The organism is Pseudaestuariivita sp. (assembly GCF_052825805.1).
Genome location: NZ_JBRBVB010000002.1, coordinates 619,426 through 672,409, shown reverse-complemented (window position 1 = coordinate 672,409; position 52,984 = coordinate 619,426). Strand labels below are relative to the sequence as shown.

The following is a 52,984-nucleotide window of genomic DNA, read 5'->3' as shown; positions in this document are numbered from 1 at the left end:
GTGTCGACCCCGTAAAAGCAAGGCCAGGCGGTGGGCGGCGAGGCGATGCGGAAATGCACCTCGGAAGCGCCGGCATCGAGGATCATCTCCTTGATCTTGCGCGAGGTGGTGCCGCGCACGACGCTGTCATCGACGAGGATCACCCGCTTGCCCGCGATCAAGGCGCGGTTCACGTTCAGCTTGAGCCGCACGCCCATGTTGCGGATCTGTTCGGTGGGCTCGATGAAAGTGCGGCCCATATATTGGTTGCGGATGATGCCCATCGCGTAGGGAATGCCGGATTCTAAGCTGTAGCCGATGGCCGCGGGCGTGCCGGAATCAGGGACGGGGCAGACGAGATCGGCGTCGACCGGGCTTTCCTTGGCCAGCTCGCGCCCGATCGCCTCGCGGGTCTCGTAGACGGAGCGACCGCCGAGGATGCTGTCGGGGCGCGAGAAATAGACGTGCTCGAAGATGCAGAACCGCGGGCGTGCCGGGCGGAAGGGGTGGCGCGATTCGAGGCCATGGGGGGTGATCACGACCATCTCGCCGGGCTCGACTTCGCGCAGGAACTCGGCGCCGACGATGTCGAGGGCGCAGGTCTCCGATGCGAGCACGTAGCCGTCGCCCACCTTGCCGAGTACCAGCGGGCGCACGCCGAGGGGGTCGCGCACGCCGATCAGTTTGGTCCGGGTCATGGCCACGACGGAAAAGGCGCCCTCGACGCGGCGGAGGGCGTCCTCCATCCGGTCGGGGATCGAGCGCTGGAGCGAGCGGGCCATGAGGTGGATGATGCACTCGCTGTCGGAGGACGACTGGAAGATCGAGCCGCGCTCGATCAGCTCGCGGCGGAGCGCGTCGGCGTTTGTGATGTTGCCGTTGTGCGCTATGGCCGCGCCGCCCATGGAGAATTCGCCAAAGAAGGGCTGCACGTCGCGGATGGCCGTCGCGCCCTTGGAGCCGGCGGTCGAATAGCGCACGTGGCCGATGCCGATGGGGCCGGGCAGGGTCGCCATGATCGCCGGATCGGTGAAGGTGTCGCGGACGTAGCCAAAGCGGCGCGCGGAATTGAAGCCGTGCTCGGCGTCGTGCACGACGATGCCGCCTGCTTCCTGTCCGCGGTGCTGCAGCGCGTGCAGGCCAAGCGCGACGAAGGAGGCGGCGTTGGCCACGCCTGTGACGCCAAAGACGCCGCATTCCTCGTGGAGCGTGTCACCCTCGTCGAGAGCGGAGGCGTCGAACGGGTGCGAGGGCGGCCAGATGGGATCCACGGGGCAGGTCTCCGCGAGCAGGGATGAGCGCCTTTCGTTTACGCAAACCCCGGGGCACTGTCACGCGGGCATTTTGGCGTTTCGTATGAGCGGGCGCGGGTCAGGTTCTGTCTGGATGTGGCAAGCGCATTGGCGGCGGTTCGCTGACGCACGGGGCGGCGGTCGGCGGTCTCGCGCGGGCGTTAACCATTGAGACCGGATTTTGATGAAGCGGACGGGCGGCTGTGTATATCTTTGTGAGGCGGGTTGAAGAAGCGATTCGCGCTGACCGCAGAGACAATCGTTAAGGTTAATACCGGTTGTTTCCGTTTCAAAAACAATAACGATTGCAAGGCGTTACGGCTTCAAGTCCGATTTATGGTCAAAAAGCCACAAGACCCCCGGTTTTGGCGGGATTTCGGAGGTTGTGCCGGATTTTTCCACAATTGGAGGAAAACCGGAGTCGCCTCGGGCGGCGTTGAGCGCGTAGCTTGTCGGCACTGTAGTTCTACTAGGAGAAGTTCTATGAAAAAGCTGACGATCGCTGCTGTCGTTGCTTCCGCTGCATTCGCGGCTCCCGCCATGGCGTGGGAAGGCAAAGTCATCGCATGTTTCGATAAAGTTTGGGTCCCGGCGAAATACGCCACCACCCATGTGCCGCACAAGCCGGCCAAAACCGTCTGGGAACACCGCAACGGCCAGATGGTCGAAGTGTACTACCCGGCCGTGATGAAAGAGATGAAGTCGCTCGTGAAAGAGGGCTACTACATCAAGCGCAAGGCACCCTGCAAATAAGGGCACCGCGCTGACATCGGGAAGGGGCGTCCGGGAGACCGGCGCCCTTTTTCTTTGGCGAGCTATCTCGGCGGGTCGTAGAGGTCTGGCGGGGTCTTGGGCGCTTGGGCGCCACAATTCGGTCCAACTTCGGTCCATTTGAAGGGTTAACGCTTCACCTAAATAGAGGGTGGAGCAGATGATGACCCCGAACTTTGCACTGAGATCAGGTGCGCTGAGATTGACCGCGATCAGCGCGGCGCTGGCCGTGACGGCAAGCTTTGCCTGGGCGGATGACAGCCGCGTGGACGGCAAGGGCGAGCGCTACAAGCTTGTGAGTTGTCACAAGAATGTCGAGGTGCCGGCGCAGTACAAGGTGTCCAAGAAGCTGATCAAGAAGCCGCACCGCAAATATGTTCAGCGCGGCCATGTGATCGAGCTGCGTGAGTACCCGGCCGTCTACAAGGAGATCCGTACCAAGGTGCGCGACGCCTACATCGTGCTGAAGGAAGTGCCCTGCGCCAATAAGTGAGCGCGATGGGTGCCAGTACCCATCCTACGCCGCTCCGCGCGCTGCCCGTTTGCGCTCGTGCGGGTCGAGATACCGTTTGCGCAACCGCACCGCGTTGGGCGTGACCTCCACCAGCTCGTCATCGTCGATATAGGCGATGGCCTCTTCGAGCGACATCTTGACCGGGGTGGTCAGGCGCACCGCCTCGTCGTTGCCTGAGGCGCGCACGTTGGTGAGCTTCTTGCCCTTGAGCGGGTTCACCTCGAGATCGTTGTCGCGGGAGTGCTCGCCGATGATCATGCCGGTGTAGACCGGTTCCTGCGCGCCGATGAACATCTTGCCGCGGTCCTCGAGGTTCCAGAGGGCGTAGGCGACGGAGGTGCCGTTCTCCATCGAGATCAGAACGCCGGCGCGGCGGCCGGGAATGGGGCCGCGGTGGGGGACCCAGCCGTGGAAGACGCGGTTCAAGACGCCGGTGCCGCGGGTGTCGGTGAGGAACTCGCCGTGATAGCCGATGAGGCCGCGCGACGGGACCTGCGCGATGATCCGCGTCTTGCCGCCCTGTTGGCGCATCTCGGTCATCTCTCCTTTGCGCGCGCCGGTGAGTTTTTCGATGACGGCGCCGGAATGTTCGTCGTCGACGTCGATGGTGACTTCCTCGACCGGCTCGAGCGTCTGGCCGTCCTCTTCGCGCATCAGCACGCGGGGGCGGGAAATCGACAGCTCGAAGCCCTCTCGGCGCATGTTTTCGATGAGCACACCCATCTGCAGCTCGCCACGTCCGGCCACGTCGAAGGCTTCGCCGCCGGGGGTGTCGGAGACTTTGATGGCGACGTTGGATTCGGCCTCCTTGAGGAGGCGCTCGCGGATGACGCGGGACTGGACCTTTTTGCCGTCGCGCCCGGCAAGCGGGCTGTCGTTGATCCCAAAGGTGACGGAAATCGTTGGCGGATCAATAGGTTGCGCGTCGAGAGGGGTGTCGACGGCAAGCGCGCAGATGGTATCGGCCACGGTGGCCTTGGACATGCCGGCGAGGCTGACGATGTCGCCGGCTGTCGCCTCGTCGATGTCCTGCTGGGCGAGGCCGCGGAACGCCTGGATCTTGGTCACGCGGAACTGCTCGATCTTTTGTCCGACGCGGGAGAGGGCCTGTACGGTCGCGCCGACCTTGATCTTGCCGGTCTCGACGCGGCCGGTCAGGAGGCGCCCGACGAAGGGGTCCGATCCCAGCGTTGTCGCAAGCATGCGGAAGTCCTCGTCAGCCCGAGCGGTCTGCCTCGGGCGGGGCACGTGGTTCACGATCAGGTTGAAGAGCGCATCGAGGTCCTTGCGGGGGCCGTCGAGTTCGGCATCCGCCCAGCCGGAGCGCCCGGAGGCGTACATGTGCGGGAAGTCGAGCTGGTCGTCGTCCGCCTCGAGGGAGGCGAAGAGGTCGAAGACTTCATCGAGCGCGCGGTCGGGTTCGGCGTCGGGTTTGTCGACCTTGTTGAGGACGACGATGGGGCGCAGACCAAGCGCCAGCGCTTTGGAGGTCACGAACTTGGTCTGCGGCATGGGCCCTTCGGCGGCGTCCACGAGCAGCACGACGCCGTCGACCATCGACAGGATACGCTCCACCTCGCCGCCGAAATCGGCGTGGCCGGGCGTGTCGACGATGTTGATGCGCGTGCCTTTCCATTCCACGGACGTGGGCTTGGCAAAGATGGTGATGCCGCGTTCGCGCTCGAGGTCGTTGCTGTCCATCGCGCGCTCGGCCACGGCTTGGTTCTCGCGGAAGGCGCCGGACTGTTTGAGCAGTTCGTCCACGAGCGTCGTCTTGCCGTGGTCCACGTGGGCGATGATGGCGATGTTGCGCAGGTCCATGTGCCGCTCCTTGCTGGGCTTGCGCGCGCCTTACGCTGCGGGTGCGAGAAAGGCCAGCGGAAAGGCTTGGGGCTGACTTGGGGAACGAGGGGCCAGCCCCTCGTGCTCCCCGGGATATTTCCGGCCAGAAGAAATTGGAGCGCGCGCCTAGTGCGGCGTCGTTTTGGAGAAGAGGTTGATGACGAGTATGCCGCCGAGGATCATGGCGATGCCGATGAGGGCGGGCAGATCGAGTTTCTGGCCGTAGACGAGGTAGGCGAAGGTGGCGATCAGGACGATGCCGAGGCCGGACCAGATGGCGTAGGCAATGCCAACGGGGATGGATTTGAACGACAGGCCAAGCAGGTAGATGGCGGCGAGAAAGCATACGAGCGTGATCACGGTGGGGAGAGGTTTGGTGAATTGCGCGCTGGCCTTGAGGGCGGTGGTGCCGATGGTCTCGAACACGATAGCGGTCACGAGGTAGATGTAGGCGAGTGGCATGGATCGCTCCAAGAGTTTGTGGCGCGCCACTAGGGTGTTGCGGCGCGCTCTTGATGTATCACGTGAAGTCGCTTTCAGGCGAGATGGATTGTGAATTTGTCCCGGATGGCCGTGTCGATGTCCGCCGGCAGGCGGGCGGCGGCAGGTGCCGAGAGGATCTGCTCCTTGCGCGCGGTGGCGCCGGCGACGAGGTCGGGTTTGCCCTTTTCCACCCATTCCTTGGGCGAGGTGCGGTCGCCGAGTGCGGGGTAGATGTAGTCGGTTTGCATGAGGCCGAGGGTCTGTTCGGAGCCGAGGTAGTGGCCGGGGCCGCCGAGGCAGACGGATTTCATCACATCGAGGCTGATGTTGTCTTCGGTCACTTCGATCCCGCGCACACAGCGGAGGGCCTGGCCGATAAGATCGTCGCCTAAGATCAGGGATTCGTGGCAAAATCCGAGGAGGGAGGCGTGCATGCCAGCCGCCTCATACACCATGTTGAGCCCCGAGAGGCCGGCCATGACGTTGGAGCAGGCTTGCTCCCACCCGGCCTGCATGTCGGGGAGCTTTGCGTCGGCGATGCCGGCCGCAGCGCCGCCGGGCAGGTCGTAGAACTTGTGCATCTGGGCGCAGCCTGCCGTCAGCAGCGCCTGTTCGCCAGACCCGCCCGACATCGCGCCGGTGCGCAGGTCCGACACGAAGGGCCAGGTGCCAAAAATTGCGGGGTGCCCGGGGCTTATGGCGTGAACGTAAACCAATCCCGCGAGGCATTCGGCGCAGGCCTGCACGATGGCGCCGGCGATCGATGCAGGGGCGGTGGCGCCCGCCTGTCCGGCGCTGAGCAGCAGGACAGGCATGCCGCCGCGGATGCAGGCCTCCATCACTTCGCAGCTTTCGGTCGCGAATTTCATCGGCGGCACGACAAAGCAGTTGGAGTTGCTCACGAAGGGCCGCGCGCGCCAGGCGTCTTCGCCGCCGGCCATGAGGTGCAGCATGTCGAGCGCGTCGGGGACGAACGACGGCTCGGTAAAGGATGTGCCGATGTGTTTGGTCGTGCCGGAGACGCAGGCGTAGATGGTGTTGAGATCCATCTCGCGGTTGTCGAGGATGTCGCGGGCCACCATCGGGCGCTGCAAAAAGTGAATGTTGTCGAGGGTGTCGACGATCCGCGCGGCGTCGTGCAGGTCCTGCAGCGTGCTGTCGCGGTAGCTGCGTGTGGCGACGTCGACCATGTGCACGGCGGCGCCGGCGGTGCCGTAGTGGACGCGGTGTCCGCCGAGGGTCAGATCGTGGCGCGCCTCGCGTCCGCAGAGGGTGATCTCGCGGTTGGCGGCGGCCAGCACGTCCTCGACCAGCGCGCGGGGGAAGCGGATGCGGCCGTCGTCGCCGAGCTTGGCGCCGATGCGCTCCATCGCTGCGATGCCGGAGGCGGGCGCCTCTGAAAGGCCGATCTCTTCGAGTGCGTCGAGGGCGGCCTGGTGGATGCGCTCCATCGCGGCTTGTGAGAGCGGCTGGTAGGTGCCGCCCGAAAGGCCGGGGCGCACGGGGCGCAGGTGGTCGGGCAGGGCAGCAGCGCGCGCGGCACGGCGGGCAGAGCGGCCTCCGGCGCGGCGGGTCATCGTGTCAGTCATGGGTGTCTCTAAGTGTCTGGAAGCGTTGCGGGATGCGCGGGTGAGGGCGTCGCGTCAGGGGCGCCCACGTGCCGCGCGTCCGCGATCTGCGCCGATGGTGCGCACGATCAGGGCCAGCTTCCAAACGTCTCCGGTCATGTCTGCAGCGTTCCCGCAGCATTGCAAAGTGTCGCACTCGTTTGCGACATGGGGGTCTGATTGCGACGCTTGGCTTTTGCCGGGGCGGGGCGTAAGCCGGCGCCATGTCTGAGCCCTCTCCAAAACCCTTTGCGTTTCACCTTGATCACACGGACGGCGCTGCACGCACCGGACGGATCGAGACGCCGCGCGGGGTGATCCGCACGCCGGCGTTCATGCCGGTCGGGACCGCCGCGACGGTCAAGGCGATGATGCCGGAGAGCGTGGCCGCGACGGGCGCAGACATCCTGCTGGGCAACACCTACCACCTGATGCTGCGCCCGACGGCGGAGCGGATCGCGGCGCTTGGCGGGCTGCACAGGTTCATGAACTGGAAAGGGCCGATCCTGACCGACAGTGGCGGGTTCCAGGTGATGAGCCTGGCTGGGCTGCGGAAACTGGACGAGCAGGGCGTGACCTTCAAGAGCCACATCGACGGGTCCAAGCACCACCTGAGCCCGGAGCGGTCGATGGAGATCCAGCGGCTGCTGGGCTCGGACATCGTGATGTGTTTCGACGAGTGCCCGGCGCTGCCGGCGGACCGGGACCGAATCGCAGAGAGCATGCAGCTGTCGATGCGGTGGGCGAAGCGGTCGAAGGAGGCGTTTGGCGAACGGCCGGGCCATGCGCTTTTTGGTATTCAGCAAGGGGGGTTAGAGGAGGACCTGCGTGCGGAGAGTGCCGAGGCGCTGCAGGAGATCGGCTTCGATGGCTATGCGGTTGGCGGGCTTGCCGTGGGCGAGGGGCAGGAGGCGATGTTCGGCTGCCTCGACCATGTGCCCGGCCAGCTGCCGGTGGACAAGCCGCGCTACCTGATGGGGGTTGGTAAGCCCGACGACATCGTGGGCGCGGTCAAACGCGGGATCGACATGATGGATTGCGTACTGCCCTCCCGCTCAGGCCGGACGGGGCAGGCGTGGACGCGGCGCGGGCAGGTGAACATCAAGAACGCGCGCCACGCGGATGACCCGCGCCCGCTCGATGCGGACTGCACGTGTCCGGCGTGTGCGAACTATTCCCGCGCATACCTGCACCACGTCTTTCGCTCGAACGAGATGATCTCAGGGATGTTGCTGACCTGGCACAACCTGCATTACTTTCAGGAGCTGATGCAGGGAATGCGTGACGCAATTTCGTCGAACACTTTCAACGCGTTCGAGCGCGAGTTTCATGCGATGCGTGAAGAGGGCGACATCCCGCCGCTTTGACCTCAGACGATCAGTACCAAAGCCCAGCCGCAAAGCGCGATCTGCACCAGTTGCAGCATGACAGACGCGCCGTGCAACCGCTTGAAACTGGCCTCGTTCCCGCTGTCGGTGGCCGCGTTAATCCTTGGCATGAGCCATTCGCGCGCCAGCACGGTTGTGGCGCAGATCACGATCAACAGCAGACCCGCCGGGCGCGACACCACAAACGCCGCAAGCGCGCAGACAAAGGCCAGCGCGGCAACCACAAGGTAGTAGTAGGGAAACGTCCCGCGCAGCAGCGGACGCGTCTTTTCCAGGCCCAGCAGCTTGAACAGTACCGGCGCATAGCCAAAGCTGAAAAAGATCATCCCGCCAAAAAGCGTCGCCGTCAAAAGATGCGCAAGTGTCTGCATGCCGGGCAACATAGGCGCGGCACGTACGCGTCAAGCGCGAACCCGTTGAATTGTCGGCAAGCGGGCCTTGTGATGGCCTGCAAAGACGGGCACCTTGCACGCACGAGCAGCCGTGGTTGACGCAGCATAACCGCGACACGACATGTTAACCCTGACTGGAGACGGGCGCACGTTGCCGCCTCGCGGGACCGTCCGTCTTGCTGAGAAAGGAAAAAGAATGAGAGAGCCTCTCAACGCCTCCTATCCCGTCCTGCCCCTGCGCGACATCGTGGTGTTTCCGCACATGATCGTCCCGCTCTTTGTCGGGCGCGACAAATCCGTGCGCGCGCTCGAGGACGTGATGGCGGATGACAAGCAAATCCTGCTGAGCTCGCAGCGTGACCCGGCCGAAGATGATCCGAACCCGGATGGCATCTACCCGGCAGGTGTGCTCGCCAACGTGTTGCAATTGCTGAAACTTCCCGACGGCACGGTCAAAGTGCTCGTCGAGGGCCAGGCCCGCGTGCGCATCACCGAGTTTCTCGACAACGACGACTTTTTCGAAGCGCGCGCTGAGTACCTCGAGGAAGAGCCCGGCGATGCCGCGACCACCGAAGCGCTGATCCGGTCCGTCGCCGAAGAGTTCGAGCGCTACGCCAAGGTCAAGAAAAACGTGCCCGAAGAGGCGCTCGGCGCCGTGGCCGAAGCCGACGAGCCGGCCAAGCTGGCCGACCTTGTGGCGGGTCATCTCGGGATCGAGGTCGACCAGAAACAGGACCTTTTGGAAACGCTCAGCGTCAGCGAGCGGCTCGAAAAGGTCTATGGCCTGATGCAGGGCGAAATGTCCGTGCTGCAGGTCGAGAAAAAGATCAAGACGCGCGTCAAATCCCAGATGGAGCGCACCCAGCGCGAGTACTACCTGAATGAGCAGATGAAGGCCATTCAGAAGGAGTTGGGCGACGGCGAGGACGGCCAGAACGAAGTGGCTGAACTCGAAGCAAAAATTGCCGACACCAAGCTCTCGAAAGAGGCGCTGGAGAAGGCCGAGGGCGAGCTGAAAAAGCTGCGCAACATGTCCCCGATGTCAGCAGAGGCGACGGTGGTGCGCAATTATCTCGACTGGATGCTCTCGATCCCGTGGGGCACCCGCAGCCGCGTGAAAAAGGACCTCGGCCGGGCGCAGAAAATCCTCGATGACGATCACTACAGCCTTGAAAAGGTGAAGGAACGCATCGTCGAGTACCTCGCGGTCCAGCAGCGCTCGAAAAAGCTCAAAGGGCCGATCATGTGCCTCGTGGGCCCGCCGGGCGTGGGCAAGACCTCGCTTGGGAAATCCGTGGCCAAGGCGACCGGACGCGAGTTCATCCGTATCTCGCTCGGCGGCGTGCGGGATGAGTCCGAGATCCGCGGTCACCGTCGCACGTACATCGGCTCCATGCCGGGCAAGATCATTCAGGCGCTGAAAAAGGCCAAAACCACGAACCCGCTCATCCTGCTCGACGAGATCGACAAGATGGGGCAGGACTTCCGTGGTGACCCGGCCTCGGCCATGCTTGAAGTGCTTGATCCGGAACAGAATTCCACCTTCGTGGATCACTACCTCGAGGTCGAATATGATCTGAGCGATGTAATGTTCCTGACCACGTCCAACAGCTACAACATGCCGGGTCCGCTCCTCGACCGGATGGAGATCATCCCGCTCTCGGGCTACACCGAGGACGAGAAATCCGAGATCGCCAAACGGCACTTGCTCTCGAAACAGGTCAAGAACCACGGCCTCAAGAAAGGCGAGTTCGAGGTCACCGACGCGGCTCTGACCGACATCATCCGCTACTACACCCGCGAAGCGGGCGTGCGGAACCTCGAGCGGGAGCTGGCGAAACTGGCCCGTAAAGCAGTCACGCAGATCGTGAAGAAAGACGTGCAATCGGTTGAAATTACGCCGGAAAACCTTGGTGACTTTCTTGGCGTGCGCAAGCACCGCTTTGGTCTGGCCGAAGACGAGAACGCAGTCGGTGTCGTGACGGGCCTCGCCTACACGCAAGTGGGCGGCGACCTGTTGCACATCGAGGCGCTCAAATTGCCGGGCAAGGGCCGGATGAAGACGACGGGTACCCTCGGCGACGTGATGAAGGAGTCGATCGATGCGGCATCGAGCTACGTCCGGTCGATTTCGACGGACATCGGGGTAAAACCGCCGCAGTTCGAGAAACTCGACATCCACGTGCACGTGCCCGACGGCGCCACACCCAAGGACGGCCCGTCCGCGGGTCTCGCCATGGTCACGGCCATCGTGTCGGTCCTCACGGGCATCCCGGTGCGCAAGGACATTGCGATGACCGGGGAAGTGACCCTGCGCGGCAACGCTTCGGCCATCGGCGGGCTCAAGGAAAAGCTGCTCGCAGCGCTTCGGGGCGGTATCAAGACGGTGTTGATCCCGCGCGAGAACGAAAAGGACCTCGCCGAGATCCCGGACAACGTCAAAGAAGGGCTGGAGCTTATTCCTGTCGACCACGTGCAGGATGTGCTGAAACACGCCCTGATCGAGACGCCCGAGGCCATCGAGTGGGACGAAGCTGCTGAAGAGGCCGCCGCTGCCGCCCGTCAGGCCGAGACACCTATCGGTGCTGTGGCTCACTGATCGGGCACATATGCAACAAAAAAGGGCGCTCCATCGCGGGCGCCCTTTTCAATTAATGTCAGGTGCTTAGCGGATGACCTTCATCTCGATCCCGAGAGCCGCGTAGTCCACCGCAAGAATGCCCGTGTCACCTTTGATGACTGCATCCGGCTGCACTTTGAGCACGTCCTGCGCCATCACACCTTCGTACACATGGCCTTCGATGCCGGTGTAGGAGAACTGGTAAAGCGGCAGGCCATGCACCGTGGTGCGGCCTGTCGGCGCGATGTCGGTTTTCAGCCGCTCGTCGCTCGCGAGCACCATGCCGCCACTGCCGCCCCCGCTGGCCGCCGCCACGCCAAGCACCAGCACGGTCATCAGCAGCACAACCGACACCGCGGAGCTGCTCGACTGTGCGACCTCGACCGCGTCTGCCATGACAACTTCCGGCGTGACCACCGGATCGGAAAGCCCGCCAGCCATGGACGCGCTTGCGAGGGCCATGCTGGCCACCGATGCACAAAGAATGCGTTTCATATCGTCCCCCGATAGATTTTGCCTGTAAATTATGCGTAGCGGCTACACTGTGTCCGGTCAACATAATCTCGTGTACGCACGCGCAAACCGCCCCAAATCTTGCACTGCTTAGGGGCGCCGGGCAGGGCGCTTAGGCGCCATCTTCGCCCTTGAACCCACCGCGCGCTGGGGCTAAACCCTGCGGCGGAATGGGTGATTAGCTCAGTGGTAGAGCGCTTCGTTCACATCGAAGATGTCAGGAGTTCGAATCTCTTATCACCCACCATTCCCTCCTCTGTCAGAGAAAACGGCGGCGTAAGTCGTTGGAATGGCACCTTTTTCAAAGGGTGCCCGGGACAGACGTGGAAAAGCACGTCCGCCCCGAGCCATGCGCCGCGCACGGATGGCGTAGAATCCCGTTGCGCGCCACATCTCGTGACCCCGCCGCGCTCAGAAATCGCGGGTGAGCCGCAGGTCGACCGAGCTTGACGAGGTGTCGTTAAAGGCGGCGTTCGACTTGTTGCGCTGGGTGCGCAGCGTCATTTGCGGCGCGAAGCCCGCGACCACCAGATCGCGTTTTGTCAGGGTCAGGGACAGGATCAGCCGCTCGTCCTCGCGCGCTTCATCGAGACCGGGGTATAGTCCCTTGTAGCGGCGTTTGGCTACTGTGCCTTCGACGTAAGCCGAGACACCCAAAGGGAATTCCCGGAAATACCCGAGTCCGAGGCGCGCCTCGTCAAAGGAGAACCGCTCCTCCTCCTTGCGGCCCACGGCGACCCCGGCGATGTAGCGTACAAACCTGTCGGGACCGCCAAACCGGTCGAGTTGCACCGGCACATTCAGGTAGTGTCCCTCGTCGCCCGGCGCGCCGTCAAAGCGCTCGTAGCGGTACTCGGGCCCGACATAGAGCCGCCAGCGGTCGCCCAGCCGCAGGTTCGCCTCCAGCCCAAGGCCGTGATAGCGATAGGTCCGGTCGCCATCGACCATCGACCCGCCCGCCAGCGCGCGCACCAGCACGTCGCCGCGCGCCACGCGCCGCTCGATCCCAAAGGACAATTGCCCGCTCGTGTTTGTCCGCTCGATCGAGGGGTAATGCTCCACCCGCAGATCCGCCACGCCGATCACCGCGTGCCGCGGGTCCATCTGCGCGCGAAACGCCAGTTGCCCGCCGGCGGCAAATCCCAGCCCGGAGGTCTTGCGGCTCTCCTTCGGGATCCGTCCCGTCAGGTTGCCAAAGGCGACCGTCTTGCGGTCCGATCCGTTGTTGATGTTGGTGCTCGGCAGCAGCGAGACATAGCCGCGCGCCGTGACTGGACGTTGCTCATCGAGCGCGCGCAAGAGGCCCGAGAGCTGGCCGTCCAGCCGGTCATCGACGCCCGCCGCAATCAGCCGTTCGGCCTGTACGCGCGCGGTGTCGTAGAGCTGGAGCCGCGCGAGCGCTTGGGTCAGTGCAATCCGCACGAGGTCGAGCTCGGGGCGCTGCGCCAGCACCGCCCGGTAGATCTCCACCGCCTCGGCGTCCCGGCCTTCGGCGCTTGCCGCGAGCCCGTCCACATAGGCAACCCGCACCGCGTGATCGGCGTCGCCGGGCTGAAAGGCGCGCGCGAGCCGCCGCGCGTCATCGGTCAAACCTTGTGCGATCAGGACGCGCACCGCGATTTGCAGATCACCCGCCGTGTTGATCGTCACCACGTCCCCGGTCGAGAGCCGCGCCGTCAACGCCTGCGCGGGGAGGGCCAGCACAAGAGCCGTCACAAGGGCGGTGAGGAAGGGTCCCGAAGGACCCTTCCGTTTGGCCAGCTGCACACACGCCAGCATGGCCTGGATCGCACCCCTCATGGCTGCCGGTCACCGACAAAGACGGCGGTGGTTGCGGCTTGCTCGCCCCCGATGTTTCCGGTGATCAGCGCCGTGCCGGCGGCGGCCTCGGCCGCGTCACCCATGAACGAGCCCGAGAAATCGGAGGTCGCGCCATTGGCGTAGACCGCCGTGTTGCCGTTCACCATCCTCGCCGTGCCGCCGGTGAAATCGCCGCCGTTGATCGTCGCGCCGGACAGGATGATGTCGGTCGAGGTGCCCGAGCCATTGGCTCCGCCGCCGCGCCCGACGCCCGTCAGACGTCCGTCCACCGTGCCCGCGCCAAAGTCCGCCGTGAGCGTGACATCCGCGCGCACCGACGCGTCGACCGCCTGGCCGCCGGTGATGCTCGTGCCGGTCACCGTTGTCACGACAGCGCCATCCGTGCGGCTGAACGTGGCGGTTTGCGAGGGCAGGGCGCTCTCTGGCGTGAAGGTCCCGCCGTAAAACACGCCGGTCGTCGAGCGCGCGGAGAGCGAGTTCAGGCTGCCCGCGCCCAGCTGCACCATAAAGAAGTCGTCGGTGCCGTCGTTGTTGAGGTCGTCCGCTTCGATGGTGAACTGGTCACCGGCCGTGTTGGGATCGCCCGTCGAGGTAAAGAGCGCCTGGCCAAGCCCGCTGCTGCCGGTGCCCGACACGCCGGGGATGTTGCCGGCGACGTCGATCGAGCCCGTGCCGCTGGCTTGCAGGGGACGGCCCGTGGGCGAGTCGATGGTCACCCCATCGAGATCCAGAACGGCGGTTGTGTTGGTCGTCGTCTGGTTGGGCCCCGTGTCGATGTAGGGGTAGGCGGACGATTCGTAGATGGTCGGCGCACCGGGCACGGGAATGGTGACCTGGGCGTTCTTGTCCGACTGGATCACGACACCCTTCATGTTGGCTGTGCCGGTAAAGCCGGCGCCTGCGGTTGTGCCCGTGCCGGCAACCGCGCCGGTGCCGCCCCCGCCACTGCCGTTGCCACCACCGCCGCCGCCTGTGCCGCCGCCTCCACCAGCGCCGCCGCCACCGCCGCCGCCACCGCCGCTACCTGCGCATCCCGCAAGCGCCAACGCGCCGACAACCACCAAAGCAGAGCTTACTTTCATAGTGAATCCCTCGTGTCTGATCCCGGCGCCGTAGGCGGGGTGGGCGCGCCGGATCGCTGTGAAAAGGGCTGCCACCCGCAGCCTCTCCGGGCCCGCCACAGGTCCTGCGGCGCGCCCGGCGGTGAGGTCAGGACGGGCGTAGACACAATCGCAGCGCGGGAGGCGCGCTACGGGTCAAGCTGAGATGCGAGGATCGCCGGCCAATGCCGACGAGCCGCGCGCAAAATCGGCATATGCCGAAGCGGAAAAGGAGAGTGTCCATGAGGCGGCAAAGCCCCATGGCGCCAAAGAAACGGTGTTCCACGCCAGTGTTCCGTAAAGTCAGTGTCTACGCCAGTGCCGCGAAAACTTGCGACACCGGCATCGTTGCATGACCCAGCGGAAGCGCTGTCACCCCACGGGGTTAAGGCCGTGAAAAAACTGCGAAGTCTCTGAAATCACGTAATCAAAGTCGCGATAGAGGAGGTCCGAGCCGAACCCCTCCCGCAGGATCAGGGGCGGCAGGCCGCGCGCCTCGAGAAAGGCGGCGACGAACCGCGCGTCGAGGATTTGATCGCTGTCCCCATGCATCCAATGCTGGGGAAAGTCGAAATGGTCGAATTCGGCGCTCCAGTCGGACATCGCCGACATCCCGTCGCGCACCATCGCCTTGGGGTGCTGCGCGGAGGTGTGCAGGAACCCCAGCTCGAATAGCTTGGCGAATTCGGGGTCCTCCAGCGTCTGCTGCTCCACCCCGCCCCGACCGAAGAACTCGCGGTAAAAGGCAACGGGCCCGGTCTTGCGCCATGTACGGAAGCCGACGTTGAGCATCAATTCCAGCAGCTGCGGGGCGTGTACGACGGTGGCCGCGGCCACGCGCGTCGTCCGGTTCATCTCGCGCAGCATGTGGGGCGCGATCGGCACGCCTGCGCCGTTCATCGCCGCGCCTTTGACCCGGCCTTTCAGCGCGCCCGCCGCACGGCAGGCAAAGCTGATCCCGGCCTGATGCACCCAGAAGCACATCTGATCGAGGCGCAGGTGATCGACGACCTTGACCGTATCCTCGGTCACGGTCCGGTTGAACATCGCCCAGTCCTGCGGCGGCGCGCTGCGCCCGAACCCGGGCCGCGAGATGCCGATCACCCGCAGGCCACGGGTGCGAAATTGCTCGATCATGTTGGGCGTAAAGAACGGGCCCAGAATCAGCCCGTGCCAAAACAGCACCGGCTGCCCGTCCTTGGCGCCGTATTCAAAGACCTGCACCTCGCGCCCTTGCCCGACCGGGACCATGCGCGAGAACGACACCACCCGGTCCGAGAGGCGCGGCGCGTCCAGCGTATCCACGAGGCCCGGCGCGCCGAGATAGGCATAAGCGAGGGCGGTCGCCTGCACCTCGGACATCTGCGCCGCGCCGAACTTGCGCAGGATCGACTTGGCCTGCGCCTTGACCGTCTCGCGCGACTTGCCCTGCCGGTCCGCCACGTCGCTTTGGCTCGCGCCGGACAGAAGGTGGCTCAGCACCTGCGTTTCCGCCTGCGTCAGCCCGAACTCGCGCTCGGCAAAGGCCAGCATGTCCGGCGACCAGGCGATAAAGCTCACCGTCAGCTGAAGGCGCGGATCGGTGTCGTGGTCCATCGCGTAGCTGTCCAGCTTCAGGCAGCGGGCGACCATCACGTCGTCTCGATGCTCGACGGAGATCGGCAGCACCTTGGAGCCAGCAAAGCTGCCCGCGCGCGCCTCTTTGATCAGCGCCCGGATCTCGCGCTGCGTCTCGGGCGCGAAAGGCAACGCGGCAAGGTCCGCCGGCAGAGACCGGTCCAGCAGCAGCTCGGCGGGCGCATTGCCGGTGATCTGCCCGGTGTTGAGGTGGATCCAGATGTTCGCCAGCCTGTCGCCGGGATTGACCGGCGTCGCCGACACCGCGTCCTGCGACAGCCCCTTTTGCAGCCGCTCGATATGCGCGCGAAAGCTCGCCAGATCGTCGAGGCTCGCCGGAATGTCCCCCGCCAGCTCGGGCTTGCCGGACTGGCTGAAGAAGAAAAGATCGGACGCCAGCACCATCTCGGAGAACGGATCAGGCTTTTCCGAGGCGCCATACAGCGTGTCGAGCAGGCCAAGCATGCGTTCGAGCGCGGGCGCACGGTCAGGTCGGTTCATGGCACCTTGCGTGATGTCACGGGGGCGATGGTTCACCCAAAAGCACGGCCAAAACACGGGCCGGGGCAACACGGATTCAAATGAGTTTCACACTAGACGCTTGAAAGGTAACGAGAAAATAAGGGGGATGTCCAGAGGTAATGAGGCGTTGTCAACAAGATAAGCGCCGAGTGTTCCAAACAGAGGTAACGCCTCGCGCGTCGCCTGTTTGGCGCTAGACCAGCCGCGAGACGTCCTTGGCCGCGCGCACGAAATCGGCAAACAGCGGGTGCGGCGCAAAGGGCTTGGATTTCAGCTCCGGGTGGAACTGCACGCCGATGAACCACGGATGATCGTCCCACTCGACGATCTCCGGCAGCCGCCCGTCCGGGGACATGCCGGTGAACTTGAGGCCCGCCTCCTCCAGCTGCGCGCGGTAGGCGATGTCGACCTCGTAGCGGTGCCGGTGGCGCTCGTCGATCTGCGTCGTCCCGTAGACCTCCGCCACTTTCGAGCCCGGCTCGAGCACCGCGTCATAGGCCCCGAGCCGCATCGTGCCGCCCTTGTCGTCGCTCACCTTGCGCTCGACCTTGGCGTTGCCCTGCACCCACTCCTTGAGGTGGTAGACCACCGGCTCGAACCGCTTCTTGCCGGCCTCGTGGTCGAACTCCTCCGAGCCCGCCGCACTGACGCCCGCGACGTTGCGCGCCGCCTCGATCACCGCCATCTGCATGCCGAGGCAGATGCCGAGATACGGCACCTTGCGCTCGCGGGCGAACTGGGCGGCGCGGATCTTCCCCTCGGTGCCGCGCTCGCCAAAGCCGCCCGGCACCAGGATCGCGTGGAACCCTTCAAGGTGCGGCGCCGCGTCCTCCCGGTCGAAAAGCTCGGCGTCGACCCACTCGATGCGCACCTTGACCCGGTGCGCCATGCCGCCATGCGTGAGCGCCTCGGCGATGGATTTGTAGGCGTCCTCGAGCTGCGTGTACTTGCCGACGATGGCGATCTTGACCTCACCCTCGGTACCCGTGACGCGGTCGGCCACGTCCTCCCACCGCGCAAGCTGCGGCTTGGGCGCGGGGTTGATCTGGAACGCGTCGAGCACAGCCTGATCGAGCCCTTCCCGGTGGTAGGCGAGGGGGGCCGCATAGATCGACTTGAGGTCCTGCGCCGCGATCACCGCATCGGGCCGCACGTTGCAAAAGAGGGCCAGCTTTTCGCGCTCCTTGGCCGGGATCGGCCCTTCGGAGCGGCACACCAGAATGTCCGGCGCGAGCCCGATCGAGCGCAGCTCCTTGACGGAGTGCTGCGTCGGTTTCGTCTTGAGCTCACCCGAAGCCGCGATGAACGGCAAAAGCGTCAAGTGCATGAACAGGCACTGCCCGCGCGGCTTGTCCTGCGCAAACTGCCGGATCGCCTCAAAGAACGGCAGCCCCTCGATGTCGCCCACGGTGCCGCCAATCTCGCAGAGCATGAAATCGACCTCGTCCTCGCCAATGCGGATGAAGTCCTTGATCTCGTCGGTGACGTGCGGGATCACCTGGATCGTCTTACCCAGATAGTCCCCGCGCCGCTCCTTTTCGAGCACGTTGGTGTAGATGCGCCCCGACGAAATGCTGTCCGTCTTGCGCGCGGGCACGCCGGTGAACCGCTCGTAATGGCCGAGGTCCAGGTCCGTCTCCGCGCCGTCGTCGGTCACGAACACCTCGCCATGCTCGAACGGGCTCATCGTGCCGGGATCAACGTTGAGGTAAGGGTCAAGCTTGCGCAGCCGCACCGAATAGCCGCGCGCCTGCAAGAGCGCACCGAGCGCCGCCGAGGCCAGCCCCTTGCCAAGCGAGGAGACCACCCCGCCGGTGATAAAGATAAAGCGCGCCATGTTCGACATCTCCCGTGGTCGTGGGCGACCCGGCCAGCGGGGCGCGCAAAAGGTGATCGCGGCGCTCGAAAAACGCCATGCCACGGGGTCTCCGTATAACCGGATTCGTGCCCGGGCGGCAAGGGTGGCGCAACATGCTGTGCGGCACGCCGCGCCAAAAACCTAAGTGTGGTGTGGGTTAATCGACCGACGGCACCAGCGGCTCGTCCGCGCCGCCCGTGGGCGGTGGCAGCAGGCCGTCGACGCTCGGCAGAGCCGGATCGGCGCTTTCCTCGGCTGCCGGCACGTCCACGCCCAGCCGGTCGATCACCGAAGAGCCCGCCGAGTTGCGCGCGGCAAAGATCGTCAGCGTCATCGAGGTGCAGATAAAGGCGATCGCGAGCACCCACGTCACCTTGCCCAGCGCCGTCGCCGCCGAGCGCCCGGACACGGCACCGCCTCCCCCGCCGCCGATACCCAGGCCACCGCCCTCGGAGCGCTGCATCAGCACCACGCCGATCAGCGCCAGCGCGAGAAAGAGATGGATGATCAGAACGACGTTTTCCAAGGTGCGGCCCTTATGTCTTGACGCTTCGCGGCTATGTATGCGCATCGCGCGGGTGGGGCAAGGCATGTTCGGCTGGACAGGGCGCAATCGCGGCGTCACTCTCCGCGCATGCTGCATGATGATCCCCACGCTCACACCCTCTTGCCGCCCGAGCCCGAGCTACGCGTCAAGGCGCTCGAGACGCTGCTCGTGGCCAAGGGCCTAGTCGATCCCGCCACGCTCGATGCCATCGTCGAGCAGATGCAGAACCACGTCGGCCCGCGCGCCGGCGCCCGCGTGGTGGCGCGCGCCTGGACCGATCCCGCGTTCCGCGCGCGCATCCTCGCCGACCCGATGCCCGACCTGATCGAGATGGAGCTGACCGGCGCGCAGGGCGAGCACGTCGTGGTGGTCGAGAACACGCCCGAGGTGCACAACGTCGTCGTCTGCACGCTCTGTTCCTGCTACCCGTGGCCGCTGCTCGGCGTGCCGCCCGCTTGGTACAAATCCGACGCCTACCGCGCCCGCGTCGTGCGCGAGCCGCGCGCGGTGCTTGCGGAATTCGGCCTGGGCTTGCCCGACACGCAAGCCGTCCGCGTGTGGGATTCGACCGCCGAGATGCGCTATCTCATCCTGCCGATGCAGCCGGAGGCGTCCCGCGGCCTCGATGCCGGCGCGCTCGAGGCTTGGGTCACGCGCAACGCCATGATCGGCACCGGCCTGCCGGAGGCGCCCGCATGAGCCGGGTGCACGACATGGGCGGGCGGTTCGGCGACGGGCCGGTCGATCCGTCGGAAAAGCCCGCCTTCAAGGCCGATTGGGAGGCCCGGGCCCATGCGCTCGTGATGGCCGCGATGCCGGTCGGCGGCTGGAACATCGATCAGCGCCGGCACGGGCGCGAGACCTTGCCGCCTGCGACCTACATGGCCTTCGGCTACTACGAAAAGTGGATTGCCGGGCTGGCCGACATGCTGGTCGCGGGCGGGGTGCTTGGCGCCGAGGAAGTGCGCTCCGGCGAGGTCTCAGGGCCGGACTCCGAGTTGAAAGACCGCAGGGTTACTCCGCACATGGTCGCCGCTGCGACGGGCAAACGCGTGCCTTTCACCCGCGATGACGCCCCGGCGCCGATGTTTTCGATCGGCGATGCCGTCAAGACGCTGGCGCGCCCCGGCAACGCCTTTGTCCCGGGCGGTCACACGCGTCTGCCCGGCTATGCGGCGGGGCTGACGGGCCGGGTGGTGCGCTCTCACGGCGCGCATGTCTTTCCCGACACCAATGCGCACGGCCTCGGCGAGTGTCCCGAGCCGCTTTATGCTGTTGCCTTTGCCGCAAAAGACCTCTGGGCGGCGCCGGAGCATCCGGGCGACGAGGTGGTCGTCGATCTCTGGCAATCCTACCTGACCCCGGCATGACGGACGACGTCCCGGGCTTTGACGCGCCGTGGCAAGCGCAGCTTTATGCGGTGACGCAAGGGCTCATGGCGCGGGGTGTCTTCGATGCCGCGACCTGGTCGGAGGCACTTGGCGCCGCGCTCGAAGAGGCGCGGGCGCATGGCCCGGTGGATGGCGGCCCGCAGTTCTGGGAAGCGTGGCAGCATGCGCTCGAGACATTGGTGACGGCGCGCACGGACGTCACCGGCGGCGAGCTGGACCAGACCGCAGAGGCGTGGCGCACGGCCTATCTCGGCACGCCGCATGGCATGCCGGTGCGTTTGGAGTGAGGGCTGTCCGCCTCAGCCTGCGGCGCGGTCGTCCTCGGGGCGGTAGCTGATCCGGTCGGAGGCCACGAACTGCCCGCCTTGAGTCTTGCGGATCTTGCCCTCGCGCAGGAGCACGCCGAAGCTGCGCAGACGCTCTTCGCGTGAGCTGTCGGTGGCCTCGGCCGACCGCACCTTGCTCATCAGCTGCGGGCGCGAGAAGCCGGGGCGTTTTTCGACGAACGACATGTAGGCCGCCGCCGCTTCGAGCAGGTCGGGCAGGGCGGTTGCGCCCATCTCCTCGGCGAAATCCACGAATGTCACGTCGGCGTCGAGCTCCATCGCATCGGTGTCGACATCTGGTGCGGCGGGCGGCTCGTCTTCGGCCATCGCCGTGACGCGGCGCGGGCGGATCGGTGCAGAGGCGGGCGCCGCGTTTGCCGTGTCTTCTGCCGGGTCCGCGCCGGGGGCGTCGACGCGCTGTTCGGCCACCAGTTGCAGCGGGGCGGTGTCGCTTGAGCCCATCGCCTCGGCGGCCTTGTTGCGCGAAGATACCGGTCGGCGGGGTCGCACGACCTCTTCGAGATCGTTGCGGTAGGCTTCACTGCTTTCGGCCGTGTCGTTCTCGCGGCCAAGCTGGTCGTCGCCCATGCGGGCGGCCACGGCGGCGCGCAGGTGCGAAATCGCGTTGCGGCGCTGGCGGCCGCTGGGTTCGGACATTTCCGATTCGGCCTTGTCGAGGAGGCGCGAGACTTCGGCGTCGCCTTCGGCAACCCCGGCCCGTGCGAGCACGTCGCGGCCTGCGGAATGCGGCGGGGTTTCCTCGGTTTCTGCCTCGGTCTCTGAGGCATCGTCGGCTGCGGTTTCGGTAGCGGGCGCGGGAGCTGTGTCCTCTTTGCCTTCGTCCGGCTCTTCGACCTCGGCGGCGACTTCGGCAAGCGCGGCTTGCAGGTCGGCCTCGTCCTCGGCGTCGAGGGAGCTGTTCGGATGTGGGGCAAAGGTCTTTTCGGGCGCGGCGATGCCTTCGTCCTCGTCTTCGTCCACCTCTTCGAGCAGGCCGTCGGCGACCGCCTTTTCGATGTCGGCGCGTTTGACCTTCATCACGCGGGCCTGGATCGGCGGCGTCTGGACTTCGGGGGCCGGGGTCGGCGCCTCGGACGTGGCCGGTGCCGGGGTGTCGGGCGCCTCCGGTTCTTCGGCGGCGGCGCGTTTCAGCTGGTCGCGGACCGAGGCGAGCGTGTCCGCGGCAGTGTCGTCCTCCGAGGGCTCGGGTGCCTCTTCCTTGGCGACGTCCTCTGCCGGCGCCTCAAGCGTTGGGGTGTCCTCGCCGGCGTGCTGGTCCTCGGTAAAGCTCTCTGCCTCCGCATCGCGTGCCTGCCGGTCGGAGACGACGCGGCGGATGCGGGCAAGTTTCGCGGCAACGCTGCCCTCGTCCGTGGCGGGCTCCGCAGGCGCCGCGGGGCTCGCGCTTTCGACAGGAGCGGGCTCGTCGATGTCCGTTTCGGGCTCCTCGGCAGTGTCTTCTGCAGGAGCGTCTTCGGTTCCCGCGTCTTCCTCGACTGCGTTTGCGGAGGCGAGTTCGGGTGCGAGGTCTACTTCGCGGTCTGCCGGCGCAGGGGTTCCGGCTGCGTCGAGAAGCATGTCGACGGGGTCGTCTTCGGTGTCTTCTTCCTCAGCCTCAGCCTCAGCCTCAGCCTCAGCCTCAGCTCCATCGAGGTCCTCGTCGGACGCGTTGTCGTAGTGTTCTTCTTCGAGAGGTTTTTCTTCGGCGGCATCTGCCTCCGCGAGATCCTGGTTCTCGGGCGCGGGTGCTTCCGCTTCGACGGCGGGCTCTTCGTCCGCCGCTTCAACTTGAGTTTCTTCTTCGACCGGAGGTTCGGTCACGGGCTCTTCCGAAAGTGTTTCCTCAACCGCAGCCGGTGTCTCGTCCCGCGGCGCGGCAGCAGCGCCCAGGGCTGCGCCGGCGAGCGCGGCAGGAGCGGCGGCGCGCAGGTGCACGCCGGTGTCATCGGAGCGCGCCTCGACCCGGCGGGCCACCTCGCGCTCGGCGATGCGCGCGAGCATCTCGGCGTCCGGGGTGGGTGGCTCTGCGCCGAAATAGCGGTCCTCAGCGGCCAGATCGCGGAAATACTCCGCAATCGCCTTCATCGTGCCAAAGGAATCCTCGAACCCCTCGAGGGTGCACGAGAACGTCCCGTAGGACACGGTCAAAATCTTGTTTGGCTGGTTCATCGGAGTGCTCGCTCCCGCATTGCCTCAATCTTCCGTTTACCAGCAGCGGCGCGACGAAAGCGGCTCGAATCTGTGCTCATTAGCGTATCATTTTGCGGCTTGATTGTGTTTTGTTTCCGTTTCCGGGAATAAACCCGGCATGTCTGAAGAATTTGTTCACAGCGATCAGCCGCTCCTTCTGGTGGGCGGTGCGCCCGTCGATCCTGCTGATCTCAAGGCGTTTTCGCAAGGCACAGGCGCGGTTGTGGCGGCCGATGGCGGCGCGCGGCACCTGGCGGCGGCAGAGATCCTGCCTGACGCGGTGATCGGCGATTTTGATTCGCTGGACCCGGCCACGCGGGCATTTGTGCCTCGGGCGCGGCTCTTGCACGTCGCCGAACAGGACAGCACGGATTTCGAGAAATGCCTGAGCCGGGTGCGCGCGCCGCTGGTGATCGGCCTGGGGTTTCTCGGCGCGCGTGTGGATCACACTTTGGGCGCGCTGAGCGTGCTCGTGCGCTGGCGCGAGACGCCTTGCGTTCTGGTGGGGGAGGACGATGTCGTGGCCCGCCTGCCGGCGCAGCTAAGCCTTGATCTCGCGGCCAAAACGCGCGTGTCGCTTTACCCCATGGGCGCCGTGCGCGGGCGCTCGACGGGGCTCGCATGGCCGATCGATGGGCTCGAGATGGCGCCGGACGGGAGGGTGGGCACGCTCAATCGCGCAACCGGTCCGGTGACGCTCGAGGTGGAGGGTCCTTGCCTGATCCTGCTGCCGCGAGGCTGCGCGGACGTGCTGATCAGGGCGTTGGCGGGGTGACGGCGGTGATCCGCTCGCGCCAGACGACGTAGAGCCCGGCCACCATGATGACCGCGATACCGATGGCCGCCAGCCCGTCAGGCAGGTCGCGGAAGACCAGCCAGCCGATCAGCGTGGCAAAGGGGATCTCGAGATACTGCATGGGCGCGAGCGTCGCCGAGGGCGCATAGCGCAGCGACCAGGTCATCAAGAGGTGCGCGAGCGTGCCGAGCACGCCGATGCCGAGGAGCAGCGTCCACTCCATCCCCGTCGGGGTGACCATGGTCAGACCAGGGACGCCAAGCGGGTGGGTGATCAGGAACACCGGTGCCATGCCGACCGTCGCCATCACGCCGGACACCGCCTGCAGCGCGACGGGGTCCGTCTCCTTGGCGATCTGGCGCGTGACCAGCATGAAAAACGCAAAGTTGAGCGCGACCACCACCGGCAGGAGGGCCGGCCAGCCGACCTCGGCAAAGCTCGGCTGGATCACCATGAGTGTGCCGCCAAAGCCCACCGCGCAAGCCCCGAACCGGCGCCATCCGATGTCCTCGCCCAGCACGTAATGCCCCAGCAGCAGCATGATGAACGGCATGACGAATGCGATGGCGATCGCATCCGCCAGCGGCAGGTACTTGAGCGAGGTCACCATCGCCCAGATGCCGAACACATGCAGCACCGTGCGCAGCGCCGTCAGGCGCCAGACGCGCGGCGTCATCCGCCAGGCGCGCCCCGTCAGCCAGATCACCGGCACGAGGATCGCCGCCTGCACTGCAAAGCGCACGAACACCAGCTGACTGATGGGGATGGTCTGGCCCAGCACCTTGGCAATGGCGTCGCCGATCGGCGCAATCGCGCAGAACATCAGCATCAAAAATATACCCAATAGCGGGCGATCCTGCTCCATGCGCGGACGCTATGTCGCCGGGTCAGGTTTGGCAATCACCGGTTGTATCAATTGGTGCATGTGCAGCAAATTCGCCTATCCGGCGCGTCAACAATTGGGCACGTTCACCGCAAGTCCGCCGAGCGATGTCTCCTTGTACTTTTCGCTCATGTCGAGGCCGGTCTGGCGCATCGTCTCGATGCAGGCGTCGAGCGGGACGAGATGCGTGCCGTCCCCGCGCAGCGCCAGCGACGCCGCCGAGACCGCCTTGATCGCGCCGAGGCCGTTGCGTTCGATGCACGGCACCTGCACCAGCCCCTTGATCGGGTCACAGGTCATGCCGAGGTGGTGCTCCAGCGCGATCTCCGCGGCGTTCTCGACCTGCGCCGGTGTGCCGCCCAGGACTGCGCAAAGCCCCGCGGCGGCCATCGCCGAGGCACTGCCGACTTCGGCCTGACAGCCCGCCTCTGCGCCGGAGATCGAGGCGTTGAACTTCACCAGCCCCCCGATGGCGGCAGCCGTCAGCAGGAACTCCTCCACCCGCGCAGGGCTGGCGCCCGGCACGTGGTCGAGCCAGTAGCGGATTGTGGCTGGCACCACGCCCGCCGCGCCATTGGTCGGCGCGGTCACGATTTGCCCGCCGGCGGCGTTCTCCTCGTTCACGGCCATCGCATAGACGCTGATCCAGTCGTTGATCGTGTGCGGCGCGGTGAGGTTCATGCCGCGCTCGTCGAGCAAGGCGCGGTGAATGCCCGGCGCGCGTCGCTTGACACCCAGCCCGCCCGGCAACACGCCGTCCACGGCGAGGCCCCGGTCGATGCAGTCGTTCATCACCTGCCAGACGCGTTTGACGTCCGCTGTCACATCGCCGCGCCGCGCGCGCTCGTTGGCGCGCTTCATGTCGGCGATGGACTGGCCCGACGTCTCGGCCATCTGCAGCATCTCGGCTGCGCTCTTGAAAGGGTAGGGAACCGGCGCGCCGCCGTCCGTATCCTTGCCTGCGGCAAGCTCTTCGGCGGTCAGCACGAACCCGCCCCCGATCGAATAATAGGTCTCCGACAGGATCACGTCGCCCTGCGGGTCGAGCGCCTCGAGGATCATCCCGTTGGCATGGCCCGGCAAGGCCGGTCCAAAGTCGAACCGTACATCCTCGCGCGGGTTGAACAATAGCTCCGGCAGGTCCGGCGGCGTCAACCGATGGCTGTCCCGAATGGCCTCCAGCAGCGCCTCCGCCTTGGCGTGGTCGTAGCGCTCCGGCAAAACCCCCGCGAGCCCCAGCACCGTCGCCCGGTCCGTCGCGTGTCCCACGCCCGTATGCGCCAGCGAGCCATGCAGCACCGCGCGCACGCCATGCGGCGTGAAAGGCGCCCGGCGCAGCGTCTCCAAAAAACGCCCCGCCGCCACCATCGGCCCCATCGTGTGGGACGACGACGGACCCACGCCAACCTTGAACATATCGAGTACTGAAAGAAACATGCCCGCGCCCCGTTTCCACTACGCGACCCTTTACGCGCTTGGCCACTGGCCAACCACGCAAAACCGACACACGCACGCCAATTGCGCACCCCTTGGACGCTTAAGCGCAGCCCGTAGCTTCTTCTGGCTCGAAATATCCCCGCCGGAGGCTCCCGCACTCTAAGTCAGAGCGACATTTCAAGCACGGGCAAAGACCTCCCCGGCACCGAAGACGATGGTGCAGACCCGGTGACCACGGCCCCCATCTGCTCATAGAATGACCGCGCGCCAGGATCGGCCTCGATGCGCAGCGTCTTTGAGCCCTGCGCGCGGGCGACCCTCACGCTCCAGTCAAAGAGGTGCCCTCCAAGACCGGTCCCGATCGCAGGCGGGTCGATGAAGAGGAGCTCGAGCTCCGCAACCTTGCCTCGCCCGACGGCGGCAACCCCAACCGGCGCACCGTCAGCTTCGGCCATCTGAAAGGAAAACGCGGCCAGGTCAGCCTCGCTGAGCGTCAGCTCCGCGCGGCAGGCGTCGATAAAGGCCGGATCGTAACCCCAGTACGCCTTCGAGCGTAGGCAGAGCGCCGAGAGGGCGGGCAGGTCGGTTGGAACAGGCGTGCGGAACATCACGCGCAGGCGGATGCCTCGGCGGTCGCCATCGCCTCCGCCGTCGCCTCCAGCGTCAGCAGGATCGAGGCGTGGCGGTTCTTGTATTCGGTTGCCGGCGACAGCACCTCGAGGCCGTCGAAGGGCGCGTCGGGCGCGGGGCCGCCCGATTTCAGCATCGCTTTCATCTGGTCGCGTGCGGCCTCGACCTCGGCGCGGCTGCGGCCGAGGATCGCCTGCCCGACGACCGAGGCCGCGGCCTGACCGAGGGCGCAGGCTTTGACCTCCTGGCCGTAGGCCGCGATCACACCGTCCTCGACCGCCACATCCACGGTCACCGTCGAGCCGCAGAGCGGCGCGCGGCGCGTCACGGTCGCATCGGGCGCGGCCAGGCGGTCCGTATGTGGCAGCTCGGAGGCCAGCGCGAGGATGCGCGCGGAGTAGAGCTTGATCAGGTCACTGTCGGCCATGGCGTTGGACTCGGCTTTTTCAGACTCGGCTTGTTCAGAGCGGCGGATTGCTGTCGGCAGGGTTTGCACCTAGCCGGGCTTTCATAGATAGCCAGCATACGCGGCATTGCAAACGAGATCGACATGGCCTTTGACCCTGCGACACTAAAGTACAACGACCAGGGCCTGATCCCGGCCATTGCGCAGGCCGAGGGCTCGGGCGAGGTGCTGATGATGGCCTGGATGAACGCCGAGGCCGTGGCGCGCACGCTTGAGACAGGCCGCGTGACCTACTGGTCGCGGTCCCGGCAGGCGTTCTGGGTCAAGGGCGAGTCGTCCGGCCACGTGCAGGAGCTGGTTGATTTTCGCGTGGACTGTGACCGCGACTGCGTGTTGGTCGTCGTGCGCCAGTCGGGGCCGGCGTGCCACACCAACCGGCGGGTGTGCTTTTACACCGCTGTGCGGGATGGGCAGGAAGTGGAGCTGATGCCCCCGGAGGTTTGACGGCAGCGCTTTTGGCCGGGTGCGGGAGCCTCCGGCGGGGATATTTTTAGCCAGAAGAAGGTGCTGGGTTTGGGCTCCGCTCCTCGTGTGGCTCTTGGGTCATTGGCGTCGGGCGTCCAAGCCGCGGCACTTTCAGGCGGAACAGGAGGCGCCGCCGAGGACGCAGAACTTGGCGCAGTGGGGGTGGTTGAGTTGGACGGGGGCCTCGGCCTCCGCGAGGGTCGCGCCCATCTCGAACTCGGGTGCGTAGGGCAAAAGCGTGCAGGCGAGGACGGCGGGTTTGTCGGCGCCCTTGCGTTTGACGACCATGCGGGACGAGGCGCACATCACGTCGTCGGGGGACTTGTTCAGGATACCCCAGCAGGCGGTTGTGATTTCGGGCACCTCGACGCGCATGTCCATCTCGGGAAAGAGCGTCGTGGCGACCGGGTGGTGCGCGTCGATGTCGTATCCGCGCTCGGCAAAGAGGCGGGCGTAGCCGGCGCGCGCCTCGGCTTCGGTTTCGGAGAACTCTATCCGTCCGGCGACCGCGAGCGGGATGCCTGCATCCCGCAGCCAGTCCATCCCTTCGAGCGCCTTGGCGTAGCTGCCCGTGCCGCGCTCGGCATCGTGCACGGGGGCCGCGTGGTGGTCGAGCGAGATGCGCATCGTCAGCTTGCCGGGGTAGTCGCGGTGGAGCTCGGTCAGCCCGGACAGCACACTTTTGCGCATCATCGGGCGCATGGCGTTGGTGAGGATCAGAACGTCGAACCCCGCAGCGAGGGACCGGCGCGCCATCTCGATCATCTCGGGGTTCATAAAGGGCTCACCGCCGGTAAACGCGATTTCGGTGATCGGCCAGGCGCGTTCGGTGATCTGCGCGAGGTAGTCCGAGACTTCGCCCGCGGTCAGGTAGACGAGCGCGTCGTTGGTCGGCGAGCTTTCGATGTAGCAGTTGAGGCACGTGATGTTGCACAGCGTGCCGGTGTTGAACCAAAGCGTCTTGGGCTCGGTGAGCGCCACCTGCGCGCGCGGCTCGCCCTTGGCGGTCACGAAGGGATCGACGAACTTGCCGCTGTTGGCCTCGACCTGGTCCTTCATCGTGCTCTGCTCCGTCTTGTCGTTCGCTTGCGCCTGTTGCCAACGGATAGACCGGCGCGCGGGGCTGCGCAAATATCAAGCGGTTCACAAATGCGATATTGAGGAAACGTGACGGGGCATTAGACAAAGTGCTGCGCCAAGCGTAAGACGCCGGCAAAGGTGCCGTTAGCGCTAACCTCGTCTGCCGCATGCGCGGGAGGAACTTTGGAGCGCGCGGCGCCGGGTGATAAGGCGCAGCAAAAGGGGTGGGTTCATGGTCTCTCGCGTCATTCCGGTCGAGCCGTTCGACCTTGTGATCTTTGGTGCCACGGGCGATCTTGCGCGGCGCAAGATTTTGCCGGGGCTCTACCGCAGGTTCTGCGCGGGTCAGATGCCTGAGGGCGCGCGCATCATCGGGGCGGCGCGCTCGGACCTCGATGATGCCGCGTTCCGCGAGCTGGTGCGCGAGGCCATTGCCGAGTTCGGGAACGGTGCGCCCTGTGAGACCCAGACCCTCGACGGGTTTCTGGAGGCGCTGAGCTATGTCACCGTCGACGCGCGCGGCGAGGGCGGCTGGCAGGCGCTGAAGGACGCGCTGCGCCCGGATGAGGCCGTCGTGCGCGCGTTCTACTTTTCCGTCGGGCCGGGCCTCTTTGGCGATCTTGCCGAGCGCCTGCACGCGCATGGGCTGGCGCGGGACACCAGCCGCGTTGTGGTCGAAAAGCCGTTCGGGCGGGATCTGGCCTCCGCCAAGGCGCTGAATGCGGAATTGGCCAAGCATTTCAACGAGGAGCAGATTTACCGGATCGATCACTACCTCGGCAAGGAGACGGTGCAGAACCTGATGGCGGTGCGGTTCGGCAACGTGCTCTTTGAGCCGCTCTGGAATTCGCAATACATCGATCACATCCAGATCACCGTGTCCGAGACCGTCAGCGTCGAGGGGCGGGGCGCCTATTACGACAAGTCGGGCGCGATGCGGGACATGGTGCAGAACCACCTGATGCAGCTTTTGTGCCTGATCGCAATGGAGCCGCCCTCGCGGTTTAACCCGGATGCTGTGCGCGACGAAAAGCTCAAGGTGATCCGCGCGCTCGCCCCGGTCGAGACGCACCACATCGTGCGCGGCCAGTACGAGGCCGAGGGCGACACCGGCAGCTACCGCGATCACGCCGAGGATCCGCGCTCGACCACCGAGAGCTTTGTCGCGCTGCGCACGCAGATCGAGAACTGGCGCTGGGCCGGCACGCCGTTTTACCTGCGCACCGGCAAGCGGCTGCGCGCGCGCATGTCCGAGATCACCGTCGTCTTTAAACCGACGCGGCATTCGATCTTTGACATCGGCGAAGGCGAAGACGTGCATTCCAACATGCTGCACATCCGGCTTCAGCCGAACGAGGGCATGACGATGGACGTCACGATCAAGGAGCCGGGCCCCGGCGGCATGCGTCTGATCACCGTGCCGCTCGACATGACCTTTGCCCAGGCGCTCGGTCCCGAGGCCGAAGAGGTGCCCGACGCCTATGAGCGGCTCATCATGGATGTGATCCGCGGCAACCAGACGCTGTTCATGCGCGGCGACGAGGTGGAGGCGGCCTGGGCCTGGACCGATCCGGTGATCGAGGGGTGGAAAACCCGCGGCGATGTGCCAAAACCCTACGAGCCCGGCACGGCCGGCCCGGAGGATGCGCTGATGCTGATGCACCGCGACGGCCGGCGTTGGCGGGAGATTCGCAAATGACGTTAAAACGCTATCCCGACCGCGAAATGTTGATCCTCGATCTGGCCGGACAGCTGGCCGGCGCGCTGCGCCAGGCGCTGGAGACGCGCGCGCGGGTGACGTTCTGCGTGCCGGGCGGCACCACGCCGGGTCCGATCTTTGACGATCTGACATCAGTCGATCTCGACTGGAGCCGGGTGGACGTGCTGCTGAACGACGAACGCTGGGTGCCCGAGGATCACGAGCGCTCCAACACGCGGCTGCTGCGCGAGCGCCTGTTCCGGGGCCGTGCCGAGGCGGCGGGATACCTGCCGCTTTATGCGCCGGTGGACCGCCCCGAGGACGCGCTCGACAGTCTGGCGGAGGCCATCGCGCCACGGCTGCCGCTTGACGTCTTGTTGCTCGGGATGGGGGCGGACATGCACACAGCCTCGCTCTTTCCGGGCGCCGATCTGCTGGGCGAGGCGCTGGCCCCCGGCGCACCCGTGCTCTTGCCCATGCGGGCGCCCGGCGCCCCCGAGCCGCGCATCACATTGTCCGCCGAGGCGCTGAACGGCGCGATGGCCAAACACGTGGTGATCTTTGGCGAGGACAAGAAAGCCGCCTATGACCAGGCGCTCGGCCTTCCGCCGCAGGAGGCACCGGTCGCCGCGGTGCTGGAGGCGGCCACCGTGCATTGGGCGCCTTGAAGTGACACGTGAGCCTCGCCGTCCAGATTATTGAACTCAGGAGATTTCTTCATGTGGGATGCGCTCAAGACCTATGCCGGCACGATCCAGTCCCGGCGGATCGAAAGCCTGTTTGACGACCCGTCGCGTGCGGCGGCGTTCAGCGCCCGCATGGGCGATATGCTCTTTGACTATTCCAAGACGCAAATCGACGACTCCGTGCGCCAGATGCTGCTCGACGTGGCCCGCCGGGCCGGGGTCGAAGGTGCCCGCGACGCGATGTTTGCCGGCGCCCCGATCAACGACACCGAAGGGCGCGCGGTGCTGCACACGGCGCTACGTAACCTGTCCGGCGGGCCGGTCGAAGTGGACGGCAGCGACGTGATGCCTGAGGTCCTTGCCACCCTGGAGCGCATGTCCGAGTTCGCAAATTCTGTGCGCGACGGCAGCTTCACCGGGCAAGGCGGCAAGATTACCGACGTCGTCAACATCGGCATCGGTGGCTCCGACCTCGGCCCGGCCATGGCGGCCCTCGCGCTCAGCCCCTACCACGACGGGCCGCGCTGCCATTTCGTCTCGAACGTCGACGGCGCGCATATCGCCGACACGCTGCGCGGGCTCGACCATAAAACGACGCTGGTAATCGTCGCCTCCAAGACCTTCACCACCATCGAGACCATGACCAACGCGCGCACCGCCAGGGCGTGGATGTCCGAGGCCGTCTCCGACACAGGCGCGCAATTCGCCGCCCTCAGCTCTGCCGCGGACAAGACCGCCGATTTCGGCATCGACCCCTCCCGCGTCTTCGGCTTCGAGGATTGGGTCGGCGGGCGTTACTCGATGTGGGGACCCATCGGCCTCGCACTGATGATTGCGATTGGCCCGGACGCCTTCAAAGCCGTCCTGCGCGGCGCCGAATCCATGGACCGGCACTTCAAATCCGCCGACCTGGGCGAGAACATGCCCGTGATGCTGGCGCTCGTCGGCATGTGGCACAACCAGGTGCTCGACCACGCCACACGCGCGGTTCTGCCCTACGATCAACGGCTTGCACGCCTTCCGGCGTATCTCCAGCAGCTCGAGATGGAGAGCAACGGCAAAGGCGTGGCCAAGGACGGCACCACGCTGCCCTATCACTCTGGCCCGGTTGTCTGGGGCGAGCCCGGCACAAACGGCCAGCACGCCTTTTACCAGCTGATCCATCAGGGCACGCGGGTGATCCCCTGCGAATTCATGGTCGCCGCCGAGGGGCACGAGCCCGATCTCGCACACCACCACGACCTTTTGATCGCCAACTGCCTCGCGCAGTCCGAAGCGCTGATGCGTGGCCGCACGCTCGACGAGGCCCGCGCCAAGGTCGCCGGCAATGTCGAAGGCGCCGAGCTCGAGCGCCAGGCCCGCCACCGCGTCTTCCCCGGCAACCGCCCTTCGACGACGCTGATCTACCCGCAGCTGACGCCCGAAGTCTTTGGCCAGATCGTCGCTCTCTACGAGCACCGCGTGTTCGTCGAAGGCGTGATTCTCGGCATCAACTCGTTCGACCAGTGGGGCGTGGAGTTGGGCAAGGAGCTCGCAACCGCCTTGGGTCCCGTGGTGACCGGCGAGGCCACGACCGACGGCAAGGACGGCTCAACCGCGCAGCTGGTTGAGTTCGTGCAGAAGCATCGCGGTTAGCCGCACATGTGAATTGATCGTGTTTAACCCGTCCCGGCCCTGACCCGGGACCTCACGACCACTACAATGAGGCCCCGGCTTAGGGCCGGGGCGGGGCGCTCTACCGCACGAGCCGCATCTCTCCGCCGCGGATCTCCACCGCTTCGAACCGCTGCAAATAGTCCATCCCGAGCAGCGACTCGCGCATGTCACCTTCGTTGACAAAGGCGCGCAGGCCGCGATCCTCGATCCCGCCAAGCGACACCGTCTGCAGCGTGACTGGCGCCGTCCGCACCACGCCGTTTGCCGTCATCGCCGAGCCGAGAAAGGCCAGCCCCGTCAGGTCGATCCCGGCCGCCTCCGTGTCCGCCTGCGTCAGCACCACGGCCGTCGCGCCCGTGTCCACCACAAAGCGCGTGGGCGTGCCGTTGACCTCGAGCGTGGCATAGTAGTGACCGTCCGGCGACCGCGGCAGGGTCACGACGCCCGCGTCGGTGTTGACGCTCATCTGCGGCGACACCGTGCCGTGAATGTCCTCCCATAGGCCAACCGCGAGGATCGCGCCGAGAAAGATCAAAACCCAGATCGCCGCGCCCTTGGCGACCTCTCCCATCCGGTGCCGCATCTGCAGGATCACCGCGCCTCCGATGACCGTCAGAAACGTGCCGTAAAGCAAAAGCTGTGCAATATCATCGCCGGACATGAGTGCCTCCTCGCCCGATATGTAGGAAGTCGCTCGCTTGACAAAAAGGCCGGCCCTGCGCTCAGGCCAGCCAGTAGTTGCGCAGCCCGTCGAGCACGAACTGCACCGACAGCGCCGCCAGCAACATGCCGAGCACGCGCGTGACGACGTTGATGCCGGTCTTGCCCAGCAGCCGCTCCATCGGCGTGGCGGTCAGAAAGAGCGCAAAGACCAGCGCGACCACCGCCAGAGTGATGCCAAGCACTGTGAAGATTCCCGCATAACCCTCTGTTTGGCCGGCCAAAAGGATGACTGATGCAATCGCGCCGGGCCCCGCGATCAGAGGGATCGCGAGGGGGAAGACCGACGGGTCGCTGGTGTCTTCTTCTTCGTTGCGGTCCTCGCGGCGCTTGGTGCGTCGTTCGAACAGCATCTCGAGCGCGGTCAGGAACAGCAACAGCCCGCCCGCGATGCGAAAGGCCGGCATCGAAATCCCGACAAAGGCCAGCACCGCCTCGCCAAAGACGCCAAAGAGCAGCAGCACCCCCATCGCCACGGCGCAGGCGCGCAGCCCGACCGCGCGCCGCCGCGCGGGCGACATCCCTTGGGTCAGGGCGGCAAAAAGTGGCGCCAAACCAATGGGATCGATGACGACGAAGAGCGTGACAAACGCCGTAATCAGAAAGGCGCTATCCGGCATGTGCGGCGTGTCCCTCGGCGCGGTCGAGCTTGTCCTGCGCCTTGACCCAGAGGCCCTCGGCGCGCTCCATCGCCTCCATCACCTCGGCGTATTTCTTTTGGTAGCTCTCCATCTTGGCGATGTTGTTGTCCTCGTACATCGTCGCATCGCCCAGCCGCGCGGCAAGCGTCTCGCGCATGGCGTCGAGCTTTTCGATCCGCTCCTCGCATTTGCGCACGTCCGCGCGCAGCTCGAGGATCTTCTCGCGGCTCGGGCGGGCCGGTTTCTTCTTGGGGGCCGACGCCGGTTTGTCATTGGAAAGCAGGAGCTTGCGGTAACTTTCTAAGTCGCCGTCGTAAGGTGTGACGCGTCCATCCTTGACCAGCCAGAGCCGGTCCGCAACGAGGCTCAAAAGGTGCATGTCGTGGCTCACCAGCACCACCGCGCCGGTGTAGGCGTTGAGCGCCTCGACAAGCGCCTCGCGGCTTTCGATGTCGAGGTGGTTGGTCGGCTCGTCGAGCACCAGAAGGTGCGGCGCGTCGAGCGTGGCAAGGCAGAGCGAGAGCCGCGCCTTTTGCCCGCCAGAGAGCTGACCGACCAGCGTTTCGACTTGCTCCGCACCCAGGCCAAAGCCCGCCAGCATCGCGCGCAGCTTACCGGGAAGGGCGTCGGGGCGCAGACGGCGGATGTGGTCGAGGGGCGTCTCGTCGAGGTGCAGCGCGTCCACCTGGTGCTGGGCAAAGTAGCCGATGCGCAGCTTGCCGGCGTCGATGCGCTTGCCTTTCATCGCATGAAGTTCGCCGCATAGCAGCTTGGAAAGCGTGGATTTTCCTTCGCCGTTCTTGCCAAGTAGAGCGATGCGGTCGTCCTGGTCGATGCGTAGGTTCAGCCGGTCCAGCACGGGCGTTTCGGTGTACCCCACGGCCACGCCTTCCATCGCGATGATGGGCGGGCTGAGCTCTTCGGGCGTGGGGAAGGTGAATGCCTTCAGCGCGGCCTCCTGTGGGGTGGAGATCAGCTGGATGCGCTCGATCATCTTGAGCCGGGATTGGGCCTGCACGGCCTTGGACGCTTTGTAACGGAAACGGTCGACAAAGCTCTGTAGATGCGCGATGCGCGCCGCATTGCGGGTGTTCAGCGCCTCGGCCTGGGCCAGTTTCGCGGCACGCTGTTCGGCAAATTTGTCATAGGGAACAGCGTAGTACGTGAGCTTCTTGTCTTCGAGATGCAGGATCGAGCCCACCGCGCGGTTGAGCAGCCCGCGGTCGTGCGAGATAACCAGCACCGTGTGCGGATACTTGGCCAGATAGCTTTCGAGCCAGAGTGCCCCTTCGAGGTCGAGATAGTTCGTCGGCTCGTCGAGGAGCAGCAGGTCCGGCTTGGCAAAGAGCACGCCCGCCAGCGCCACCCGCATCCGCCAACCCCCTGAAAAGGCGGAACAAGGCTGGTTCTGCGCGTCGGCGTCAAAGCCGAGGCCGCGCAGGATCGAGGCGGCTCGGGCCTCGGCTGACCAGGCGTCGATGTCGCTCAGCCGGGTCTGGACTTCGGCGATCGCGTCAGGGTCGGTCTCGGTCTCCGCGCGGGCCATGAGCGCGGCGCGTTCGGTGTCGGCGGCAAGCACCGTGTCGAGGAGCGAGGTGTCCGAGCTTGGCACTTCCTGGCTGACCCCGCCGATGCGCGCGCCATCAGGCAGGGTAATCGTGCCGGATTCCAGTTCAAGATCGCCGTATATCAGCTTGAAAAGCGTCGTCTTTCCGGTGCCATTGCGGCCTACGACGCCAACCTTGTGGCCAGCGGGGATCGTAGCGGAGGCACCCTCGAAGAGAGGGCGGCCGGCGATGGCAAAGCGGAGGTCGTCGAGGCGGAGCATGGCGGCTGGGTGACAGCGCGCTGCGTCCAAGTCAACACGTCAGGTCGGGGAGGCGGCGGGGCCTTTCAATTCGATCCGGTTGCCGAAGGGGTCGCGGATGTAGACGGAGTGCCCGATGCCGCGGGCGCCGGACTGCGTGACTTCCTTTTCGATGGCAACGCCGTGGGCTGAGAGGTGCGCGCGCATGGCCTCTGGGTCAAATGGGCCGACTGCGAGGCCGAGGTGATCGACGTTGCGCCCGCCTGCCACCTCCGGTTTGGCGTAGGCGGCGCGCGGGTCGGACATGTCCCAGAGGCCGACCAGGATGGCGCCGAACCACAGATGCTCCATCGCGATCTCGTGGTAGTCGGCGTGCGGGGTGCAGCCGAGGACCTCGATGTACCAGCGCCGTGCCGCAGCCAGATCATCGACCAGCAGCACCACGTGATCGAGGCCAAGCGGTTGAAAGGGCAGATGCTGGGTCATGGCGCGCCTTTGAGGTCTTTTCAGGGTCTGAAACCCATGATAGGGCGGCGGCGATTTTCAGACAGGGTGTCGCGCATTGTGCCGCGCCCGCATTCAAAGGATGACGACATGGCTGTCGAACGCACGCTCTCCATCATCAAACCGGACGCCACCAAGCGCAACCTGACCGGCAAGATCAACGCCAAGTTCGAGGACGCGGGCCTGCGCATTGTCGCGCAAAAACGCATTCATCTGACCAAGGCGCAAGCCGGCAAATTCTACGAAGTGCATTCCGAGCGCCCGTTCTATGACGAGCTGTGCGAGTTCATGGCGTCCGAGCCGGTTGTCGTGCAAGTGCTCGAGGGTGAGGGTGCGATTGCCAAGAACCGCGAAGTGATGGGCGCCACCAACCCGGCGGATGCCGCGGCGGGCACGATCCGCGCGGAATTTGCCGAGTCGGTTGGTGAGAACTCTGTCCACGGCTCCGATGCGCCGGAGACGGCTGCGGTGGAGATCGCGTACTTCTTTTCCGGGCTCGAATTGGTCGGCTGAGCCTGGCCTCGTAGGGTGGGCCGGCGCCCACCTTACACCTCCGACACCCGGTGCGGCGTCTGACTGGCACGCCGCGCCGTCTTGCGCGAGACGTCTTTGCGGATCAGCTGGACGTTGCGCGAATTTGCCTTCCACCCCACATCGAAGAGGTCGCCGACCAGTGGCACCGCGCCGATCAGCGCGTCGATCCCGATGTTGAGCCCCATGCGGGCGAGGGTGCGTCTGCGCACGCCGAGGCGCTGTCCTTCGAACACGATGTAGCCGGCGGGTCCAAGCGTGAGCGCGTCGCCGATGCCCGGCACGAGGCCGAGGATCGAATCCCAGCCAAGCCTGATACGGGTGCCGGGCAGGCGGAAGGCGCGGTCCATGCGGGCGGCCAGACGTTCGATCCGGGCGAGGCGCGCGGCCTCGTGTGGCGCGAGGTGCGGGTCCTCAGGCATGGCCGGGCCGGCGCGCGATGATCCAGACGGCGTGCACGATGCCAGGGATGTAGCCGAGCAGGGTCAGCAGGATGTTGAGCCAAAATGCGCCGGCAAACCCGACTTGCAGAAAGACGCCGAGGGGCGGCAGCAGAATGGCGATGACGACGCGTAGAAAGTCGGACATGTGAGTGCCTCCGTTGAGCAATGTGTTGCTGGGAGAACGGCTTGCGCCGTGGATCGGTTCCGGGGCATCACCCGGCGGAGCCAAGTGCATCATGGAGGCGAGCATGCAGCCCTGGGAAACCCTGGACGAGGAGGAGGTCTTTGCCGCGCGGCCGTTTCTGCGCGTGGTGCGCCAGCGCGTGCGGCTGCCGGATGGTGCGGAGATCGACGATTTCTACCAGGTCAAGCTGCGGTCATTCGGGATGGTGATCCCGGTACAGGAGGACGGGCGCGTGCGGATGCTGGAGCAGTACAAGCACGGGCCGGGGCGGGCCGGGCTGTCGTTTCCGGCAGGGTTCATCGACCCCGGCGAAGCGCCGGACGTTGGAGCCGCGCGGGAGCTGATGGAGGAAACAGGGCTGGCGCCGGACCGTTTGATCAAGCTGGGCTGCTATGTGGACAATGGCAACCAGCGCGGCTGCGAGGGGCATTACTTTCTGGGTCTTGGGTGCCGCGAGGTGGCAGCGCCGGACGATGGCGATCTCGAGGAGATGCGGCAGGTTGTGCTGACGGTTGCCGAGGTGGACGCGGCGCTGAAGGCGGGGCAGTTCAATGTCAGCCACGATGTGGCCGGGTGGGGGCAGGCGCGGGTGCTGTATCCCGAGGTTTTCGGAGCGTGACCTCGGTAGGGAGCCTCCGGCGGGGATATTTTTAGCCAGAAGAAGCTGCGTGGTGCGCTGGACGTTCGATCTTGCGTGCCGTGGTGTATGTCAGCAGAGAGTTTCGAGGTGCTGAGGTGCCAGCCGGAAGGGGCGCTGAAAGTTCTCTGGCGATGACGTCCGTTGCCATGTTGAGGGGCTGATTCAGAAGACGGAGCCATTGTCAGCGCTTTAGGTCGCGTGCAGCTAACTTGACCTGGCGGCGAGCTCTTGGGCGAAGCTGACGAGGGTGGCGAGGGCCTGGTCGTAGCTGTCGTCATCGGTGGTCATGGCGACACGGACATGGCCGGCGGCGGAGTGGCCGAAGCTTTCGCCGGGCATGACGGCGATGTGATGGTTTTCCAGGAGGGCGCTGGCGAAGGCGTCGCCGCTGAGGCCGGTCGTGCGGATGTCGAGCATCACGTACATCGCGCCATCGGCGGGGATCATGCGGATGGTGTTCTGGCTGGCAAGGCGCGCTTCGGTCAAGGCGCGGCGGCGGCGGAAGGGGGCTGCAATCTTGTCCTCGAGCGGCGCGCCCTCCTCGAGTGCGAAGAGCGCGGCGTCCTGCACGAAGCCCGGCACGCCGTAGGTGGTGTCGGTCGACAGGTTGATCATGTGCGAGATCGCCTCGGCGGGCCCGATGACCCAGCCAACGCGTGATCCGGTCATGGCGTGGCTTTTGGACATCGAGCCGATCACGAGCGTGCGCTCTGCCATGCCGGGGCGGGCGCGGGGGGAGAGGTGCGTGCCGTTCCAGATTTGTGTGTCATAGACTTCGTCGGAGATAAGCCAGAGGTCGTGTTCCCGGACGGCCTCGCAGATCGCGTCGGTGGTGCCGGGCGCGTAGACGGCACCGGTCGGGTTGTTGGGTGTGTTGATCAGCAGGGACGCGGCGCCGGGGCAGGCGGCCATGAGCGCGGAGCGGGTCGGTTGGAAGCCCTCGCGGCTGTGGGTCGGGATTGGCTCGGCCCTGGCGCCGGCGGCGCGGAGCGTGCCGGGGTACGTGGCGTAGTAGGGGTCGATGAAGAGCGCCCGGTCGCCGGGGTCGAGCACCGCCATGTGCGCGGCAAAGAGTGCGGCCTGGCCGCCAGTGGTGACGAGCACGTTGTCGCGTGTGGTCGTCACGCCCGTGCGGTCCTCCACGCGGGCGGCGATGGTGTCCCGCAGGGCGTCCGTGCCGGGAACGGAGGCGTAGCCGGTATGGCCGGCGCGGGCGGAGGCGTCCATGGCCGCGAGGATGCTGGGATCGGTGCGGATGTCGTGCTCGCCGATGGTCAGCTCGGTCACGGGAGTGCCTGCGGCGATCATGGCGCGGGCGCGGTTGAAGATCTCCCACCCGTCCGAGCCGCCGTCGAGCAGGTGCGTGATGCGGTGACTGAGCTGCATGGGCGGGCCTCGTGATGCGTCGACGTGTGTGGTGCCTGAGCGCGCGGGGCGGGGCAAGCGGTCTTTGCCTCTGACGGTTGATGTGCGCGCAGAGCCCGCCTAGGCTGGCGTCAAGGGAGGGCCTCGATGGCACGTCAGGCATTGGTCACGGGAGGCACGCGCGGCATCGGCGCAGGTGTTGCGCGCGTGCTGGCCGCGCAGGGCTGGGAGGTCGTGGCCGCCAGCGCGTCCGAAGACGAGATCGCCGCGTTCGATGCGCCCGAGGGCGTGCGGGTGGCCTTTGTCGACGTGACGGATAGCGCTTCGGTGGATGCGCTTTTTGGCGGATTGGACCGGCTTGACGGGCTGGTCAATTGCGCGGGCATTCTGCGGCGGGGTGCGGAGTTCGACCTCGAGGTCTTCCAGCAGGTCATCGACGTGAACCTGACGGGGACGATGCGCTGCTGTCTGGCGGCAAAGCCCCTGCTCGCGGCGTCGCAGGGCGCGATCGTCAACACGGCCTCGATGCTGTCGACCTTTGGCGGGCCTTTGGTGCCGGCCTATTCGGCGTCCAAGGGCGGTGTGGCGCAGCTGACCAAGGCTTTGGCGGGGGCCTGGGCAGACGACGGCATTCGCGTCAACGCGGTCGCGCCGGGATGGATCGAGACGGAGATGACGGGCGCCTTGCGCGAGAACCATGAGCGGGCAGGCGGGATCCTCGGCCGGACGCCGCTGCGCCGCTGGGGCAAGGTCGAGGAGGTGGGCGCCTGTGTCGCCTTCCTTTTGAGCGCGGATGCAAGTTTTGTGACCGGGTCGGTCTATCCGGTTGACGGTGGGTATCTGTCGATGTGAGCGCTGCATGCGTTTGGGCTTTGAGGTCGACGCGATGCGCAGGGAGGTGAAGATGAAAGACGAAAACCCGTTGATGCCGTACCAGCTGCCGTTTCCGGCGGACGCTCTGGAAGAGATCGTCGTGCCGAAGGCAGTGCCGGAGGATGACCGGGTCTGGGTGCCGCAGGCGGAGAACGTCTGGTTTCGCCCGCTGTGCCTCTCGCGCAGCCAGGGGTATTGGGTGAACCTTTTGAAGGTGCGCAAGTCGGGCGTCCTGTCGCGCCACCGGCATCCGCAGCCGGTGCATGGTTTTGTGTTGAAGGGCCAGTGGGAGTATCTCGAGCATGACTGGATGGCCGAGGAGGGCAGCTATGTCTTCGAGCCGCCGGGTGAGACCCATACGTTGGTTGTGCCGGACGGGGTCGAGGAGATGATCACGCTGTTTCAGGTGAACGGCGTGATGTGCTACGTCGATCCTTATGGCGAGGTCTTGGGGTACGAGGACGTCTTCACCAAGATCGACAATTGCCGGAAGCACTACGCCGAGGTCGGGCTGGGTGCGGAGTATGTAGACCAGTTCATCCGGTAGTGTGTGATCGGGGCGCTTTTGGCAGTGCCCACCTTACCGAAGTAGGAGGGGCCTAAGTGGGTTTGGTGGGCACTGGGGTGGACCCGAGGGTGCCTATTTTGGCGGACTTGAGGCTAAATGAGCTAACCGCGAGCTACCTGTGGCGGAGGTGCCCACCTTACCAGGGCTTTTGATTGAGCGGGGTAAGGTGGGCACCCCCACTGCGCTTGCAGGTGTGCTGCTGGAGGCGTCAGTGCGTGTCGAGCGTGGCTTGCACCTTTTTGGGCAGTTTGGCGCGGATGATGTGGTAGCTGGCTTCGATCCGCTCCCGCAGGAAGGCCGGATCGGCGTCGAGCGGCAGGCGCACCCAGCTTTTGTGGAAATATGGCGCGCGGATCGCGTCGCCGGCCTCGATCATCAGCTGCGCGATTTCGGTGGATGAGGTCTTGACCGAAACGCCGTCGGCGTGTTGGCCGATGTGTGCGAACATCTTGCCGCCCACGGTCCAGGAGCCGTGGTGGCCGCCCGCCGGGTCGGCCCAGGTGGCGCCGGGCAGGGCCGCGCAGATGTGATCGATCGTGTCGCGTGTCATGGGCCCAAGCTAACAGGGTTGTAGCGGTTTGTCCTGATGGCAAATCGGCCCTTCGGGGAGGATATTTTTCCGCCAGAAGAAGATGCAAGGCCGGCGCCCGGCGGGGCAAGCGTGCCCGGTGGGGCTTGTGTTGCGCCTGGGGCCGTGGGACTTAGGCCGCATGGAGCGGGTTTACCTTTACGACACCACCTTGCGCGACGGGCAGCAGACGCAGGGCGTGCAGTTCTCTGCCGAGGACAAGGCGGCGATTGCCGGGGCGCTGGACGCGCTGGGGCTCGATTACATCGAGGGCGGTTGGCCGGGGGCGAACCCGACGGACAGCGCGTTTTTTGACACCGCTCCCGCGACGCGCGCGACGATGACGGCGTTTGGCATGACCAAGCGTGTGGGGCGCTCGGCGGAGAACGACGATGTGCTCGCGGCGGTGGTCAATGCGGGCACGCCAGCGGTCTGCCTCGTGGGCAAGTCGCATGAGTTTCATGTGACCGAGGCGTTGGGTGTGACGCGTGCGGAGAACGTGGCGGCTATCGCCGACTCGGTCGCGCATCTGGTGGCCGAGGGGCGGGAGGCGCTCTTTGACGCCGAGCACTTCTTTGACGGGTATTTGTCGGACCCCGGCTATGCGCTGGAGTGCCTGAAGGCGGCGCTCGAGGCCGGGGCGCGGTGGATCGTTCTGTGTGACACCAATGGCGGCACGCTGCCTGAGGAGATCGGGCGGATCACGGCAGAGGTGATTGCGGCGGGCATCCCCGGGGACAGGCTGGGCATTCACACGCACGATGACACTGGCACGGCCGTGGCGGGGGCCTTGGCGGCGGTGCAGGCGGGCGCGCGGCAAATCCAGGGCACGCTCAACGGGCTGGGCGAGCGGTGCGGGAATGCGAACCTGGTGACGCTGATCCCGACGCTGCTGCTCAAGGAGCCTTATGCGAGCCGCTATGAGATTGGCGTGAGCGCCGATGCTTTGAAGGGGCTGACGCGGGCCTCGAGGATGCTCGACGAGATCCTCAACCGGGTGCCGCAAAAGCAGGCGCCTTACGTGGGCGCGAGCGCCTTTGCGCACAAGGCGGGGCTGCACGCCTCGGCGATCCTCAAGAACCCGGCGACCTATGAGCATATCGACCCTGCCACTGTGGGCAATGCGCGTATCGTGCCGATGTCGAACCAGGCGGGGCAGTCGAATCTGCGCAAGCGCCTGAGCGAGGCGGGGATCGGGGTTGAAAAAGGCGATCCGGCGCTGGGGCGGATCCTCGAGCTGGTCAAGGAGCGCGAGAGCGAGGGCTATGCCTATGACACGGCGCCGGCCTCCTTCGAGCTCTTGGCGCGGGCGGAGCTGGGGATTTTGCCGCAGTTCTTCGAGGTCAAGCGCTACCGGGTCACGGTCGAGCGCCGCAAGAACAAGCGCAACCAGATGGTGTCTCTGTCTGAGGCGGTTGTGGTGGTCAAGGTGGGCGGGGAAAAGAAGCTGTCGGTCAGCGAGAGCCACGACGATGGCGGGCGCGACCGGGGGCCGGTGAACGCGCTGGCCAAGGCGCTGGCCAAGGACCTCGGGCCCTATCAGGCGGCGATCGACGATGTGCGGCTCGTGGATTTCAAGGTGCGCATTACCCAAGGCGGCACCGAAGCCGTGACCCGTGTGATCATCGACAGCGAGGACGGGGAGGGCCATCGCTGGTCCACCGTGGGCGTGAGCGCGAACCTCGTCGACGCGTCCTTCGAGGCGTTGCTCGACGCGATCACCTGGAAGCTGGTGCGCGATGGTGCTGAGGCATCCACCTGATGGACGTGGGCGCGTTCTTCGAGCTGCACCGGGATCTGCCGCGCGAGGGGCCGGGAGAGCCTGCGGACGTGGCCTGGGCGGCAGAGGTCGCCGGGATCGCGCGGGATGCACAGGTCTGCGACGCGGCCTGCGGGCCGGGCGCCGACATCGCGGCGCTCTTGCAGGCGGTGCCAGAGGGCCATGTGACGGCGCTCGACAAGACGGCGCATTTCGTGGAGGCCGCCGAGGCGGCGTGGGCAGGTGATCCGCGCGTCCGTGTGCAAGCGGGTGATATGGCGGCGCTTCCCGGCACGTATGATTTCATCTGGTGCGCGGGGGCGGTGTACTTCCTCGGCGTGCCGCAGGCGCTTGAGCAGTGGCGGGACGCTTTGACCCCCGGCGGCGTGATTGCCTTTTCCGAGCCTTGTTACTTTACCTCCGAACGCCCCGAGCGTTTGCAAGCCCATTGGCAGTACCCGCAAATGCAGGACGAGGCCGGCATTCGCGCCTGGGTGGAGCACGCAGGCTATGAAGTGCTCGGCACGCGGCGTCTGTCCGATGCGGCGTGGGAGGCGTACTACACGCCGCTGGAGGTGCGCATTGCCGCGCTAAGGGCGGACGCATCTCCGGCATTGGCCGAGGTGCTCGACGAGGGCGCCGAGGAGATCGCCTGCTGGCGCGAGACGCGCGCGCTTTCGGGCTACCTTTTGAGCGTCGTGCGTCCGGTATGAGCTTTGACGCCTGCGCGCGCCTGACCGAGCAGGGCGATCCGGATCGGTTCCGCGCCACCATGGCCGTGCGGCCGGCGGCGCGGCAGGTGCTCTTTCCGCTTTATGCCTTCAACGTCGAGGTGAGCCGCGCGCCCTGGGTGACCGCCGAGCCGATGATTGCCGAGATGCGCCTGCAATGGTGGCATGACGCTTTGGAGGAGATCGCGGAAGGCGGGCTGGTGCGCCGGCACGAAGTGGTCACGCCGCTGGCGCTGATGCTGGGCGCAGAGCAGGCGCGGCGGTTGCAGGGCCTGGTGTCCGCGCGGCGGCACGACATCGAGCGGGCGCCTTTTGCGGAGACCAGAGATCTGATGGATTATCTGCGCGCCACGAGCGGCACGCTGATGCAGGTCGCCGCGGAAGCGCTTGGCGCGGAGGACGCCGCCTCCGTGGCAGACAAAGGCACCGCGCATGGCATCGCCGGCTACCTGCGGGCGGTGCCGGAGCTCGAGGCGCGTGGGAAGGTGCCGCTGGTCGATGGCCGGGCCGAGGGGGTGCGCGCCTTGGCGCAGACCGGGCTCGACCTTTGGAGGCCGTCTCCGCGCCTGTCGGCGGAGGCGCGTATGGCGGCGCTGGCCGGGTGGCAGACACCGATGGTGCTCGCAAAGGCTGTGTCGGACCTAAGCGCGGTTGCGGAGGGGCGGCTGGAGCCGTCTCCTTTGCGGGCGTCTTTGGCGCTGACGAAGGCGGCTTGGCGGCTTTAGTGAGAGCGGGCTCTAAAGTTACCGGATGAGTAACAGAAGTTCACGCGCCGTCCCGCGGGGTGGCGCAGTCGCGCCGCCCGTTTTGCCGAAGGCAAACCTTCGGTTTGACGGGGGCGGGTCATGCCAGAGGCATGCCTTCGGCGTGACGCGGCCTGACAGTGCCTGTCAGGCGGGCGCTTTGATTTAAGGAGAGTGCATAAACAGTTTGATGAGGAGCTAAGTTAAGCCAAAGCCGCCCGCCGCTCCTTCACCGTCAGCCAGACCAGCGCGCCAAAGGCGAGCAGCAGGAAGGGAGCCATGGCGTAGTTCACCGCCGTCCAGCCCTCGACCGCGTCTCCGCCCGAACAGTTCATCAGCCCGCCCGAGGCGAGCGAGGCGATGGTGACCCCGCCAAAGACGATCACATCGTTGAGGCCCTGCATCCGCCCCCGCTCGGCCGGCGTGTGCGCGGCAGCGAGCATGGCAGTTGCGCCGATAAAGCCGAAGTTCCACCCAAGCCCGAGCAAGACCAGCGCGACAAAGAAATATTCGAGCGTCACCCCCGAGAGCGCCACAAGGCCCGCCGCCGTCAGGATCACCATGCCTGCGCCGACGATACGCTCGACCCCGAACTTGGCGATCAGATGCCCGGTGAAAAAGGCCGGCGCAAACATCGCCAGCACATGCGCCATGACCACGTCGGCGGCGTTGTTCTGGGTGAACCCGCAGCCCACGACCGCCAGGGGCGTCGAGGTCATTACGAGGTTCATCAGCGCATATGAGACCAACCCGCAGATCACGGCCACTGCGATGCGCGGCGTGGTGATCAGCTCCCACCGGCTGCGCCCGAGGCTCGGATCATCGTCAGCAGTCGAAGGCGGCGGGATGCGGATGAACGCGAACAGCGTCGAGCCGACCACGTTGAGCACGATCACCGCAAGGTAGGTGCCGAGGAACGGCACCACAAAGGCGTCGTTCGTGGCCTTGACCAGCTGCGGCCCGATCACGGCAGCGGCCAGACCGCCTGCCATGACGTAAGAAATCGCCTTGGGGCGGTACTCGGGCGTTGCGGAATCGGCGGCGGCAAAGCGGTAAAACCCCTGCGCCGACATGTAGAGCCCCGTCAGGAACGAGCCTGCGAGAAAGATCGGAAAGGAGGCAAGGTAAAGCCCCAGCGCGCCAACCGCTCCTCCGGCGGCACCGCCCGCAGCACCGATCAGAAACCCCGCCCGGCGCCCGTGCTTTTGCATGATCATCGAGATCGGGTTGGCCGCCAGCATCGAGCCAAGCACGATCAGCGAGATCGGCAACGTTGCAAAGCAGATGTTCGACGCCAGCGTCGTGCCCGCCAGCCCCGCGATGGTAAAGAGCGCCGGCATCTGCGCGCCCATGACGGCTTGGCACAGCACGAGGACGATCACATTGCGGCGGGCGGAGGTGGGGGCGTGGCTCATACCCTAGCGGTAGACCGACACGTGGCCTCGCGCAATGGGTGCCAGCACCCATCCTACGAAGTTTGGCACCGGCACCGAGGAAGTTTGATGCCGTCACGTAGGATGGGTGTTGGCACCCATCTGACGCTTGACCGCTCCAGGCACCGATGCGACCACGCTGGCATGACCGACGGAACGCCCAGCCCGACCTACACAGGCCGGATCATCGAGACAGATGCCGACGTGACCGAGGGATGCTCTTGGCTCCGCACGCATGTGCCAGCCTTTGTCCCGGTGCTCGATGCCTGTCCCGTGTTGCCGCTCCGGCGGCGCCCCGCCGGGTTCGACCAGCTCCTGAGCGCAATCGTGAGCCAGCAAGTCTCCGTCGCCAGCGCGGCGGCGATCTGGTCGCGGCTCGAGGGGGCGGGCATGACCACACTCAAGGTGATCCGCGCCGCCACGGACGAGGACCTCAGGGCGCTCGGCCTCAGCCGCCAAAAGGCGCGCTATGCCAAGGCCCTCGCCGCAGCCGGCATCGACTTTGACGCGCTGCCCGCGCAGACCGACGCCGGGATCATCAAGACGCTCACCGCCGTGCCAGGCATCGGCACCTGGACCGCCGAAATCTACGCGATGTTCTCGCTGGGGCGGGCGGATGTCTTTGCCCACGGGGACCTTGCGCTGCAGGAGGCGGCGAAGGAAATGCTCGGCCTCGACACCCGACCGAACGAGCGGCAGATGCGCGCCATCGCCGCGGACTGGACGCCCTGGCGGTCGGTTGCGGCACGGGCGCTTTGGGCCTACTACCGGGTGGTCAAGAACCGGGAGGGTGTGCGGTGACGCGGGTTTTGCAGGCAAAGACAAAGGGCCCGGAGTCGGGTTCGGTGCGCTCGGCGGTGGTCTTCGTGCACGGCTACGGCGCCAATGGCGCTGACCTTTTGGGGCTGGCCGATCCACTGGGACCGCACTTGCCCGACACGCTCTTTGTCGCGCCCGACGCGCCCGAGGAGATCCCGGGCTACCCCGGCGGCTACCAGTGGTTCCCGATCCCCTGGCTCGACGGCTCGTCCGAGGAAGAGGCCGCCCGCGGGCTCGAGGCGGCGACCGCCGATTTCAACGCCTTTCTTGACGCGCTGATGGTCGATCACGACCTTCTGCCCGAGCAGGTTTGCCTCTTTGGCTTTTCGCAAGGCACGATGATGTCGCTGCACGTCTCACCCCGGCGTGAGGACCCGGTGGCTGGGATCGTTGGCTTTTCCGGGCGGCTCTTGCATCCCGAACTTTTGGCCGACGAAACGCAAAGCCGGATGCCGGTGCTGCTCCTGCATGGGGATGCCGACGACGTCGTGCCGCCCGCATCGCTGCCGCAGGCGGTGGAGGCGCTGCAGGGCGCTAAGTTCCGCGATGTCTACGCCCATGTGATGAAGGGGACGGCCCACGGGATTGCGCCGGACGGGCTGTCGGTGGCGCTCGCCTTCATGCGCGACCAGCTCGGCCTGTGATTGGAGCTGTGACGCGCCTTCTCGCCGCCCTGTGCCTTGCGCTTGTCTGTGCCTCTGGCGCGCAGGCACAATCCGCGAACCAAGAGACCCAGCCGCAAGCCGCCCCCGCGCTCAACCCGCTGGAGGAGCGTTTGGGCCGGCCGTTCGCTATGCGTGTCTACCGCTCGAACCGCGCCTTTATTGAGATCTTCCTGCATGACCTCGACGAGGAGCTGAACGCGGTCGCGGATGAGCTGCCAGGCGGCGAGCTTTTTGACATCGACGTATTTGTGATGATGCTGCCGAGTTTTGCCGGCGAGCAAGATCTCGAAGGCCATGCTCTCCAGCAAATGGTCGAAAGGGAATTGCGCACGGCGGATGAAGAAAATGCGATCCTCTTTCGCTCAGCTCCAATGACCCGGAATTCCGATGGCGCGCAAAAACCACTCTATCTGATCTTGCTGGACACCTCGCGCCTGACCACCATGTCGGACCTTTGCCTTGCTGTGGGCATTTATGACCTGGCGCGTTGGGGGGTCAGCGGTCCTCCGCAACTTTCCTTCCCCCGCGCTTTGGCCCGGCTCGAGACGTGTCTTGAGGAAAAGTGGACGAGCGTGGCCGATGCAGCGGCTTGGACGGCAGAGTAGGGCGCACTTACGCCCGGGACGACACCCCAGACTGCCCGAGCGTTAACCATTTGCGCCGATTGCGATTCGGCGCTTATGCTCTTCCCATCGCAAAGACACACAAAGAAGAACGCGGGGCGCCAAGTTCCGCAGCCAACCAACGGGAGACCCTCATGGGACTGAACTGGAAAACCATTGCCGGCGCGCTGGTCGCGGCCTCCGCCATCGCCGTTTCGGGCGCGGCCTCGGCCAAGGACTTTCGCCTCGGTCTGATCACCCCTCCGCCGCACATCTGGACGCAAGCCGCCGAAGCCTTTGGCGCGGAGCTGGCTGAAAAGAGCGGCGGTGAGCACAGCGTGACAGTGTTTCCGGCGCGCCAGCTCGGGAACGAGGCCGAGATGCTCCAGCAGCTGCAGACCGGCGCTTTGGACATGGCGTTCATGACCGTCGCCGAAGTCTCCAACCGCGCGCCGGACCTTGGCGCGTTCTACGCGCCGTTCCTGGCCAATGACATCGACCATGCGGGGCGCATCCTGCGCACCGACGGTGCGAAGGCGCTGCTGGAGCAGCTGCCGCAGACGGTGGGTGTCGTGGGGCTGGGCTACGGCATGGCGGGCCTGCGCCAGATCGTGAGCCGGGGGGAGGTGAACTCCGCCGAGGACCTGGCCGGTCTCAAGCTGCGGATCACGCCCTTCGAGCCGATCCTCGATTTCTACAACGCGCTGGGCGCAGCGCCCACGCCGATGCCGTTGCCGTCGGTCTATGACGCGCTCGCGAACGGGCAGGTGGACGCCATCGACATGGACGCGGAGCTGATCTGGGTGCTCAAGTACTATGAGCACGCCGATACCGTGGTGCAGTCCAACCACATGATGTTCCCGATGGTGGGCCTTGTGTCGGCGCGCGTCTGGGCGGGCCTTTCGGCGCAGGACCGCACGCTGATCGCCGAGCTGATGGCCAAGCATGTCGACAGCTGCATCGACAGCTATGTCGCCAAGGACCGCGCGTGGCTCGAACAAATCCGCGGCACCGGCAAGACCTATGTCGAAGTCGGCCCCGACTTCTTTGGCGACGCCGTGGCCGAGTGGAACGCCATCTGGTCGGAAAAATCGAGCGCGCTTGATGACCTGCGCCAGATTGCGGCCGACACGGCGGAGTAAGCTCCGCTAACGGACCACCACGATGGGGCGCGGGAGACTGCGCCCCGTTTTGTGAGTGATTTGGCCAAACTGATGAAGGCACCGCAATGAGGGCACCGCAATGAAGGTACTGCGCCGCATCTCCGCCCTCTGGGCGCGGATCGAGCTGGCGCTCGCCGCGCTGCTGGCGTTGGCGGTGACGCTGCTGATCCTGCTCAACGTGGTGACGCGCTCGGCGGGAGCGGCGCTTTATTGGGTGGACGAGTTGGCGATCTACGCGATGGTCTGGATGACCTTTCTGGGTGCGTCGGCGGCGCTGCACTACCGCGACGCGGTCGCTATCACGATCCTGCCCGACGCGGTGCCCGATCAGGCGCGGTTCTGGCTCGCCAAAGGCGTCGATGTGGTGGTGATGATCTTTGCGCTCTTTATGCTCTGGTTTTGCTGGCGCTGGTTCAATCCGGCGGGTCTGGCGCGCGCGGGCTTTGACGTGATGGCCTTTCAGGGGGCGACGTTCAATTTCATCTACGCCGAGCCGACCAGCACGCTCGGCATCAAGAAGGTCTGGGTCTGGCTAGTGATGTGGGCCTTTGCCCTCGGTGCATGCCTGCACGCGCTGGCGGGTCTTAGCGACATGCGCCCGCGTCCGAGAATTCTCAGCACATGAGGGCCTTTCGCACATGACGCCCATCGTCTTTGCCGTGATGCTGTTCGCCGCCGTGCCGGTTGCGCTGGTATTGGTGTTGTCGGCGATCTGGTACATCTGGGAGAGCGGCAACGGCATCCTCTACGACAGCTTCGCGCAAAAGATGTTTGCCGGGGTCGAGAATTACGGCCTGTTGGCGATCCCTTTGTTTATGCTCACCGGCGAGTTGATGAACGAAGGCGGCATGACCAAGCGCCTGATCGGCGCGGCGCGCGTGTTCGTCGGCGGGTTCCGGGGCGGGCTGGCTTATATCAACCTTTTATCCAATATGTTCATGGCGGCGATCATCGGCTCGGCCACTGCGCAGATCGCGGTCATGTCCCGCGCCATGGTACCGGCGATGGAGGAAGAGGGCTATGACAAGGGCTTTGCCGCCGCCACGACGGCTGCGGGAGGGCTCTTGGCGCCGGTGATCCCGCCCTCGATGATGTTCGTGATCTTTGGCGTGCTGGCGCAGATCCCCATCGGCGACATGTTCGTGGCGGGGATCATCCCGGGGCTGATCCTCGCGACGCTCTTTGCCATCGTGATCGCGCTGATCGGGCTCTGGCAGGACTTTCCCAAGGGGCATTGGCTCAGCGGTCCCGAGGCGTTGCGTGCGCTTTTGGCCTGTGTGCCCGCCGCGCTGATCCCGGTGGCGATCATCGGCGGGATCGTGTTCGGGATCGCGACGCCGACCGAGAGCGCGGCGGTTGCCTCGCTCATCGCCTTCCTCGTCGGCTGGCTGGGGTACCGCGAGCTGGACCCGACGCGCCTCTTCGAGATGTTCAAGCGCACGGCCATCAACGCCTCGATGATCATCTTCATGATCGCCGCGGCGAACGTCTTTGGCTGGGTGATCATCTATGAGGCGCTGCCGCAAAAGCTCGCTGCGCTTATCACCAGTATCACGCGCGATCCATTCCTCTTCCTCCTGATCGTGAACCTGTCGCTGCTGTTCGTGGGGATGCTGATCGATGGGATCGCGGCGGTGATCCTGATCACGCCGATCCTCCTGCCCATCGCGATCGAAAGCTATGACATCAGCCCCTACCAGTTTGGCGTGGTGATCTGCCTCAACCTGGTGCTGGGGCTGCTGACGCCGCCGGTGGGTGTCGGGCTTTACATCGCGTCGTCGATGGGAGGCACCTCGCCGGGGCGCATCCTGCGCTCGCTCTGGCCGTTTTTGCTCGCCGTCACGGGCGCGCTGATTGCGCTGAGCTATTTTCCGATCCTGTCGACCGCGCTTTTGTAGCTTGTGTCACGCGCCTGACATCTGGGCAGGGCATGTCATGTGCGACATCTTGTGGTGCCATGGCGCTTGCCAGCGTCTTTCCCCGAGATATAGTCGAGACAACAACCGGGGCGGGTCCCCCGTCCCCAGTGCCAGTTGAGGCAGACCGGGCGAGAGCGGAGTCGCAGATGCAATCCACGGAAAGTGAATTCAGGACCGAGTTCGTACGAAGTCCGGGCGCGTTGAAACAGCACCCGGCCCTGGTGCTGAATGCGGATTATCGGCCTTTGAGCTATTACCCGCTGTCGCTCTGGTCCTGGCAGGACGCGGTCAAGGCCGCCTGGCTCGACCGGGTGGACATCGTGGCCGAGTACGACGACGTGGTGCATTCGCCCTCCACGACGATCAAGATCCCGTCGGTGGTGGTGCTCAAGGACTACGTCAAACCGCAAAAGCGGGTGGCGTTCACGCGCTTCAACCTCTTTCTGCGGGACGAATTCCAGTGCCAGTATTGCGGGGCCAAGGGCGATCTGACCTTCGATCATGTGGTGCCGCGCTCGGCGGGCGGGATCACCTCGTGGGAGAACGTGGTCGCCGCCTGCGCGCCTTGTAACCTCAAGAAGGGGTCGAAGTCGCTCAGCCGTGCGGGCTTCTCCCTCCGCAAGCCGCCGCGCCAGCCTGGGGCTGAGGAGCTGCGCAACATGGGCCGTAAGTTCCCGCCCAACCATTTGCACGAGAGCTGGATGGATTTCCTTTATTGGGATGCGGAGTTGGAGGCATAGGGCTCCGCTTCGGGCGTTGTGCGTGCAGCTGGTGGTGCGTTTTCAGGTATTTTTAAACCGGAGATGGGACCTGGTTTGGTGCCTTGCTGGCTGATGGAGTGCGGCGGGGCCGCGTGAGTGTTCGGCAGTGCCCACCTTACGGGTGTAGGAGAAGGGACTAGGCCGGGGGTGATCGGTCGGGTGGGTGATCGGTCGGGTGGGTGATCGGTGAGGGACGGTCGTAACGCACGAAGTACGGGAGTGCCGGACCGGGTGGGCGACTAGCGCGATAAGGCTCGGAAGCTGGCGAGAATGGAAAACATGTCGGAATTTCAACGCACCTCCATGCCGTCGCCAAAGCTGCGGCAGCAGCACTTGAGCGCGCTTGCGGAGCCGCAGGAGTACTTTCTGGAAGAGCTTGTTCGCAGCGGCCAGTTCTGGGTCACGGACGACGGCTCGTACGGCGTGACTTCTGGCAAAAGCCTGGTCGAGTTCTTTTGCGCTGACCCGGCAATCTCAGCGGGAATTTTGCGGCAGCTTCAGAAACAAGCCGGCCTCTCAACTGCGCTTGTGAAGTCGTTTGATGGCGACTTCAAGCAGGCTTGCGCGGCGCTTGGATGGACAGGGTCGGTAGGCGCGTTCCTTTTCCGAGAGCGGCACGCATATGCGCCGACCGTCTTCCCAGACGCCGACAAAAGCGCGGCACAACACGGTGATTTGGACGAGCTGTGGGAGATCAACCACGACTTTTTTGAAAGCAGGGACGAGATCGCGGCGCTCGCGGACAGCAACAAGCTTTGGACCGTGCGGGTCGGCGGAAAGATCGCCGGGTGCGGGCTGTCGAACCGTTTCCATGAAGAAAGCCCTGCGGTGGACATCGGTATGATGGTCGCCCCGGGCTTTCGCCGCAAGGGGCTCGGGACCCACATCGTGATCGAGATGGCCAATCGAGCTGAGCAGGCCGGCCTACGCCCGATTTGCGGATGTGCGGCCAGCAATGCTGCGTCCAAGGCGAC

The 52,984-nt window shown here is 65.6% G+C and carries 53 protein-coding genes and 1 tRNA gene (1 of these 54 cut by a window edge); 28 read left to right on the top strand and 26 right to left on the bottom strand.

What is annotated here, in order from left to right:
- A partial coding sequence (gene purF, locus ACU0B3_RS04245; RefSeq protein ID WP_446259561.1) for an amidophosphoribosyltransferase occupies positions 1 to 1,250 on the bottom strand: 1,250 nt, incomplete at its 3' end.
- A gap of 504 nt (positions 1,251 to 1,754) precedes the next feature.
- On the opposite strand from purF, the gene ACU0B3_RS04240 reads away from it, so the two are divergent.
- A complete protein-coding gene (locus tag ACU0B3_RS04240; protein ID WP_446259560.1) occupies positions 1,755 to 2,024 on the top strand; it encodes a hypothetical protein in 270 nt (89 codons plus the stop codon).
- Between the two features lie 178 nt (positions 2,025 to 2,202).
- Positions 2,203 to 2,535: a hypothetical protein gene (locus ACU0B3_RS04235; protein WP_446259559.1), complete on the top strand. Its 333-nt coding sequence runs from the start codon at positions 2,203 to 2,205 to the stop codon at positions 2,533 to 2,535.
- Positions 2,536 to 2,559: 24 nt separating this feature from the next.
- Here the strand turns inward: ACU0B3_RS04235 and typA are convergent, their stop codons facing one another.
- The 3 genes from typA to ACU0B3_RS04220 all read right to left on the bottom strand — a co-directional run bounded on the left by typA (position 2,560) and on the right by ACU0B3_RS04220 (position 6,470).
- Positions 2,560 to 4,377: a translational GTPase TypA gene (gene typA / locus ACU0B3_RS04230; protein ID WP_446259558.1), complete on the bottom strand. Its 1,818-nt coding sequence runs from the start codon at positions 4,375 to 4,377 to the stop codon at positions 2,560 to 2,562.
- A 147-nt stretch (positions 4,378 to 4,524) separates the two neighbouring features.
- Positions 4,525 to 4,860 carry a DMT family transporter gene (locus ACU0B3_RS04225; protein WP_446259557.1) on the bottom strand — a complete coding sequence of 112 codons (336 nt, stop codon included), beginning with the start codon at positions 4,858 to 4,860 and terminating at the stop codon, positions 4,525 to 4,527.
- 74 nt (positions 4,861 to 4,934) lie between these two features.
- The gene (locus ACU0B3_RS04220) at positions 4,935 to 6,470 is read right to left on the bottom strand and encodes a trimethylamine methyltransferase family protein (protein WP_446259556.1); all 1,536 of its coding nucleotides are present in this window, start codon (positions 6,468 to 6,470) and stop codon (positions 4,935 to 4,937) included.
- 242 nt (positions 6,471 to 6,712) lie between these two features.
- Here ACU0B3_RS04220 and tgt point away from each other — a divergent pair, with 242 nt between their 5' ends.
- The gene (gene tgt, locus ACU0B3_RS04215) at positions 6,713 to 7,855 is read left to right on the top strand and encodes a tRNA guanosine(34) transglycosylase Tgt (protein ID WP_446259555.1); all 1,143 of its coding nucleotides are present in this window, start codon (positions 6,713 to 6,715) and stop codon (positions 7,853 to 7,855) included.
- Positions 7,856 to 7,857: 2 nt separating this feature from the next.
- Here the strand turns inward: tgt and ACU0B3_RS04210 are convergent, their stop codons facing one another.
- On the bottom strand, positions 7,858 to 8,247 hold the full coding sequence (locus ACU0B3_RS04210) for a DUF4149 domain-containing protein (protein ID WP_446259554.1): 390 nt from the start codon (positions 8,245 to 8,247) through the stop codon (positions 7,858 to 7,860).
- Positions 8,248 to 8,464: 217 nt separating this feature from the next.
- On the opposite strand from ACU0B3_RS04210, the gene lon reads away from it, so the two are divergent.
- Positions 8,465 to 10,867, top strand: coding sequence for an endopeptidase La (gene lon, locus ACU0B3_RS04205; RefSeq protein WP_446259553.1), 2,403 nt, complete (start codon positions 8,465 to 8,467; stop codon positions 10,865 to 10,867).
- Between the two features lie 66 nt (positions 10,868 to 10,933).
- On the opposite strand, the gene ACU0B3_RS04200 is transcribed toward lon, so the two are convergent.
- The gene (locus tag ACU0B3_RS04200) at positions 10,934 to 11,350 is read right to left on the bottom strand and encodes a tail fiber domain-containing protein (protein WP_446259552.1); all 417 of its coding nucleotides are present in this window, start codon (positions 11,348 to 11,350) and stop codon (positions 10,934 to 10,936) included.
- 223 nt (positions 11,351 to 11,573) lie between these two features.
- On the opposite strand from ACU0B3_RS04200, the gene ACU0B3_RS04195 reads away from it, so the two are divergent.
- A tRNA-Val gene (locus ACU0B3_RS04195) sits at positions 11,574 to 11,648 on the top strand.
- Between the two features lie 164 nt (positions 11,649 to 11,812).
- Here the strand turns inward: ACU0B3_RS04195 and ACU0B3_RS04190 are convergent.
- The 5 genes from ACU0B3_RS04190 to secG form a co-directional block, all read right to left on the bottom strand.
- Entirely contained in the window at positions 11,813 to 13,201 is a 1,389-nt protein-coding gene (locus tag ACU0B3_RS04190; RefSeq protein WP_446259551.1) for a surface lipoprotein assembly modifier, read from the bottom strand.
- Positions 13,198 to 14,304, bottom strand: coding sequence for a hypothetical protein (locus ACU0B3_RS04185; RefSeq protein WP_446259550.1), 1,107 nt, complete (start codon positions 14,302 to 14,304; stop codon positions 13,198 to 13,200). The genes ACU0B3_RS04190 and ACU0B3_RS04185 overlap by 4 nt, the downstream gene beginning before the upstream one ends.
- Positions 14,305 to 14,694: 390 nt before the next feature.
- Positions 14,695 to 16,440 carry an alpha/beta fold hydrolase gene (locus ACU0B3_RS04180; RefSeq protein WP_446259549.1) on the bottom strand — a complete coding sequence of 582 codons (1,746 nt, stop codon included), beginning with the start codon at positions 16,438 to 16,440 and terminating at the stop codon, positions 14,695 to 14,697.
- A gap of 214 nt (positions 16,441 to 16,654) precedes the next feature.
- Entirely contained in the window at positions 16,655 to 18,298 is a 1,644-nt protein-coding gene (locus ACU0B3_RS04175; RefSeq protein WP_446259548.1) for a CTP synthase, read from the bottom strand.
- 178 nt (positions 18,299 to 18,476) lie between these two features.
- Complete coding sequence (secG, locus tag ACU0B3_RS04170; RefSeq protein ID WP_446259547.1) at positions 18,477 to 18,845, bottom strand: preprotein translocase subunit SecG; 369 nt, start codon at positions 18,843 to 18,845, stop codon at positions 18,477 to 18,479.
- Positions 18,846 to 18,953: 108 nt separating this feature from the next.
- Here secG and nthA point away from each other — a divergent pair, with 108 nt between their 5' ends.
- From nthA to ACU0B3_RS04155, 3 genes are read left to right on the top strand one after another with little or no spacing between them, the layout of a single operon-like run.
- Positions 18,954 to 19,565, top strand: coding sequence for a nitrile hydratase subunit alpha (gene nthA, locus ACU0B3_RS04165; RefSeq protein ID WP_446259546.1), 612 nt, complete (start codon positions 18,954 to 18,956; stop codon positions 19,563 to 19,565).
- Positions 19,562 to 20,236: a nitrile hydratase subunit beta gene (nthB, locus tag ACU0B3_RS04160; RefSeq protein WP_446259545.1), complete on the top strand. Its 675-nt coding sequence runs from the start codon at positions 19,562 to 19,564 to the stop codon at positions 20,234 to 20,236. Before nthA ends, nthB begins: the two co-directional genes overlap by 4 nt.
- Positions 20,233 to 20,544 (top strand): nitrile hydratase accessory protein, encoded by a 312-nt coding sequence (locus ACU0B3_RS04155; RefSeq protein WP_446259544.1) that lies wholly within the window; start codon positions 20,233 to 20,235, stop codon positions 20,542 to 20,544. Before nthB ends, ACU0B3_RS04155 begins: the two co-directional genes overlap by 4 nt.
- A gap of 12 nt (positions 20,545 to 20,556) precedes the next feature.
- Here ACU0B3_RS04155 and ACU0B3_RS04150 read toward each other — a convergent pair whose 3' ends face one another.
- Complete coding sequence (locus ACU0B3_RS04150) at positions 20,557 to 22,752, bottom strand: hypothetical protein (RefSeq protein ID WP_446259543.1); 2,196 nt, start codon at positions 22,750 to 22,752, stop codon at positions 20,557 to 20,559.
- A gap of 139 nt (positions 22,753 to 22,891) precedes the next feature.
- Between ACU0B3_RS04150 and ACU0B3_RS04145 the strand changes: the two genes are divergently transcribed.
- Positions 22,892 to 23,548, top strand: coding sequence for a thiamine diphosphokinase (locus ACU0B3_RS04145; RefSeq protein ID WP_446259542.1), 657 nt, complete (start codon positions 22,892 to 22,894; stop codon positions 23,546 to 23,548).
- Here the strand turns inward: ACU0B3_RS04145 and ACU0B3_RS04140 are convergent.
- The 4 genes from ACU0B3_RS04140 to ACU0B3_RS04125 form a co-directional block, all read right to left on the bottom strand.
- Positions 23,529 to 24,434, bottom strand: a complete 906-nt coding sequence (locus ACU0B3_RS04140) for a DMT family transporter (RefSeq protein WP_446259541.1) — start codon at positions 24,432 to 24,434, stop codon at positions 23,529 to 23,531. The genes ACU0B3_RS04145 and ACU0B3_RS04140 overlap by 20 nt on opposite strands.
- An 87-nt stretch (positions 24,435 to 24,521) precedes the next feature.
- The gene (locus tag ACU0B3_RS04135; protein WP_446259540.1) at positions 24,522 to 25,889 is read right to left on the bottom strand and encodes an L-serine ammonia-lyase; all 1,368 of its coding nucleotides are present in this window, start codon (positions 25,887 to 25,889) and stop codon (positions 24,522 to 24,524) included.
- A 164-nt stretch (positions 25,890 to 26,053) separates the two neighbouring features.
- A complete protein-coding gene (locus tag ACU0B3_RS04130) occupies positions 26,054 to 26,497 on the bottom strand; it encodes a GNAT family N-acetyltransferase (RefSeq protein WP_446259539.1) in 444 nt (147 codons plus the stop codon).
- Positions 26,497 to 26,946 carry an iron-sulfur cluster assembly scaffold protein gene (locus tag ACU0B3_RS04125; protein ID WP_446259538.1) on the bottom strand — a complete coding sequence of 150 codons (450 nt, stop codon included), beginning with the start codon at positions 26,944 to 26,946 and terminating at the stop codon, positions 26,497 to 26,499. The genes ACU0B3_RS04130 and ACU0B3_RS04125 overlap by 1 nt, the downstream gene beginning before the upstream one ends.
- A gap of 123 nt (positions 26,947 to 27,069) precedes the next feature.
- On the opposite strand from ACU0B3_RS04125, the gene hisI reads away from it, so the two are divergent.
- Positions 27,070 to 27,429, top strand: a complete 360-nt coding sequence (hisI, locus tag ACU0B3_RS04120) for a phosphoribosyl-AMP cyclohydrolase (RefSeq protein WP_446259537.1) — start codon at positions 27,070 to 27,072, stop codon at positions 27,427 to 27,429.
- A gap of 132 nt (positions 27,430 to 27,561) precedes the next feature.
- Here the strand turns inward: hisI and ACU0B3_RS04115 are convergent, their stop codons facing one another.
- The gene (locus tag ACU0B3_RS04115) at positions 27,562 to 28,509 is read right to left on the bottom strand and encodes a radical SAM protein (RefSeq protein ID WP_446259536.1); all 948 of its coding nucleotides are present in this window, start codon (positions 28,507 to 28,509) and stop codon (positions 27,562 to 27,564) included.
- A gap of 253 nt (positions 28,510 to 28,762) precedes the next feature.
- Here ACU0B3_RS04115 and zwf point away from each other — a divergent pair, with 253 nt between their 5' ends.
- The 3 genes from zwf to pgi are packed head-to-tail and all read left to right on the top strand — an operon-like array spanning position 28,763 to position 32,550.
- A complete protein-coding gene (zwf, locus tag ACU0B3_RS04110) occupies positions 28,763 to 30,229 on the top strand; it encodes a glucose-6-phosphate dehydrogenase (RefSeq protein ID WP_446259535.1) in 1,467 nt (488 codons plus the stop codon).
- Positions 30,226 to 30,897, top strand: a complete 672-nt coding sequence (pgl, locus tag ACU0B3_RS04105) for a 6-phosphogluconolactonase (protein WP_446259534.1) — start codon at positions 30,226 to 30,228, stop codon at positions 30,895 to 30,897. Before zwf ends, pgl begins: the two co-directional genes overlap by 4 nt.
- A 51-nt stretch (positions 30,898 to 30,948) precedes the next feature.
- The gene (pgi, locus tag ACU0B3_RS04100) at positions 30,949 to 32,550 is read left to right on the top strand and encodes a glucose-6-phosphate isomerase (RefSeq protein ID WP_446259533.1); all 1,602 of its coding nucleotides are present in this window, start codon (positions 30,949 to 30,951) and stop codon (positions 32,548 to 32,550) included.
- A 100-nt stretch (positions 32,551 to 32,650) separates the two neighbouring features.
- On the opposite strand, the gene ACU0B3_RS04095 is transcribed toward pgi, so the two are convergent.
- The 4 genes from ACU0B3_RS04095 to ACU0B3_RS04080 all read right to left on the bottom strand — a co-directional run bounded on the left by ACU0B3_RS04095 (position 32,651) and on the right by ACU0B3_RS04080 (position 36,225).
- The gene (locus ACU0B3_RS04095) at positions 32,651 to 33,232 is read right to left on the bottom strand and encodes a retropepsin-like aspartic protease family protein (RefSeq protein ID WP_446259532.1); all 582 of its coding nucleotides are present in this window, start codon (positions 33,230 to 33,232) and stop codon (positions 32,651 to 32,653) included.
- 61 nt (positions 33,233 to 33,293) lie between these two features.
- Positions 33,294 to 33,911, bottom strand: a complete 618-nt coding sequence (locus ACU0B3_RS04090; RefSeq protein ID WP_446259531.1) for a MarC family protein — start codon at positions 33,909 to 33,911, stop codon at positions 33,294 to 33,296.
- The gene (locus ACU0B3_RS04085) at positions 33,901 to 35,760 is read right to left on the bottom strand and encodes an ABC-F family ATP-binding cassette domain-containing protein (RefSeq protein ID WP_446259530.1); all 1,860 of its coding nucleotides are present in this window, start codon (positions 35,758 to 35,760) and stop codon (positions 33,901 to 33,903) included. Before ACU0B3_RS04085 ends, ACU0B3_RS04090 begins: the two co-directional genes overlap by 11 nt.
- Positions 35,761 to 35,799: 39 nt before the next feature.
- Positions 35,800 to 36,225 (bottom strand): VOC family protein, encoded by a 426-nt coding sequence (locus tag ACU0B3_RS04080; protein ID WP_446259529.1) that lies wholly within the window; start codon positions 36,223 to 36,225, stop codon positions 35,800 to 35,802.
- A 108-nt stretch (positions 36,226 to 36,333) separates the two neighbouring features.
- On the opposite strand from ACU0B3_RS04080, the gene ndk reads away from it, so the two are divergent.
- Positions 36,334 to 36,756 (top strand): nucleoside-diphosphate kinase, encoded by a 423-nt coding sequence (gene ndk, locus ACU0B3_RS04075; protein WP_446259528.1) that lies wholly within the window; start codon positions 36,334 to 36,336, stop codon positions 36,754 to 36,756.
- A gap of 32 nt (positions 36,757 to 36,788) precedes the next feature.
- Here the strand turns inward: ndk and ACU0B3_RS04070 are convergent, their stop codons facing one another.
- Together ACU0B3_RS04070 and ACU0B3_RS04065 are read right to left on the bottom strand one after the other, a co-directional pair.
- Entirely contained in the window at positions 36,789 to 37,196 is a 408-nt protein-coding gene (locus ACU0B3_RS04070) for a DUF4112 domain-containing protein (protein ID WP_446259527.1), read from the bottom strand.
- A complete protein-coding gene (locus ACU0B3_RS04065; RefSeq protein ID WP_446259526.1) occupies positions 37,189 to 37,362 on the bottom strand; it encodes a YqaE/Pmp3 family membrane protein in 174 nt (57 codons plus the stop codon). Before ACU0B3_RS04065 ends, ACU0B3_RS04070 begins: the two co-directional genes overlap by 8 nt.
- A 103-nt stretch (positions 37,363 to 37,465) precedes the next feature.
- Between ACU0B3_RS04065 and ACU0B3_RS04060 the strand changes: the two genes are divergently transcribed.
- On the top strand, positions 37,466 to 38,020 hold the full coding sequence (locus tag ACU0B3_RS04060) for an NUDIX hydrolase (protein ID WP_446259525.1): 555 nt from the start codon (positions 37,466 to 37,468) through the stop codon (positions 38,018 to 38,020).
- A 225-nt stretch (positions 38,021 to 38,245) separates the two neighbouring features.
- Here ACU0B3_RS04060 and ACU0B3_RS04055 read toward each other — a convergent pair whose 3' ends face one another.
- A complete protein-coding gene (locus ACU0B3_RS04055; RefSeq protein WP_446259524.1) occupies positions 38,246 to 39,427 on the bottom strand; it encodes a pyridoxal phosphate-dependent aminotransferase in 1,182 nt (393 codons plus the stop codon).
- 126 nt (positions 39,428 to 39,553) lie between these two features.
- Here ACU0B3_RS04055 and ACU0B3_RS04050 point away from each other — a divergent pair, with 126 nt between their 5' ends.
- Entirely contained in the window at positions 39,554 to 40,258 is a 705-nt protein-coding gene (locus ACU0B3_RS04050; RefSeq protein ID WP_446259523.1) for an SDR family NAD(P)-dependent oxidoreductase, read from the top strand.
- Between the two features lie 52 nt (positions 40,259 to 40,310).
- Positions 40,311 to 40,826, top strand: coding sequence for a 2,4'-dihydroxyacetophenone dioxygenase family protein (locus ACU0B3_RS04045; protein WP_446259522.1), 516 nt, complete (start codon positions 40,311 to 40,313; stop codon positions 40,824 to 40,826).
- A gap of 229 nt (positions 40,827 to 41,055) precedes the next feature.
- On the opposite strand, the gene ACU0B3_RS04040 is transcribed toward ACU0B3_RS04045, so the two are convergent.
- On the bottom strand, positions 41,056 to 41,397 hold the full coding sequence (locus tag ACU0B3_RS04040; RefSeq protein ID WP_446259521.1) for an MmcQ/YjbR family DNA-binding protein: 342 nt from the start codon (positions 41,395 to 41,397) through the stop codon (positions 41,056 to 41,058).
- Between the two features lie 160 nt (positions 41,398 to 41,557).
- On the opposite strand from ACU0B3_RS04040, the gene cimA reads away from it, so the two are divergent.
- The 3 genes from cimA to ACU0B3_RS04025 are packed head-to-tail and all read left to right on the top strand — an operon-like array spanning position 41,558 to position 44,630.
- Positions 41,558 to 43,177 (top strand): citramalate synthase, encoded by a 1,620-nt coding sequence (gene cimA, locus ACU0B3_RS04035; RefSeq protein ID WP_446259520.1) that lies wholly within the window; start codon positions 41,558 to 41,560, stop codon positions 43,175 to 43,177.
- A complete protein-coding gene (locus tag ACU0B3_RS04030) occupies positions 43,177 to 43,887 on the top strand; it encodes a class I SAM-dependent methyltransferase (protein ID WP_446259519.1) in 711 nt (236 codons plus the stop codon). Before cimA ends, ACU0B3_RS04030 begins: the two co-directional genes overlap by 1 nt.
- Positions 43,884 to 44,630, top strand: a complete 747-nt coding sequence (locus ACU0B3_RS04025; protein ID WP_446259518.1) for a squalene/phytoene synthase family protein — start codon at positions 43,884 to 43,886, stop codon at positions 44,628 to 44,630. The genes ACU0B3_RS04030 and ACU0B3_RS04025 overlap by 4 nt, the downstream gene beginning before the upstream one ends.
- Before the next feature lie 221 nt (positions 44,631 to 44,851).
- On the opposite strand, the gene ACU0B3_RS04020 is transcribed toward ACU0B3_RS04025, so the two are convergent.
- Entirely contained in the window at positions 44,852 to 46,063 is a 1,212-nt protein-coding gene (locus ACU0B3_RS04020; RefSeq protein WP_446259517.1) for an MFS transporter, read from the bottom strand.
- A gap of 162 nt (positions 46,064 to 46,225) precedes the next feature.
- Here ACU0B3_RS04020 and ACU0B3_RS04015 point away from each other — a divergent pair, with 162 nt between their 5' ends.
- The 8 genes from ACU0B3_RS04015 to ACU0B3_RS03980 all read left to right on the top strand — a co-directional run.
- The gene (locus ACU0B3_RS04015) at positions 46,226 to 46,882 is read left to right on the top strand and encodes a DNA-3-methyladenine glycosylase family protein (RefSeq protein ID WP_446259516.1); all 657 of its coding nucleotides are present in this window, start codon (positions 46,226 to 46,228) and stop codon (positions 46,880 to 46,882) included.
- On the top strand, positions 46,879 to 47,544 hold the full coding sequence (locus ACU0B3_RS04010) for an alpha/beta hydrolase (RefSeq protein ID WP_446259515.1): 666 nt from the start codon (positions 46,879 to 46,881) through the stop codon (positions 47,542 to 47,544). The genes ACU0B3_RS04015 and ACU0B3_RS04010 overlap by 4 nt, the downstream gene beginning before the upstream one ends.
- A 149-nt stretch (positions 47,545 to 47,693) precedes the next feature.
- On the top strand, positions 47,694 to 48,170 hold the full coding sequence (locus ACU0B3_RS04005; protein ID WP_446259514.1) for a hypothetical protein: 477 nt from the start codon (positions 47,694 to 47,696) through the stop codon (positions 48,168 to 48,170).
- 152 nt (positions 48,171 to 48,322) lie between these two features.
- Positions 48,323 to 49,309 carry a TRAP transporter substrate-binding protein gene (locus ACU0B3_RS04000; RefSeq protein ID WP_446259513.1) on the top strand — a complete coding sequence of 329 codons (987 nt, stop codon included), beginning with the start codon at positions 48,323 to 48,325 and terminating at the stop codon, positions 49,307 to 49,309.
- A 100-nt stretch (positions 49,310 to 49,409) separates the two neighbouring features.
- Entirely contained in the window at positions 49,410 to 49,955 is a 546-nt protein-coding gene (locus ACU0B3_RS03995) for a TRAP transporter small permease (protein WP_446259512.1), read from the top strand.
- 13 nt (positions 49,956 to 49,968) lie between these two features.
- Positions 49,969 to 51,228, top strand: coding sequence for a TRAP transporter large permease (locus ACU0B3_RS03990; RefSeq protein WP_446259511.1), 1,260 nt, complete (start codon positions 49,969 to 49,971; stop codon positions 51,226 to 51,228).
- Positions 51,229 to 51,395: 167 nt separating this feature from the next.
- Positions 51,396 to 51,989: an HNH endonuclease gene (locus ACU0B3_RS03985; protein WP_446259510.1), complete on the top strand. Its 594-nt coding sequence runs from the start codon at positions 51,396 to 51,398 to the stop codon at positions 51,987 to 51,989.
- 354 nt (positions 51,990 to 52,343) lie between these two features.
- Positions 52,344 to 52,984, top strand: partial view of a GNAT family N-acetyltransferase gene (locus ACU0B3_RS03980; RefSeq protein ID WP_446259509.1) — the 5' portion only. Its footprint extends 55 nt past the window's final position; only the first 641 of its 696 coding nucleotides appear in the window; the start codon lies at positions 52,344 to 52,346; the stop codon falls past the right edge of the window.

Coding starts and splice junctions, on each gene's coding strand:
- ACU0B3_RS04240 (WP_446259560.1), top strand. CDS start 1,755: ATGAAAAAGCTGACGATCGCTGCTGTCGTTGCTTCCGCTGCATTCGCG.
- ACU0B3_RS04235 (WP_446259559.1), top strand. CDS start 2,203: ATGATGACCCCGAACTTTGCACTGAGATCAGGTGCGCTGAGATTGACC.
- typA (WP_446259558.1), bottom strand. CDS start 4,377: ATGGACCTGCGCAACATCGCCATCATCGCCCACGTGGACCACGGCAAG.
- ACU0B3_RS04225 (WP_446259557.1), bottom strand. CDS start 4,860: ATGCCACTCGCCTACATCTACCTCGTGACCGCTATCGTGTTCGAGACC.
- ACU0B3_RS04220 (WP_446259556.1), bottom strand. CDS start 6,470: ATGACTGACACGATGACCCGCCGCGCCGGAGGCCGCTCTGCCCGCCGT.
- tgt (WP_446259555.1), top strand. CDS start 6,713: ATGTCTGAGCCCTCTCCAAAACCCTTTGCGTTTCACCTTGATCACACG.
- ACU0B3_RS04210 (WP_446259554.1), bottom strand. CDS start 8,247: ATGCAGACACTTGCGCATCTTTTGACGGCGACGCTTTTTGGCGGGATG.
- lon (WP_446259553.1), top strand. CDS start 8,465: ATGAGAGAGCCTCTCAACGCCTCCTATCCCGTCCTGCCCCTGCGCGAC.
- ACU0B3_RS04200 (WP_446259552.1), bottom strand. CDS start 11,350: ATGGCCCTCGCAAGCGCGTCCATGGCTGGCGGGCTTTCCGATCCGGTG.
- ACU0B3_RS04190 (WP_446259551.1), bottom strand. CDS start 13,201: ATGAGGGGTGCGATCCAGGCCATGCTGGCGTGTGTGCAGCTGGCCAAA.
- ACU0B3_RS04185 (WP_446259550.1), bottom strand. CDS start 14,304: ATGAAAGTAAGCTCTGCTTTGGTGGTTGTCGGCGCGTTGGCGCTTGCG.
- ACU0B3_RS04180 (WP_446259549.1), bottom strand. CDS start 16,440: ATGAACCGACCTGACCGTGCGCCCGCGCTCGAACGCATGCTTGGCCTG.
- ACU0B3_RS04175 (WP_446259548.1), bottom strand. CDS start 18,298: ATGGCGCGCTTTATCTTTATCACCGGCGGGGTGGTCTCCTCGCTTGGC.
- nthA (WP_446259546.1), top strand. CDS start 18,954: ATGCTGCATGATGATCCCCACGCTCACACCCTCTTGCCGCCCGAGCCC.
- nthB (WP_446259545.1), top strand. CDS start 19,562: ATGAGCCGGGTGCACGACATGGGCGGGCGGTTCGGCGACGGGCCGGTC.
- ACU0B3_RS04155 (WP_446259544.1), top strand. CDS start 20,233: ATGACGGACGACGTCCCGGGCTTTGACGCGCCGTGGCAAGCGCAGCTT.
- ACU0B3_RS04150 (WP_446259543.1), bottom strand. CDS start 22,752: ATGAACCAGCCAAACAAGATTTTGACCGTGTCCTACGGGACGTTCTCG.
- ACU0B3_RS04145 (WP_446259542.1), top strand. CDS start 22,892: ATGTCTGAAGAATTTGTTCACAGCGATCAGCCGCTCCTTCTGGTGGGC.
- ACU0B3_RS04140 (WP_446259541.1), bottom strand. CDS start 24,434: ATGGAGCAGGATCGCCCGCTATTGGGTATATTTTTGATGCTGATGTTC.
- ACU0B3_RS04135 (WP_446259540.1), bottom strand. CDS start 25,889: ATGTTTCTTTCAGTACTCGATATGTTCAAGGTTGGCGTGGGTCCGTCG.
- ACU0B3_RS04130 (WP_446259539.1), bottom strand. CDS start 26,497: ATGTTCCGCACGCCTGTTCCAACCGACCTGCCCGCCCTCTCGGCGCTC.
- ACU0B3_RS04125 (WP_446259538.1), bottom strand. CDS start 26,946: ATGGCCGACAGTGACCTGATCAAGCTCTACTCCGCGCGCATCCTCGCG.
- hisI (WP_446259537.1), top strand. CDS start 27,070: ATGGCCTTTGACCCTGCGACACTAAAGTACAACGACCAGGGCCTGATC.
- ACU0B3_RS04115 (WP_446259536.1), bottom strand. CDS start 28,509: ATGAAGGACCAGGTCGAGGCCAACAGCGGCAAGTTCGTCGATCCCTTC.
- zwf (WP_446259535.1), top strand. CDS start 28,763: ATGGTCTCTCGCGTCATTCCGGTCGAGCCGTTCGACCTTGTGATCTTT.
- pgl (WP_446259534.1), top strand. CDS start 30,226: ATGACGTTAAAACGCTATCCCGACCGCGAAATGTTGATCCTCGATCTG.
- pgi (WP_446259533.1), top strand. CDS start 30,949: ATGTGGGATGCGCTCAAGACCTATGCCGGCACGATCCAGTCCCGGCGG.
- ACU0B3_RS04095 (WP_446259532.1), bottom strand. CDS start 33,232: ATGTCCGGCGATGATATTGCACAGCTTTTGCTTTACGGCACGTTTCTG.
- ACU0B3_RS04090 (WP_446259531.1), bottom strand. CDS start 33,911: ATGCCGGATAGCGCCTTTCTGATTACGGCGTTTGTCACGCTCTTCGTC.
- ACU0B3_RS04085 (WP_446259530.1), bottom strand. CDS start 35,760: ATGCTCCGCCTCGACGACCTCCGCTTTGCCATCGCCGGCCGCCCTCTC.
- ACU0B3_RS04080 (WP_446259529.1), bottom strand. CDS start 36,225: ATGACCCAGCATCTGCCCTTTCAACCGCTTGGCCTCGATCACGTGGTG.
- ndk (WP_446259528.1), top strand. CDS start 36,334: ATGGCTGTCGAACGCACGCTCTCCATCATCAAACCGGACGCCACCAAG.
- ACU0B3_RS04070 (WP_446259527.1), bottom strand. CDS start 37,196: ATGCCTGAGGACCCGCACCTCGCGCCACACGAGGCCGCGCGCCTCGCC.
- ACU0B3_RS04065 (WP_446259526.1), bottom strand. CDS start 37,362: ATGTCCGACTTTCTACGCGTCGTCATCGCCATTCTGCTGCCGCCCCTC.
- ACU0B3_RS04060 (WP_446259525.1), top strand. CDS start 37,466: ATGCAGCCCTGGGAAACCCTGGACGAGGAGGAGGTCTTTGCCGCGCGG.
- ACU0B3_RS04055 (WP_446259524.1), bottom strand. CDS start 39,427: ATGCAGCTCAGTCACCGCATCACGCACCTGCTCGACGGCGGCTCGGAC.
- ACU0B3_RS04050 (WP_446259523.1), top strand. CDS start 39,554: ATGGCACGTCAGGCATTGGTCACGGGAGGCACGCGCGGCATCGGCGCA.
- ACU0B3_RS04045 (WP_446259522.1), top strand. CDS start 40,311: ATGAAAGACGAAAACCCGTTGATGCCGTACCAGCTGCCGTTTCCGGCG.
- ACU0B3_RS04040 (WP_446259521.1), bottom strand. CDS start 41,397: ATGACACGCGACACGATCGATCACATCTGCGCGGCCCTGCCCGGCGCC.
- cimA (WP_446259520.1), top strand. CDS start 41,558: ATGGAGCGGGTTTACCTTTACGACACCACCTTGCGCGACGGGCAGCAG.
- ACU0B3_RS04030 (WP_446259519.1), top strand. CDS start 43,177: ATGGACGTGGGCGCGTTCTTCGAGCTGCACCGGGATCTGCCGCGCGAG.
- ACU0B3_RS04025 (WP_446259518.1), top strand. CDS start 43,884: ATGAGCTTTGACGCCTGCGCGCGCCTGACCGAGCAGGGCGATCCGGAT.
- ACU0B3_RS04020 (WP_446259517.1), bottom strand. CDS start 46,063: ATGAGCCACGCCCCCACCTCCGCCCGCCGCAATGTGATCGTCCTCGTG.
- ACU0B3_RS04015 (WP_446259516.1), top strand. CDS start 46,226: ATGACCGACGGAACGCCCAGCCCGACCTACACAGGCCGGATCATCGAG.
- ACU0B3_RS04005 (WP_446259514.1), top strand. CDS start 47,694: ATGCGTGTCTACCGCTCGAACCGCGCCTTTATTGAGATCTTCCTGCAT.
- ACU0B3_RS04000 (WP_446259513.1), top strand. CDS start 48,323: ATGGGACTGAACTGGAAAACCATTGCCGGCGCGCTGGTCGCGGCCTCC.
- ACU0B3_RS03995 (WP_446259512.1), top strand. CDS start 49,410: ATGAAGGTACTGCGCCGCATCTCCGCCCTCTGGGCGCGGATCGAGCTG.
- ACU0B3_RS03990 (WP_446259511.1), top strand. CDS start 49,969: ATGACGCCCATCGTCTTTGCCGTGATGCTGTTCGCCGCCGTGCCGGTT.
- ACU0B3_RS03985 (WP_446259510.1), top strand. CDS start 51,396: ATGCAATCCACGGAAAGTGAATTCAGGACCGAGTTCGTACGAAGTCCG.